This is a genomic window from Aquibacillus sediminis, from assembly GCF_005870085.1.
GTDB lineage: Bacteria > Bacillota > Bacilli > Bacillales > Amphibacillaceae > Aquibacillus_E > Aquibacillus_E sediminis.
In genome coordinates this window covers 115,343-173,013 of the sequence record NZ_SZNM01000007.1, presented here as the reverse complement: position 1 = coordinate 173,013, position 57,671 = coordinate 115,343, and the positions used below count along the sequence as shown (strand labels likewise).

Annotated in this window: 51 protein-coding genes and 3 pseudogenes (2 of these 54 running past the window's edge); 16 read left to right on the top strand and 38 right to left on the bottom strand. The window is 35.8% G+C overall.

Features of this window, described 5'->3' with window-relative positions:
- The 10 genes from FCI53_RS09815 to urtA form a co-directional block, all read right to left on the bottom strand.
- Positions 1–228, bottom strand: partial view of an urease accessory protein UreF gene (locus FCI53_RS09815; RefSeq protein ID WP_138418303.1) — the 5' portion only. 507 nt of this gene lie to the left of the window's left edge; only the first 228 of its 735 coding nucleotides appear in the window; the start codon lies at positions 226–228; the stop codon falls past the left edge of the window.
- Entirely contained in the window at positions 170–613 is a 444-nt protein-coding gene (locus FCI53_RS09810) for an urease accessory protein UreE (RefSeq protein WP_138418301.1), read from the bottom strand. The genes FCI53_RS09815 and FCI53_RS09810 overlap by 59 nt, the downstream gene beginning before the upstream one ends.
- Before the next feature lie 21 nt (positions 614–634).
- Complete coding sequence (ureC, locus tag FCI53_RS09805; protein ID WP_138418299.1) at positions 635–2,350, bottom strand: urease subunit alpha; 1,716 nt, start codon at positions 2,348–2,350, stop codon at positions 635–637.
- Positions 2,347–2,718 (bottom strand): urease subunit beta, encoded by a 372-nt coding sequence (locus FCI53_RS09800; RefSeq protein WP_138418297.1) that lies wholly within the window; start codon positions 2,716–2,718, stop codon positions 2,347–2,349. Before FCI53_RS09800 ends, ureC begins: the two co-directional genes overlap by 4 nt.
- A gap of 64 nt (positions 2,719–2,782) precedes the next feature.
- Positions 2,783–3,085, bottom strand: coding sequence for an urease subunit gamma (gene ureA / locus FCI53_RS09795; RefSeq protein WP_138418295.1), 303 nt, complete (start codon positions 3,083–3,085; stop codon positions 2,783–2,785).
- 17 nt (positions 3,086–3,102) lie between these two features.
- Complete coding sequence (urtE, locus tag FCI53_RS09790) at positions 3,103–3,792, bottom strand: urea ABC transporter ATP-binding subunit UrtE (protein ID WP_138418293.1); 690 nt, start codon at positions 3,790–3,792, stop codon at positions 3,103–3,105.
- Position 3,793: 1 nt separating this feature from the next.
- On the bottom strand, positions 3,794–4,561 hold the full coding sequence (gene urtD, locus FCI53_RS09785; RefSeq protein ID WP_138418291.1) for an urea ABC transporter ATP-binding protein UrtD: 768 nt from the start codon (positions 4,559–4,561) through the stop codon (positions 3,794–3,796).
- Positions 4,497–5,606, bottom strand: coding sequence for an urea ABC transporter permease subunit UrtC (urtC, locus tag FCI53_RS09780; protein WP_138418289.1), 1,110 nt, complete (start codon positions 5,604–5,606; stop codon positions 4,497–4,499). The genes urtD and urtC overlap by 65 nt, the downstream gene beginning before the upstream one ends.
- A gap of 22 nt (positions 5,607–5,628) precedes the next feature.
- The gene (gene urtB / locus FCI53_RS09775; protein WP_138418287.1) at positions 5,629–6,531 is read right to left on the bottom strand and encodes an urea ABC transporter permease subunit UrtB; all 903 of its coding nucleotides are present in this window, start codon (positions 6,529–6,531) and stop codon (positions 5,629–5,631) included.
- An 83-nt stretch (positions 6,532–6,614) separates the two neighbouring features.
- Positions 6,615–7,916 (bottom strand): urea ABC transporter substrate-binding protein, encoded by a 1,302-nt coding sequence (gene urtA / locus FCI53_RS09770; protein ID WP_138418285.1) that lies wholly within the window; start codon positions 7,914–7,916, stop codon positions 6,615–6,617.
- Positions 7,917–8,207: 291 nt separating this feature from the next.
- On the opposite strand from urtA, the gene FCI53_RS09765 reads away from it, so the two are divergent.
- Positions 8,208–8,582: a zinc-binding metallopeptidase family protein gene (locus FCI53_RS09765; RefSeq protein ID WP_138418283.1), complete on the top strand. Its 375-nt coding sequence runs from the start codon at positions 8,208–8,210 to the stop codon at positions 8,580–8,582.
- A 41-nt stretch (positions 8,583–8,623) separates the two neighbouring features.
- Here the strand turns inward: FCI53_RS09765 and FCI53_RS09760 are convergent, their stop codons facing one another.
- The 4 genes from FCI53_RS09760 to FCI53_RS09745 form a co-directional block, all read right to left on the bottom strand.
- Positions 8,624–9,070, bottom strand: a complete 447-nt coding sequence (locus FCI53_RS09760; RefSeq protein ID WP_138418281.1) for a PTS sugar transporter subunit IIA — start codon at positions 9,068–9,070, stop codon at positions 8,624–8,626.
- A gap of 68 nt (positions 9,071–9,138) precedes the next feature.
- A complete protein-coding gene (locus FCI53_RS09755) occupies positions 9,139–10,539 on the bottom strand; it encodes a PTS fructose transporter subunit IIC (RefSeq protein ID WP_138418279.1) in 1,401 nt (466 codons plus the stop codon).
- A gap of 33 nt (positions 10,540–10,572) precedes the next feature.
- The gene (pfkB, locus tag FCI53_RS09750; protein ID WP_138418277.1) at positions 10,573–11,520 is read right to left on the bottom strand and encodes a 1-phosphofructokinase; all 948 of its coding nucleotides are present in this window, start codon (positions 11,518–11,520) and stop codon (positions 10,573–10,575) included.
- Between the two features lie 2 nt (positions 11,521–11,522).
- Positions 11,523–12,302: a DeoR/GlpR family DNA-binding transcription regulator gene (locus FCI53_RS09745; RefSeq protein WP_138418275.1), complete on the bottom strand. Its 780-nt coding sequence runs from the start codon at positions 12,300–12,302 to the stop codon at positions 11,523–11,525.
- 247 nt (positions 12,303–12,549) lie between these two features.
- Here FCI53_RS09745 and FCI53_RS09740 point away from each other — a divergent pair.
- Positions 12,550–13,081: pseudogene (locus tag FCI53_RS09740) on the top strand (ImmA/IrrE family metallo-endopeptidase); the annotation flags it as partial.
- Positions 13,082–13,237: 156 nt separating this feature from the next.
- Here the strand turns inward: FCI53_RS09740 and FCI53_RS09735 are convergent.
- The 4 genes from FCI53_RS09735 to FCI53_RS09720 form a co-directional block, all read right to left on the bottom strand.
- Positions 13,238–13,807: a DUF3156 family protein gene (locus tag FCI53_RS09735; protein WP_138418273.1), complete on the bottom strand. Its 570-nt coding sequence runs from the start codon at positions 13,805–13,807 to the stop codon at positions 13,238–13,240.
- Positions 13,808–13,822: 15 nt separating this feature from the next.
- Positions 13,823–15,232 (bottom strand): APC family permease, encoded by a 1,410-nt coding sequence (locus tag FCI53_RS09730; RefSeq protein ID WP_138418271.1) that lies wholly within the window; start codon positions 15,230–15,232, stop codon positions 13,823–13,825.
- A 33-nt stretch (positions 15,233–15,265) separates the two neighbouring features.
- Positions 15,266–15,751 carry a hypothetical protein gene (locus FCI53_RS09725; protein WP_138418269.1) on the bottom strand — a complete coding sequence of 162 codons (486 nt, stop codon included), beginning with the start codon at positions 15,749–15,751 and terminating at the stop codon, positions 15,266–15,268.
- A 282-nt stretch (positions 15,752–16,033) separates the two neighbouring features.
- On the bottom strand, positions 16,034–17,959 hold the full coding sequence (locus tag FCI53_RS09720) for a primary-amine oxidase (protein ID WP_210238493.1): 1,926 nt from the start codon (positions 17,957–17,959) through the stop codon (positions 16,034–16,036).
- Between the two features lie 279 nt (positions 17,960–18,238).
- On the opposite strand from FCI53_RS09720, the gene FCI53_RS09715 reads away from it, so the two are divergent.
- Positions 18,239–19,063: a helix-turn-helix domain-containing protein gene (locus FCI53_RS09715; RefSeq protein ID WP_138418265.1), complete on the top strand. Its 825-nt coding sequence runs from the start codon at positions 18,239–18,241 to the stop codon at positions 19,061–19,063.
- 78 nt (positions 19,064–19,141) lie between these two features.
- Here the strand turns inward: FCI53_RS09715 and FCI53_RS09710 are convergent, their stop codons facing one another.
- Positions 19,142–19,435: a DUF6904 family protein gene (locus FCI53_RS09710; protein ID WP_138418263.1), complete on the bottom strand. Its 294-nt coding sequence runs from the start codon at positions 19,433–19,435 to the stop codon at positions 19,142–19,144.
- Between the two features lie 374 nt (positions 19,436–19,809).
- On the opposite strand from FCI53_RS09710, the gene FCI53_RS09705 reads away from it, so the two are divergent.
- The 4 genes from FCI53_RS09705 (at position 19,810) to FCI53_RS09690 (ending at position 22,002) form a co-directional block, all read left to right on the top strand.
- Positions 19,810–20,076 (top strand): helix-turn-helix domain-containing protein, encoded by a 267-nt coding sequence (locus FCI53_RS09705; protein ID WP_138418261.1) that lies wholly within the window; start codon positions 19,810–19,812, stop codon positions 20,074–20,076.
- Positions 20,073–20,564 (top strand): competence protein ComK, encoded by a 492-nt coding sequence (locus FCI53_RS09700; RefSeq protein WP_138418259.1) that lies wholly within the window; start codon positions 20,073–20,075, stop codon positions 20,562–20,564. The genes FCI53_RS09705 and FCI53_RS09700 overlap by 4 nt, the downstream gene beginning before the upstream one ends.
- Positions 20,565–20,590: 26 nt before the next feature.
- On the top strand, positions 20,591–21,484 hold the full coding sequence (locus FCI53_RS09695) for a DnaD domain-containing protein (protein ID WP_138418257.1): 894 nt from the start codon (positions 20,591–20,593) through the stop codon (positions 21,482–21,484).
- Between the two features lie 320 nt (positions 21,485–21,804).
- Positions 21,805–22,002, top strand: a complete 198-nt coding sequence (locus FCI53_RS09690) for a hypothetical protein (RefSeq protein ID WP_138418255.1) — start codon at positions 21,805–21,807, stop codon at positions 22,000–22,002.
- 138 nt (positions 22,003–22,140) lie between these two features.
- Here FCI53_RS09690 and FCI53_RS09685 read toward each other — a convergent pair whose 3' ends face one another.
- The gene (locus tag FCI53_RS09685) at positions 22,141–23,310 is read right to left on the bottom strand and encodes a type II restriction endonuclease (RefSeq protein WP_171038131.1); all 1,170 of its coding nucleotides are present in this window, start codon (positions 23,308–23,310) and stop codon (positions 22,141–22,143) included.
- Positions 23,297–24,289: a DNA (cytosine-5-)-methyltransferase gene (gene dcm / locus FCI53_RS09680; protein ID WP_138418251.1), complete on the bottom strand. Its 993-nt coding sequence runs from the start codon at positions 24,287–24,289 to the stop codon at positions 23,297–23,299. The genes FCI53_RS09685 and dcm overlap by 14 nt, the downstream gene beginning before the upstream one ends.
- A gap of 121 nt (positions 24,290–24,410) precedes the next feature.
- Here dcm and FCI53_RS09675 point away from each other — a divergent pair, with 121 nt between their 5' ends.
- Together FCI53_RS09675 and FCI53_RS22210 are read left to right on the top strand one after the other, a co-directional pair.
- Entirely contained in the window at positions 24,411–24,707 is a 297-nt protein-coding gene (locus FCI53_RS09675; RefSeq protein ID WP_138418249.1) for a hypothetical protein, read from the top strand.
- A 14-nt stretch (positions 24,708–24,721) separates the two neighbouring features.
- Positions 24,722–24,871 (top strand): annotated as a pseudogene (locus tag FCI53_RS22210) (transposase domain-containing protein); the annotation flags it as partial.
- Between the two features lie 425 nt (positions 24,872–25,296).
- Here FCI53_RS22210 and FCI53_RS09665 read toward each other — a convergent pair.
- On the bottom strand, positions 25,297–27,969 hold the full coding sequence (locus FCI53_RS09665) for a hypothetical protein (RefSeq protein ID WP_138418247.1): 2,673 nt from the start codon (positions 27,967–27,969) through the stop codon (positions 25,297–25,299).
- A gap of 13 nt (positions 27,970–27,982) precedes the next feature.
- A complete protein-coding gene (locus FCI53_RS09660) occupies positions 27,983–31,006 on the bottom strand; it encodes a UvrD-helicase domain-containing protein (protein ID WP_138418245.1) in 3,024 nt (1,007 codons plus the stop codon).
- Positions 31,007–31,260: 254 nt separating this feature from the next.
- Here FCI53_RS09660 and FCI53_RS09655 point away from each other — a divergent pair, with 254 nt between their 5' ends.
- The 3 genes from FCI53_RS09655 to FCI53_RS09645 are packed head-to-tail and all read left to right on the top strand — an operon-like array spanning position 31,261 to position 34,797.
- Entirely contained in the window at positions 31,261–33,165 is a 1,905-nt protein-coding gene (locus FCI53_RS09655; RefSeq protein ID WP_138418243.1) for a hypothetical protein, read from the top strand.
- The gene (locus FCI53_RS09650; RefSeq protein WP_138418241.1) at positions 33,155–34,039 is read left to right on the top strand and encodes a hypothetical protein; all 885 of its coding nucleotides are present in this window, start codon (positions 33,155–33,157) and stop codon (positions 34,037–34,039) included. The genes FCI53_RS09655 and FCI53_RS09650 overlap by 11 nt, the downstream gene beginning before the upstream one ends.
- A 14-nt stretch (positions 34,040–34,053) precedes the next feature.
- Positions 34,054–34,797 carry a DUF6339 family protein gene (locus FCI53_RS09645; RefSeq protein WP_138418239.1) on the top strand — a complete coding sequence of 248 codons (744 nt, stop codon included), beginning with the start codon at positions 34,054–34,056 and terminating at the stop codon, positions 34,795–34,797.
- Between the two features lie 12 nt (positions 34,798–34,809).
- On the opposite strand, the gene FCI53_RS09640 is transcribed toward FCI53_RS09645, so the two are convergent.
- On the bottom strand, positions 34,810–35,997 hold the full coding sequence (locus tag FCI53_RS09640) for a DNA cytosine methyltransferase (protein WP_138418236.1): 1,188 nt from the start codon (positions 35,995–35,997) through the stop codon (positions 34,810–34,812).
- Complete coding sequence (locus tag FCI53_RS09635; protein WP_171038129.1) at positions 35,963–37,072, bottom strand: DNA cytosine methyltransferase; 1,110 nt, start codon at positions 37,070–37,072, stop codon at positions 35,963–35,965. Before FCI53_RS09635 ends, FCI53_RS09640 begins: the two co-directional genes overlap by 35 nt.
- A gap of 190 nt (positions 37,073–37,262) precedes the next feature.
- Here FCI53_RS09635 and FCI53_RS09630 point away from each other — a divergent pair, with 190 nt between their 5' ends.
- Positions 37,263–38,870 carry an AAA family ATPase gene (locus tag FCI53_RS09630; RefSeq protein ID WP_138418233.1) on the top strand — a complete coding sequence of 536 codons (1,608 nt, stop codon included), beginning with the start codon at positions 37,263–37,265 and terminating at the stop codon, positions 38,868–38,870.
- Positions 38,863–40,113 (top strand): LlaJI family restriction endonuclease, encoded by a 1,251-nt coding sequence (locus FCI53_RS09625; RefSeq protein WP_171038128.1) that lies wholly within the window; start codon positions 38,863–38,865, stop codon positions 40,111–40,113. Before FCI53_RS09630 ends, FCI53_RS09625 begins: the two co-directional genes overlap by 8 nt.
- 139 nt (positions 40,114–40,252) lie before the next feature.
- Here FCI53_RS09625 and FCI53_RS09620 read toward each other — a convergent pair whose 3' ends face one another.
- The 4 genes from FCI53_RS09620 to FCI53_RS09605 form a co-directional block, all read right to left on the bottom strand.
- The gene (locus FCI53_RS09620) at positions 40,253–41,002 is read right to left on the bottom strand and encodes an HNH endonuclease (protein WP_138418228.1); all 750 of its coding nucleotides are present in this window, start codon (positions 41,000–41,002) and stop codon (positions 40,253–40,255) included.
- Positions 41,003–41,094: 92 nt separating this feature from the next.
- The gene (gene drmB, locus FCI53_RS09615; RefSeq protein ID WP_138418226.1) at positions 41,095–42,801 is read right to left on the bottom strand and encodes a DUF1998 domain-containing protein; all 1,707 of its coding nucleotides are present in this window, start codon (positions 42,799–42,801) and stop codon (positions 41,095–41,097) included.
- On the bottom strand, positions 42,794–46,126 hold the full coding sequence (drmA, locus tag FCI53_RS09610; protein WP_138418224.1) for a DISARM system helicase DrmA: 3,333 nt from the start codon (positions 46,124–46,126) through the stop codon (positions 42,794–42,796). The genes drmB and drmA overlap by 8 nt, the downstream gene beginning before the upstream one ends.
- Positions 46,123–47,868 carry a DEAD/DEAH box helicase gene (locus tag FCI53_RS09605; protein WP_138418222.1) on the bottom strand — a complete coding sequence of 582 codons (1,746 nt, stop codon included), beginning with the start codon at positions 47,866–47,868 and terminating at the stop codon, positions 46,123–46,125. Before FCI53_RS09605 ends, drmA begins: the two co-directional genes overlap by 4 nt.
- 542 nt (positions 47,869–48,410) lie before the next feature.
- On the opposite strand from FCI53_RS09605, the gene FCI53_RS09600 reads away from it, so the two are divergent.
- On the top strand, positions 48,411–49,544 hold the full coding sequence (locus FCI53_RS09600; protein WP_138418220.1) for a Shedu immune nuclease family protein: 1,134 nt from the start codon (positions 48,411–48,413) through the stop codon (positions 49,542–49,544).
- A gap of 79 nt (positions 49,545–49,623) precedes the next feature.
- Here the strand turns inward: FCI53_RS09600 and FCI53_RS21685 are convergent, their stop codons facing one another.
- From FCI53_RS21685 to FCI53_RS09575, 6 genes are all read right to left on the bottom strand, one after another.
- On the bottom strand, positions 49,624–50,364 hold the full coding sequence (locus tag FCI53_RS21685; RefSeq protein ID WP_210238492.1) for a hypothetical protein: 741 nt from the start codon (positions 50,362–50,364) through the stop codon (positions 49,624–49,626).
- Positions 50,294–51,211: a DUF262 domain-containing protein gene (locus FCI53_RS21680; protein ID WP_210238491.1), complete on the bottom strand. Its 918-nt coding sequence runs from the start codon at positions 51,209–51,211 to the stop codon at positions 50,294–50,296. Before FCI53_RS21680 ends, FCI53_RS21685 begins: the two co-directional genes overlap by 71 nt.
- Before the next feature lie 115 nt (positions 51,212–51,326).
- The gene (locus FCI53_RS09590) at positions 51,327–52,226 is read right to left on the bottom strand and encodes a glycerol kinase (RefSeq protein WP_246050068.1); all 900 of its coding nucleotides are present in this window, start codon (positions 52,224–52,226) and stop codon (positions 51,327–51,329) included.
- Between the two features lie 192 nt (positions 52,227–52,418).
- Complete coding sequence (locus FCI53_RS09585; RefSeq protein WP_138418218.1) at positions 52,419–52,634, bottom strand: topoisomerase DNA-binding C4 zinc finger domain-containing protein; 216 nt, start codon at positions 52,632–52,634, stop codon at positions 52,419–52,421.
- Positions 52,635–52,642: 8 nt separating this feature from the next.
- Positions 52,643–55,075, bottom strand: coding sequence for a DEAD/DEAH box helicase family protein (locus FCI53_RS09580; RefSeq protein ID WP_138418216.1), 2,433 nt, complete (start codon positions 55,073–55,075; stop codon positions 52,643–52,645).
- On the bottom strand, positions 55,068–55,394 hold the full coding sequence (locus FCI53_RS09575; RefSeq protein WP_138418214.1) for a nucleoside triphosphate pyrophosphohydrolase: 327 nt from the start codon (positions 55,392–55,394) through the stop codon (positions 55,068–55,070). Before FCI53_RS09575 ends, FCI53_RS09580 begins: the two co-directional genes overlap by 8 nt.
- A 373-nt stretch (positions 55,395–55,767) precedes the next feature.
- Here FCI53_RS09575 and FCI53_RS09570 point away from each other — a divergent pair, with 373 nt between their 5' ends.
- The gene (locus FCI53_RS09570; RefSeq protein WP_138418212.1) at positions 55,768–56,187 is read left to right on the top strand and encodes a GlcG/HbpS family heme-binding protein; all 420 of its coding nucleotides are present in this window, start codon (positions 55,768–55,770) and stop codon (positions 56,185–56,187) included.
- 20 nt (positions 56,188–56,207) lie between these two features.
- On the opposite strand, the gene FCI53_RS21425 is transcribed toward FCI53_RS09570, so the two are convergent.
- The 3 genes and pseudogenes from FCI53_RS21425 to FCI53_RS09560 all read right to left on the bottom strand — a co-directional run.
- Positions 56,208–56,351: a hypothetical protein gene (locus FCI53_RS21425; RefSeq protein WP_171038127.1), complete on the bottom strand. Its 144-nt coding sequence runs from the start codon at positions 56,349–56,351 to the stop codon at positions 56,208–56,210.
- Positions 56,352–57,043: 692 nt separating this feature from the next.
- A pseudogene (locus FCI53_RS09565) lies at positions 57,044–57,202 on the bottom strand (helix-turn-helix domain-containing protein); the annotation flags it as partial.
- A gap of 325 nt (positions 57,203–57,527) precedes the next feature.
- On the bottom strand, positions 57,528–57,671 hold the 3' portion of the coding sequence (locus tag FCI53_RS09560; RefSeq protein WP_138418210.1) for an amino acid ABC transporter ATP-binding protein. Its footprint extends 579 nt past the window's final position; the window shows 144 of its 723 coding nt (coding positions 580–723); the start codon falls outside the window, past its right edge; the stop codon is at positions 57,528–57,530.

Genomic DNA, 57,671 nt, shown 5'->3' with positions numbered 1-57,671 from the left:
AATGCCATCTGTATACACTAAATTTTCAAACAAATAAGCATGACAATAGTTTAATAGATCTTGTTTCGTACGGATTTGATCGGATTGAATATACGTTTCCATCCCAAATGATTGTGTGTAAGATCCGATCGGAAACGCCGAATCATGTATATGCATTAAATATAAAACATCAGTGTTTATGGCCCCGGTATTTGAATGGTTGCTTAAATCTACGTTCGGTTTGTTCATAGCTAACACCCACTTCTTCAAAAAGTCGCTCTAATGTTTCATCGTAACGAACGACAATTTCTTCACTAGATATTAAACATGGTGTATGGCGATTTCCTAATTCAAATGCCATTTTTCCCATTTGTACAATCGATTTAGGATAAATTACATATACTTTTTCTTTTTTAGTGCGAATGACAACTTGAAGTCCTTCATCTTGATACAATACATCGCCAACTTTGAGTGGTTCTTTCTCTTCTAGCGCGATCGCTACGTCTGTACCCTTATCTGTTTTCTTTCGCAAAATGCGTTTATTAAGCTCATCCCAATCGAGCTCAACCCACTCACGATTTTGATGTTCTAATTGCTCTTCATCAATATTTCCAATTACCTCTTTTGTTAACATTTCATTCACCTCAACAGTTTTTTAAAATAAGTAGTAACGCTGCGCCATCGATAGTTCACTTAATGGCTCACATGTGATCACTTCTCCATCTACTTTTACCTCATATGTCTCTGGATTCACATCTATCGTAGGTGTTCCTCCATTAAGCGGTAGGTCACTTTTGCTAACTTCACGACAATGTTTCGCGATACCGATTTGCTTTGCAAGTCCCAACCTTTCATGAACCTTTTTGTCATAAGCTGCTTGCGAAATAAAGGTTAGGCTTGTACCATTTCTTGCTTTCCCTAACGAGCCAAACATAGGGCGCATAAACACTGGTTGCGGAGTCGGAATCGATGCATTCGGATCACCCATTTGTGCGTGACTTATCATACCACCTTTCACAACTATTTCTGGTTTTGTTCCAAAAAACTTGGGATCCCATATAACCATATCAGCTAACTTACCAGCTTCCAGTGAACCTATTTCATGGCTCATTCCATGAGTAATAGCTGGATTAATGGTATATTTGGCCACATATCGTTTAACACGTGTATTATCATTCGTTGTACCTTGATCTTCATTCAATTGACCACGTTGTTTTTTCATCTTATCTGCAGTTTGCCAAGTACGTGTGATACTTTCTCCTACCCGGCCCATTGCTTGTGAATCCGATGCAATCATACTAATTACGCCTAAATCATGCAGGATATCTTCCGCTGCAATCGTTTCTGGTCGAATCCGTGAATCAGCAAATGCCACGTCCTCTGGTACATTGTGATCTAAATGGTGACAAACCATTAACATATCTAGATGTTCATCAATTGTATTAGTTGTATATGGACGAGTTGGATTGGTTGATGATGGTAACACATTCGGATATGATGCAATTTTCATAATATCTGGCGCATGTCCACCACCCGCACCCTCTGTATGATAGGTGTGAATGACGCGATCACCTATTGCATCGATCGTGTCCTCAACAAAACCTGCTTCATTCAATGTATCTGTATGGATCGCAACTTGGACATCCATCTCATCTGCAACGGCTAAACAATTGTCTATCGCTGCTGGTGTAGTACCCCAATCTTCATGAAGTTTCAAGCCGATTGCACCTGCTGCAACTTGTTCGCGCAAGGGATCAGGTGATGATGCATTTCCTTTTCCTAAAAAGCCAATGTTGATTGGGAATTGCTCACTTGCCTCGAGCATTCGTTGAATATTCCACTCTCCAGGTGTACAAGTCGTCGCATTGGTTCCTGTTGCTGGCCCAGTTCCGCCGCCTAACATCGTCGTAAAGCCTGCAGCAATCGCTACATCTACCTGTTGTGGACTTATAAAATGAATATGTGCATCAATCGCTCCAGCGGTGACAATTTTTCCTTCACAGGCAATTACTTCTGTCGATGCACCAATAATCATGTTCGGATCGACACCTTCCATGCCATCAGGGTTTCCCCCTTTACCAATCCCAACGATACGTCCATCCTTCACACCAATATCTGCTTTAACGATCCCTGTATAATCAACAATTAGCGCATTAGTTAGGATAAGGTCTAATACTCCTTCTTTCCGTGTTCGCGTCGAGCTTTGTCCCATTCCATCACGCATGACCTTACCGCCACCAAACACACTTTCATCTCCATAAGTTGTATAATCCTTTTCCACTTCTACCCATAAATCGGTATCCGCTAATCGAATCTGATCACCTGTTGTCGGACCATATAACGATACATATTGTGAACGGGAGAGCTTCATGCTTGATCACCTTCTCCTTTAAACCCTTGATTTATGATTCGTTGCGTGACCGTTTGCTTCTGTTCAATCGTTCCATCCGTCAAATTATTTAATCCATAGACATGACGGTTACCTGCTAATTCGACTAGTTCTACTTCTTTTTCCTCACCAGGTTCAAACCGAACTGCTGTCCCCGCCGCTACATTTAGTCGCATCCCAATTGCTTTATCTCTTGCAAATGCAAGGTTTCGATTTGCCTCTGGGAAATGAAAGTGGGAACCAACTTGAATCGGACGATCTCCTGTATTGGCTACTTTTAATGTTAGCGTTTCTCTTCCTTTATTTATTTCTATTTCCTCTTGCTTTAACCGAAGTTCTCCTGGAATCATTCTATTCCTCCTTACCTTTTTGGCATGTTCAACAAGCGGACTTCTCAACTTTAGAACGATCTAGTTAAACGATTGGGTTATGAACCGTTACTAGTTTAGTACCATCAGGGAAAGTAGCTTCAATTTGCACACTTTCAATCATTTCGGGTACACCTTCCATCACGTCATCTGCAGTTAAAACTTGTTTGCCTTCCTGCATTAATTGTGCAACGGTCTTCCCTTCCCTTGCACCTTCAAGTAAATAACAACTAATTAATGCAGTAGCCTCAGGATAATTAAGTTTCAAACCTTTATCTTGCCGTTTTTGCGCTAGCTCCCCTGCCATAAATAACATTAATTTTTCCTGTTCAATTGGAGATAATTTCATTTCTATTCCACCTTTAGTTAAACACTTAAATAACGATAAACAGCTTTGTCATTCAATTGATCTACAGCACTTTCGTACACAATTGAACCATGATCAATGACATAAACATAATCTGCTACATTCTTTACAAATTCTAAATCTTGTTCTACTAGAATCATGGACGTTTGACCATTTTTCTTAATATCAATAATCACATCTTGTATTTCTTGAACAATATTCGGTTGAATACCTTCCGTTGGTTCATCCAACAATAAAAATGATGGATTAGATACTAGTGCTCTTGCAATGGCTAACTGCTGCTGTTGACCACCGCTCAAATCCCCACCATTTCTTTTTTTAAACTCCTTGATAATCGGAAAATAAGTGTAGACATCTTCATTTATTTGCTTACTACCGCCTGCTTCTAAGCCAATTAATAGATTCTCATAAACGGTTAATTTCGGAAATATTTCTCTCCCTTGTGGGACATAACCAATCCCCTGTCTTGCCCGATAAGATGGGCGTCTTTTCGTTAAATCTTTGTCGTTATAAACAACCTTACCTTTGTTTGCATGTAAAATCCCAATAATTGTTTTTAACAACGTGGTTTTACCTACTCCATTCCGTCCCATCACACAGACGACTTGTTTATCTTTCACTTTCAAATCTATGTCACGAATGACCATACTTTCGCCATAACCTGATTTAATCGATTCTAACTCTAGCATCTCAATCCACCTTTCTACCCAAATAAACCTCACGAACTCTTGGATTTTGTTGTACTTCTTCCATACTTCCCTCAGCGAGCAGCTGCCCCTCATGCATTACCGAGACAACGTCTGCAAATTCTTTAACAAATTCCATATCATGTTCAACAATCAACACGGCCCGATCCTTAGCAATCTGCTTAATCAATTCCCCTGTTCTAGTCCGTTCTGTCTTGGACATTCCAGCAATCGGTTCATCTAATAAAACAAGATCAGGATCTTGCATAATAACCATACCGATTTCTAGCCACTGTTTTTGCCCATGTGCCAGGGAACCTGCATGATTGTCCTTTTCTTCGTTTAAACCAATAAGCTCCAACATTTCCGCTAACTTTTGTTCATCTACTTGATTGTTTTTTGCTTTCATAATAGAGAATAAGCTCTTCTTTTGTTTCATCGCAATTTCCAAGTTTTCATAAACAGTTAACTGTTCAAAAATAGATGGGGCCTGGAACTTCCTTGAAATTCCCCGGTGGACAATTTGATTTTCAGTCATTTTTTTTAGATTATAGGTTTCACGAAATGTTAATTCCCCTTCACTTGCTTGCGATTTCCCACAAACAACATCTAACAACGTTGTTTTCCCAGCTCCATTTGGACCTATAACAAAATGAACGGTGTTTGGACGAACTTGGAAATCTAATTGATTGATTGCCTTAAACCCACTAAATTCCACTGATATTTTTTCCGACTTTAACACTGTTTGGGTCTTTGTTAACGTTTGTGACATTGATTTGTTTACTCCTCTCTTGGAATTTATTGATAACTCCCATTAATCCTTTCGGCAAGAAAATAACTACGATAACGAATAGTGCACCAAGGAAGTAAGTCCAAATATCTGGATAGGATTCACTAAATCCTGTACTAGCAGCATTAACAAATAATGCACCTATAACAGGACCAATTAGTGTGGCACGGCCACCTAAAGCAACCCACAATACCATTTCAATCGATGGAATAATCCCAATCATTGTTGGGGAGATGATTCCAACTTGGAGTACAAATAGCATGCCAGCTAGACCTGCTAATGCAGCTGAAATCGTATAGACAAATGTTTTATAAATAGATGGATTATAACCTAGAAATCGCATCCGATTTTCTCCATCACGAACACCAATTAAAACTTTTCCTAACCGTCCTTTTACCATCTTTCTACAACCGATAAATACAAGTGCTAGCATCACAACTGTCACCAAATAGATAACCGTTTGTGTCGATGAACTATTAACTGAGAACCCGAAAAATGTTTTAAAATTCGTTAAGCCACTCGTACCACCAGTTAGATTTTGTTGTCCGATTAACAACGTTGTGACAACAAGCACCATTGCCTGAGACAAAATAGTAAAATAGACTCCGTTAATTCGATTACGGAAAGTCAAATAGCCTAACAAAAACGCAACAGCTGCTGGTATTAAGATACCTAATATAATAGCGACTATCGGATATTGAAATGGAATCCATATTAGTGGTAACTCTTGCATCCCACTCCAAGCCATGAAGTCTGGTAACCTACCACCTCTTGCTTCTAACGTTAAATACATCGCCATACAATAGGCTCCGAGTCCAAAGAAAATACCATGCCCTAAACTTAAAACACCCGTATAACCCCACAATAAGTCCAATCCGATCGCAACAATCGCAAAGGTTAAAAATTTACCAAGCAAATTTAATCGGAAATCCGATAAAAAAAGCGGAGCCAATAATAATGCTAGAAAAAGAATACATAAAACTAACTTTCTATTTTGAAATACCGTTCGGTAAATTGCTTTTTGCATAACTTCAACGCTCCCCCCCTATTTAATCTAAAGACCTTGTACGTGACGAAACAAACCCTGATGGTCTCCACTGTAAAAACGCAATAATCAATAAGAAAATTAATACTTTACCAATCGATGCATTGGTGGCATATTCGAAAACCGTATTGAAAAAACCAATGCCAAAAGCACCAGCAACAGCACCGAATAAGGCACCAACACCACCAACAACGACGACCATAAATGCATCAATAATATAAGCCGTTCCTACTGTTGGTCCAATTGAACCGAGTAATGTTAAGGCGCAACCAGCAACACCTGCAAACCCTGAACCAATCGCAAACGTAATCACATCTACTTTTCTAGTAGATACCCCTAAACACTCGGCCATCTGCCGATTTTGCATTACCGCTCTTACTCTTCGACCATTAGCGGTACGATAAAAATAAATATAAATACCAGCTAAACATACAACCGCAAGTCCCAGAATAAATAAGCGAGAATATGGTAATAGTAATGAGCCGATTGTAAGTCCACCATCTAAAAAGGATGGGCTTGATACACCAACATTTGGTGCTCCAAATATTGTTCTTGCTAACTGTTGCAACATTAACCCAACACCCCAAGTTGCTAGTAAACTATCTAATGGGCGGTGGTATAAAAAGCGTATTAATGAACTTTCTAACAACATCCCTACTCCTGCAGCTACAACAAGTGCTACCGGTATCGCAACAATAAAGTAAATATCAAAGTATTGTTCTGGAACATAATTTACAAATATATTTTGAACAACATACGTAACATACGCACCAATCATGATTAGTTCACCATGCGCCATATTAATGACATTCATTAAACCGAATGTTATTGCTAAACCAAGCGCAACTAATAAAAGGATTGAACCTAAACTTATGCCGTTAAAAAGTGTTAATAATATTTCATTCATATAAAATTCTCCCTTTCATGAGCAACGGTGAAAAGGAAGAGGAAGTAGAATCAATTATCCTACTACCCCTATTAAATCCCGGATTATTCCACATCACTCAAAGATTCAGCTAATTCACTTGCCCAATCATATGTTTCTAAGTATGGATCTGGTTTTACTGGTTCGTCGGAGTTCCACAATTCATCGATTAAACCATCTTCTTGAATTTCACCTATTCGAACCGTTTTATACACGTGCTGGTTGTCACCGTCAATTTTCACTTTCCCACCGGGTGCATCAAATTCTAACCCTTTCGCAGCTTCTTTTACTTCATCTACATCAGTGGTTCCTGCTTCTTCCACTGCTTGTGCCCATAAATAAACTCCAAAATAACCTGCTTCAATTGGGTCATCTGTTACACGATCTTCTCCATATTCTTCTTGATAATTCGATACGAAGTCTTCATTTTCTGGTGTATCAGTTGTTTGGTAATAATTCCAACTAGTCAGATGCCCTTCGGTTACATCTGCACCAATCCCTTGAATTTCTTGTTCTGCAACACTTACCGATAACACAGTTACATCATCTGAAGTAATACCCGCATCATCTAACTGCTTGAAAAATGCGACATTACTGTCACCGTTTAGTGTATTAAAAATAACATCAGGTTCCTCACCCTTGATTTTTGCAATAACTGTATTGTAGTCAGTATGTTCAAGCGGTGTATATTCTTCTCCGACTAGATTTCCTTCACCGTCTTCTAACTGTGCTTTGATTGCGGCATTAGCAGTTCGAGGAAAAACATAGTCAGAACCTAACAAGAAGAAATCTGTTCCACGATTTTCTAACAACCAATCTACAGCAGGTACAATTTGTTGGTTAGGTGCAGCACCTGTATAGAAAATATTTGGTGAGTCTTCCATTCCTTCATATTGAACTGGATACCAAAGTAACCCATTATTTTCTTCTACTACTGGAAGCATTGCTTTTCGACTAGCAGATGTCCACCCGCCAAAAATTGTCGCAACTTCATCTTGTTCTAGTAATTTACTAGCTTTTTCGGCAAAGGTTGGCCAATCTGATGCCCCATCTTCCACAACAGGTTCCAATTCCTTACCTAATACTCCGCCATTCTCGTTTATTTCTTCAATCGCCAATAATTCTGCATCCCTTACAGATGTTTCACTAATCGCCATCGTCCCACTTAACGAGTGCAAAATCCCCACTGGAATTGTGTCTCCGTCATCAGTTGAGCTATCCTCTGATTCCGAATTCGTTTCCTCTGCTTCAGCATCTGTGTCTTGTTGATCATCTGCATTTGCCGCATTGTCTGCTGCTGAACAAGCAACTAGCAATGAAGCTATAAGACCAATGACGAATAATAAAATACTGTTTTTCTTTTTCAAATTGTCCCCTCCTAAATGTATTGATAAAAAATCTTACAAGCAAAAGGTTATCAACGCGATAGATTACTTTCCATCTTATTGTAAGGTAATCTAACATAGTTTTTTAAAATTTTTCTAAATATTTAGTAAACTGCATGTAATCGTAAGGGTTTTCTATGCTGTTGAATCAACTTTTGAAATAAATCAAAAAAAAAAGTACTTCTTTAACGTTTCTACTTCTTTCTTCATATTTCCGGGGAAAGTGGCAAGGAGCGAAACATTCGTAAATGCTTGGAGAAAAAACTTCAGCAGGTGACCGATTACACGTATGTAGACGGTGCACGTAATTTACTAGCATACCGCTACTTTGGGAAAGGTCCTACAATTTTATTGTCTGAGCATATGGATACGGTTGAAGATTTTGAAGTTGGACGAAGCCTAATCGAACGAGGACTTACTGACATGCCCGATTGGAAAATAACCGCTGGCGGCCAAAGTGATGAACGCTCCTTTGCAGAAAAAGGCATACCATCTGTGAATCTATCTACAGGATATATGCATGAACACACCGACGAAGAAATCGTTGACTACAAAGCAACTTTCGAAACAGTAAAACTTATTGAAACCGCGTTACATGAAAGGCTGATGGTGGGACATGGGGACAGGTTTGTTGTCCCAGTGGTATAAGGGACTCTTTGGGACAAGTAACCTTGTCCCAGTTTTGCTCCTTATTCTAATGCTTGGATAAGTTGGTCAGTGGATGTTGTGGTTTTTAATTTTTGTCGAAAATCTTCGTGCATAAGTTTCCGAGATAATTGGGATAGAATCCGTAAGTGTTCGTCCCCTGCTTCCGTTTCAGGAACGGCAATTAAAAATACTAAATTAACGGGGGTTCCATCTAATGATTTCCAATCAATCGCATTTTTAAGACGAGCAATAGCAAGCCCTGGTCTTTCTACACTATCCGATTTGCCATGAGGGATTGCTACACCAAACCCTATTCCTGTTGTTCCTTCTTCTTCTCGGTATAAAACTGCTTCTTTATATTTTGCTGCATCGTGAACAACACTCTCCTTTTCAAATACCTCAATTAATTGATCAATGCACTCCTCTTTAGTTGTTGCCTCAATATCCAATAACACTTGTGTCTTCGTTAGTAATTCTGTTAATGCCACTTTACTCACCCCTTCATTTTTCACCAAAAGATGTTGCCCAAACAAGGCAACATCTTTTAATAATTTTCTTAGCTTGCTAGATTATCATTTTTATCTGTTTCCACACTTGTTACATCTTTTTTCAATAATGACACCATCACCGCTGTTACGATTGTACCAATGAGAATAGCAATAAAGTAAAGGAACAAGGAGCTCACCGCATTCGGAATGGCTAGAACAAAAATACCCCCATGTGGTGCGCGTAGTGTTGCTCCAAATAACATCGATAGACCACCTGCTATTGATGATCCTACCATTAAGGATGGAATAACTCTTAGAGGGTCCGCTGCAGCAAATGGGATTGCCCCTTCTGTAATGAAGGAAATGCCAAGAATACCTGCCGCTTTCCCCGCGTCTCTTTCCTCATTTGTGAATTTGTTTTTACGAATAATAGTAGCTAACCATAGTCCAAGGGGAGGTGTCATACCAGCTGCCATCACCGCTGCCATCGGTCCATAAATTTCACTTGCTAGTAGCCCAGTTGCAAATGCATAAGCCGCTTTATTAACTGGTCCCCCCATATCAAAAGCCATCATAGCTCCTAAAATTAACCCAAGAAAAATCGCATTACCCGAACTCATTCCTGTTAGCCAATTTTCCAAACCAGTCATGATTGCGCTCATTGGTTTACCTAATACAAAAATCATTAATAAACCAGTAGAGATGATTGAAATAACAGGTATCACTAGGATTGGTTTAATCCCTTCTAAATTCTGTGGCAATTTGATATAATCCCGACAGAACTTAGCAATATAACCTGCTAGGAAACCGGCAACAATACCACCTAAGAAGCCAGAGCCACCACTAGATGCTAACATACCACCAACTAGACCAGGAGCTAGACCAGGTTTATCAGCAATAGAGTATGCAATAAAACCTGCTAATATCGGAATCATTAATGCCAAAGCATTAGCACCACCAATTTCGTTCAAAGCCGACGCTAATGTCCCTTCTGCATTAATCCCTCCAACTAAGAATGCCAAAGCAATTGCAATTCCACCACCAACTACAAGTGGAATCATCGCCGACACACCGTTCATCAAGTGTTTGTACGGCCCTTTCCGTTGACTACTTCGTTCCTTTTTCAACTCTTGGACCTGTGAGACGTGACTATTGGATGAAGCTTTTTTCGCTAATGCCTCGTCAACAAGTGCTGCTGCATTTTTAATGGCATTCCCCACAGAAGAATATACAATTGGTTTCCCTTCAAAGCGACTTTCGTCGGCATCTGTATCAACAGCAAGAATAATCGCATGTGCGTCGTTAATCTCTTCTTCCGTTAAACCATTTTCTACGCCAACACTACCTCTTGTTTCGACCTTAACTTCAACACCTTTTTCTTTTGCAGCTTTTTCAATTGCTTCTGCAGCCATATACGTGTGGGCAATTCCTGTTGGACAAGCCGTTACTGCTAAGATTTTCTTGGCCATTATAATTCCTCCCTAATTAAATTAGATAAAAAATTAATATAATTTCAACGCTTGCATTGTTGGATACATATGTTTTACTTCATCCAACGTACAAACGGTAGTCCCATCTTTCGTAGCAGTAATTGTTCCAGCAGCTGTTGACCATTTTGCAAGATCAACAAGTAAAAATTGTTGTAGGTGACCATAAGCGAGGGAAGCAACCATTGAATCTCCAGCTCCAACAGCACTCTTTGGGGTTATTGTCTTTGGTTTAATATGATATCCTTCTTCATTGGTTAAGAAGATGGCTCCATCTTCCCCTAGTGAGATACAAATTAACTGCACTTCTTTTTCTAAAATATAGTTACCAGCTGCAATGATGTCTTCTGTAGTTGTTAACTTCCTACCAATATATTGCTCAAGTTCAAACAAGTTCGGCTTTATAGCATAGGGTTTAGCTTCAATCCCTAATCTAAATGGCATACTATCTGCATCTAAAATAACGCGGACCCCTTTTTGGTTAGCAAGATCTGTATATTGCTGATAGATATCTGTTGCTACTCCATCTGGCAAACTCCCGCTTAAAATAAGAAACGATGCCTCATCTAGTAAACTAGTTAACTTATCTTGTAATGAAACAGAAGCCTTATCTGTTACCGCGAAGCCTGGTTCATTCACTTCTGTAACTTGATTGGTACTCAGGTCCACGATTTTCATGTTCGTGCGTACCTCTCCACCGCTAACCCTTACAAAATCACTTTTAATTCCTAATAGATTTATCTGATTCTCCAATTTCTCACCTAAATCACCAGCGATAAAACCAGTTGCTGCCACGTTGGAACCAAATTCTTGTAACACTTTTGCTACGTTGATGCCTTTTCCGCCAGGGTCTATATGTGGAAGTTGATTTACCCTATTTAGACCTCCTAAGTAGATTTGATCTAATGTGATGGTTTTGTCGATGGCAGGATTCAGAGTGACGGTAATAATCGAATTACTCACTGTTACTCCCCTCCTAACGGTGACATGATGGTTTTTATACCTTTTTGCTCCAATGCCCGTAACACTTCATTTGGTGCCTTGTCGTCAGTGATACAATAATCGATCTGTTCGATCGTGCCAAATTTGGCAAAGCTATGACGGTTAAACTTACTGTGGTCTGTCATGACAATGACTTGATTGGATTGTTCGATCATCTTTCTTTTTGTGGCTGCTTCTGTGAGGTTTGGTGTGGTTAGTCCGACTTCGAGATCAATGCCATTCGTTGCAATAAATCCTTTGTCAACATGAATTTGGTTTAAGCACAATTCTGTTAATGGTCCAACAAGCGCTAGTGTTTCCGTCCGAAGTTTCCCACCCAATAGTACAACTTCGATTTTGGGGTAGTTTTCTAGTTCATTTGCAAATACGACGGAATTTGTGACAACCGTTATTATGGATAACGCTTTCATTTCATCCACAAGCAATCTTGTTGTGGTTCCAGCATCAAGTAATACGGTATCTCCCTCATGAATGAATTCGACCGCTTTTTTTGCAATTGCCTTCTTTTCTTCCAAAAAACGATCCGACTTTTCTGAGAATGTTGGTTCAAAATTAACACCATTCTTTGCAATAGCACCACCATGAGCTCGTTGGATTAGTTCGTTATCTTCTAGCACCTTCAAGTCACGCCGAATGGTAGACTCAGAAACTTCAAATTCTTTACATAATTCTTGAACGGATGCCCGACCATTTTTCTCTACATAATTAGTAATTTTTTGTTGCCTCTCCTGTTCAAACAACATAGGATCACCACTATCACAAGTTTATTTGATTATTTATGATTGATTTATGACTTATCGTGATTACTTACGATTATATACGGTTTTGTAAGCGTTGTCAATTGCATAACAGGAAAAAAGTACCAACTTTTTCGGGAATTAGGGACAGGTTTGTTGTTCCAGTGGTATAGGGGATCCTTTGCTTATAAAAAAGTATACATTTTCTCTCTTCTTTGAATAACTTCTGGATAAGGGGGGAGCGTTATGTTTGATGATTCTGTTAAAAGATGAAGTCGTAGAATATTTGAATACTTCTAATGAATATCAAGCGTCACAAATTAAATATGTAGCTAGCTTAGCGCGTCATCGGCTAGGGTTACACCATGATACCAATGATGAGCTTATGTTCCTTGTGGAAAAGAGTGGTGTGTTTATTTTTGAGAAAGCAATTGGCGAAGAGACGGACGCCTATAGTTTATGGACAAAACAAGATCGCCCTTTTATTATGCTAGGAAATTTAAAGCGGTCAGCTGTCCGTAGGAATTTTGATATTGCGCATGAACTAGGTCATCTGTTACTTCACTATCGTGTGGAATTTACTAGTTTAGACAGAAAAGAATATAAAAGCCTTGAGCAAGAAACCCAATCAGTTTGCAAGTGCGTTCTTGCTGCCTAAAGAATCATTCTTTAATGATATGCAGGGCATCACTTCCATAACAAATCCTGATGCCTATATCGATCTAAAAACCAAGTGGAAAACATCATTACAAGTATTAGGTTATCAAGTAGCTCATTTAAATATCACTAATTACTACTCATAAATTGCTTTCAAAAAATATCCACCACCATCAAAGTTTGGACAATTAACGTTACTAATGAAAACTTTATTTAATGATCTTATACTAGCTACGTATCCTGTAAAAAAGCAGGACATGAGCAACTTTCATGTCCTGCTTTTATCAATGACTGAATACTTCTACACGATCACTGTCTTCTTCATAGTAGAAATTATCTGTAATTACTTGAACACGATTAGCTAGTTGTTTCATTAATTCCACTTCATTTTCCTTTATTTTAAGAAAATATTGCATTGGTGGAAATAACATGAATACGAAAGAACCAGGGATAGGAACTAAAGTGACAATACATTTTCCTTGTTCTTGTTTAATTTTTACGGTTTCAAAATCCATTGATAGAATTATTTTTTTCACTATTTGATGTTTATTCAGGAACTTAAGGTAATCACTATTCCCCCCTTCTGATTTCCATTGTTTATTTCGATAATCCCATGAAATCGAAAAATCTTCACGGTTTGTATGAATTGGAAATGTGTAAGATGCATGTAATTTATAAATTTTTGAGATAAAACTTTTCGTTAACCTATATTCAAATCTCCATTTTGCTTCCTGATTACTATTCTTTTCCTTGAAAGCGAGTGCACCTACTTGATCTAACTTTATATGAAACAATTTTATCGTCGCGATCAGATACTTACGCGCTCGTTGATGAATACTACCAAAAATTTTCATTGTAATCACTCCACATTAAATTTTTGGTTCAGCTTCCAATTCAGGTAGAAACTCATCAACCTCTTCCTTCATTGTGACTTTTTTCTCCGACAAGTCCATAGGCTTAAACATTGATTCATTCTTATATTTAAGCCAGAAAAATGCGTAAAGACAAATTCCAAGCATGAAGCTTCCAGCAATCGCATAAATTTGCACCTTCATTGCCATTTCAGGGTGTATCGTAACAATCATATACAAACATGCGATAATACCGATGATTTGTGTATATGGATAAAACGGAGATTTAAACGGGCGTTCGATTTCTGCATATCGGCGTCTTAATATGATGACATCTAGTTGTGCAATAATATAGGAAATTAACCATGTCGTACAGGCAGATAACACTAAAACGCCAAGCATTTCAGATGTAATTTGCAAGACAAAAATCGGAAGACAAAACAATAAATAAACGGTAATAATACTCACCCATGGCGTTCTAAATTTAGGATGTAAATAAGCGAAAACTTTCGGAAGTAATCCATCCCGGGCCAATCCATAAAACATTCTCGGTACCGCTGCAAAGTTGGAGTTTATTGAACTTGCAGCTGCAAAGATCGTTATAATGATCATTACTGTTGCACCTGCGCTTCCAAGCATTGCCCTTGCACCTTCAATTTGTGGTGTACCGGATGATGCCAAAATATTTGGATCGATATAACGAGCAATCGCTTGACCAAACAACATATCTGCTACAAAAATCGAAATCAATCCGAAGATCATCGCTCGAGGGATATTTTTATTTGGCTCCTTGACTTCCTCAACCATTGGTACAACGAATTCGATCCCGATAAATAACCAAATCCCTAATGCCAATGATTGAAATACGGTACTCCATCCACCAGGGTTAAATTCAACTGGGACACGAGTGTTCGCTGTAAACAGATCGAACATTCCAAACAGACCTAGAACAGCTAATGTTATCATAATTCCAAGTGTTAAAAAGACTTGAATGGAACCAAACACTTCCACACCTAGTAAATTGACAATTAAAAAGAAAGTTAATAGTGCAACCGCTACTAATGTCAAATTTATGTCAGGAAGTAACGACTGCACAGCAAAACCTGCTGTCATCGTTTCTGCTGCACCAACTGTCGCGACTAATACAAAATAACCTCCAAGGACGGCTACAATCGACATAAATTTTCCCATCGCAACAGTTGTGTAATCACCAATCATACCAGCCCCAGGTAAAATGGAAGCCAGTTCTGCATAGGATAAAGCGATAATGATACTAATGATCATTGCTAAGAAAGTCGAAACAATAAAAGCCGGTCCTGCCAGCCCCATACTATTCCCAAGCGTCACCATCGTTGAACCTGCAACAACTAACCCAGTAGCCGTCGCATAAGCCTGCCAAAATCCTAATTTCTGTTTTAACGTTACCAAACGATCCTCTCCCTACTCTATAAATATATTTTGTTACAAACTAATAGACTTTGTTGGGATATCTACCGTCTTTGTTTTCATTTCTTTTGATTTCTTCATAAAACGATGCAAAACCATGAACAAACTAGTACAAACAACCAAAAACACAAGATTGACAAACATAATAAACACTAGATGGTTTGGAGCCATATGGACCATAGACCCTGTCATAGCACCCATCATTGCTCCCATCACACCCTCTACTAGTCCAGCCAAACTAGTGATTTGATCGAATGGGCGTCCAACGATGTAACCAATACCTAACCCTATAAGCGTCGATATGATGGTAGAGGTAATTAGATCTTGTTTAAACATGAGGCCGAGTAGAATACCAAACGTTAAAGACGTAATCATACTGACTGCCATGACAATAACATGGGTATGAGTGGAAGAATCTTTGATGGAGTGCTTGACTTGATAGAGTTTTCCAATACAGATAATTGTAACGAAACTTACAAAAATGAAACTGAAAATTAGCATGGATCCCATCCACCTTTAAAAGTAAATTTGTATGGTTAAATAAAAATAGAGCAAGCTCACTAGTTGAATTACTATTTAAATTTTTGTAAATCAAAATAATGAGCTGCTCTATGTTTGTTAATACTGAGTACAGTTATACAAATCATTAATTTCCTACCCTTGTACACCTAACTTCCAAAACGATCAGCCATCACTCCTGGAATATCACTTTTGTCTCCGCTTCTCTTTTAAAAGTTAAGCTTAAATCCGAATCAGAAGGGTTGGTGAACCAACCCTTCGCACTTATTCATGTGCACAATGGCTTCCATGCTTTGGTTTGGAAGGTGGTACATCAATCGATGGATTTTGGTCAAAGAACCCTACTGGTTTCAACGCAAATCCCATATAGGCCGCTGGCATGATTGGCCAATCCTCTGGACGAGTCACATGATGGTGTCCCATCGTATACCAAACAACAACATCTGTGTTTTCAATTGATCGATTTTGCTGGATCCACTTCGGTAAACCCTCTCCTCCTTCATGCTGATTTGGATAATCACCTGCCGCATATTTTTCACTCTGATCATAAGGTGTTACCCACAAGTGGTTAGAGATAAATCCAGCTCGTTTCATGATACTAGAGTCTTTCTGCGCATATGGAACGGCATTTTCACCTGGGAACAATTTGTAACCAACAGGCTGACCAACAATATTCTTCGTATTCGGATTTGTTATTTTCCAGTATCTTGCAGACTCCACATTCACTTTTCTGACCGCATCAAATTCTTGTTCAAATGTCGTTGACTTAGCAATAAATGCATTTCCAAATGGATTATGCTTACCTGGTTGATCGCTTTCCGTATTAACCTCAACAACCGAGTTATTCGTTCCATCGACCATCATATCCAAACGAACATTAAAGAAATGCTGATGATTCGGCCCATCTAATTGTGGAGCCAATAAGTTTCCATATTTTGGCGTTTCCCCAGCCGCGATCGCTTTTGTGTGAAGAATCCCTGTTAGCTTCACCTCATATTCAATATTTCCGTCCTGATAGAAATACCAGAAGAAACCATATTCATAATTTCCAACCGTTGAAATACTAGATAAAACTAAACGACGAGAACGTCTTACTTCGACTTTTCCAGTTCGAAAATCCGTATGCTTCCACAGAATTCCATAATCCTCTTCATGGAGACAAATCGCATTTGGAATGGTTGCAGGGTCCCCATTACTATCTGCAAGTACAGCATCAAAATATTGGATTTCTCCTAAGCAATCACAACCAAGTTCCAAAGGATTGGCTAACATTCCAACACCATATTCCCCAACATCAAAGGCATTGTTTCGATTTACTGGGTCAGCCGGATCACCATATGGTACTACCATTTCTGATAATGAAGCACGATACATGATTGGTCGTTCTTCCCCTTTGTCTGTATAACTGACCGTATGTAATACCAGTCCTTCTCTAGGGTTGAAACCAAAGCGAATTTTCCATTTTTGCCAACTAATCTCATGTCCATTGATCGAAAAGCTTGGGCCTTCTGGTTGGATAATATCCAAAGGTTTAATATCCTCACGCAACTTTCCTACACCTTCAGGATCATATTTACCATCATTTGGCGGGATAGGAACCACACCATGATCCACAACTTTGATAACTTCCATTTTGTTTAGATCAACAAAAGCGTGTAGCCCTGAAATAGGTCGAGCATAACCATTATCATGTTTCGATGTTTTCAACCAGCAAATCGTACGAGCAATACGCTTCCCTTCCTCTTCTTCAATACCAAAATTTCCAGCTGACCATGGATCCGCCATCACCAAATCAAAATCTGTGATCCCTCTTTTTATAAAGGATTCCTGCATTTGTGGGTCATTTTTCACAACTGTTTCACATGCTAGAAATTCATCCTCCATAATTGGTGGCTGTACACCTGGAACATGTTTCCACGATGTTACTTTTTCTTCATTAATAGAAACAGTTGCCTCATATGTTTTTTCTTCTTTATTATCTAATAGAATCAGAAAAGCATCTCGCTTTATTGCATCTCCCTCTTTAAAATTAAGTACAACATCTTTTGCTGGCTCATATAAGCTTACACTCACAAATCGAAACGTGTCTGAAAGCTCCTTTTCTTTTTTAATGACACTTGTTGCTACCCTAACCTCTTCTGTAGTTAACGGTTCTAATGGATGATTGACTAATGTTAATGTCTCACTCATATACTCTCGCTCCCTTTCCATTACTTTTTTAACTTATCGTTAAATCAAGTATAGAAAATAAGCAGATAGAAGTGATTGTAAAAAACGGAATAAACTGAAAATTAAAAATATAGTAATCCGCTTACACTATTGCTAGTGTTGCTTATAAAAATTATTAAATTTTTTTCAGTTTGCAATAAATATGGGGAGATCTTGTCATGCTTTCTAACAAACCAATAGATTTACTGGTCGTTTTATTCTATTTTTAGTATGTAGATATTGTTGTAAAAGGAGGTCACAATGGAGAATCAAACAGCGCATCATGTAAACCTATACTTACAGCCAAATTTTGAAACAGACACCACCGACTATGTGCAACATTGGCAAATGAACCGACTAAATCAAATACCACTACTGTTCTATCAATTTACACTAATGAAAAATACAGTAGACACTTTGCCCGCTGTTCCAGATGGATGTTTAGATATCATTTTTTGTTGTAACGAAGCAACTCCAACTGTTCATGTGTTTGGAACTGTTCTAACTTGTACATTCGTACCATTCACACCTGGAGAGACCTACTTTGGTGTTCGAATTCCACCTGGATATGGCATTAAATCTAAAAATTTTAATATAAAAGATTTAATAAGCACTCACATGCCATTATCCGATTTGTCAAACGACATCAATCCTAGGATCGATTGTATGCTATCACATAAAAACTTTTATGAACGTATTCGGATATTCGAAACAACCATCGGTACACTAATCACACCAACTACCAAGGATCATCAACTCACAAATTATCTACTCGATACAATTATTACCCATAACGGCAACATTACATTGAAACAAGTGACGAATAGTGTAGGCTATTCGGATAAGTATATAAGAAATAAATTTACGAATAGCATCGGTATATCTCCAAAAAATTTCAGTAAAATTATTCGCTTTCAAAAATCATTGTATATGTTAAGAAGGGGAATGGAGATAGACGATATTGTGTATAAAAACGGGTACTTTGATCAGTCACATCTTATTAATGATTTTCGGAATTTTGGCTATTTCTCTCCTCGCGAATTTATTACGTATATCCATCAAATGAAAGAAATGCAGAATTGGTAATTAGCTGTTTATATTTCTTGCAGGCAATATTAACAGGCACTCCCTCCTTAGATTGAGCGCCTAGGGGAAAGCTCGCTTTTATCCTGGTCCTCTATTTGCGTAGGTTAATGCCATCATCACAAACAGTATCCCAGGATAATAAGTGGAAAAGGAAAAATATAAGTTCTTCTGACTCCCCACAACTTCTAGCTCGTACATCGAACCTGGATTTAATCCATTATCAACATAAGTAAACTCTTTGTGACCAGCCTTTGCATGCCGTAAATCATAGCAAAACCCAAGCAATCGCAATCTATCCTCGTCAAACGGTCTATCCTCCCCTTCCTCAGGTAGAATGTCGTAGATTGCATCATAAAGTTGGTAAAAATCCAACTAATCATCACTGACTTTACTCCTGCTAGGTTCGGTGTTTGTACATCTATCATTTTTAAAACCCTAATTCTTTTTTAGTTTAATATAATCGGTATAAATTAAGACCGACAATAACAAGGACAGAGTGCCCCTTGTCCCGTCTCCTTTGTAATGTTCCCCTTAACCATTCAGCACTCAACCAATAGTTTCTGGTTAGATTCACTAAAAATAAAATAATCTCATTTTCAGATTGTCTTGTTACCACTACTAAAATCTATTTTTCACAAAATGTTCATTAATTCTTGCCAAAAACCGACCTGTAAGCCGTGGTAATTTTTTACTATTCGATAGATAATAATAGAGTATTTTAAATTTAACACAAAGGAGCGTATTAAATGACAGAAATGGAAATGAAAAAGGTTGCGATTGGTACTGTGATCCGTTCAAATCGCCAAGCAATCAAAAAGAACGGTCGTAAATTGTCCATCCATCACCTTGCTAATGAGGCAAGTATTAGCAAGGATTGCTTAGAAAGAATCGAGCGAGGAAAATGCCTACCTGGTAGTTGGACACTTAAAAAAATTATTATTGCTTTACATATGAGCCACGATGCATTCTGGGCTGAGGTCGATCAAATAAAGATTAACGGACCACTAAAATGAAAACGATTCCGAACTATCATGTGAATGAGCGAACAATGGCCCTTATACCTGCTTATCACATCGAATACGATACCATTGTATTAGAGGCTGGACGGCAACTGTTCGTCCAGCAGCCAGCCATACAAATTATTAAATCTGCTTGTTTGGATGGATATTCAACATATGAAGGTCGGCGGAAAGCTGTGAACTATCAAATGGGTGTGAAACGTAAAGTCCCTATCCCTATTTGCCCGATGAAAAACATCTTTACATTTCCAACCCAAGCACCTACTGACTATGACTGTCATTGGATTTTTTACCATCATGTTCAATCGATTGAGCCATATAGCTCCAATGAAGACTCTACCATTCAATCGATGATCACGTTTAAAGATGGCCAACATCTACCTATGAAAACATCTCACCATTCGTTAGAAAAACAAATGCAACGCACCGCCATCTGTATTTTGCACTTTGCTTCATTCCAGCAACAGCGTTTCACCATTTAATTTATAAATAGGAAGGAACGATCCGATTGAATTATATTGAAGAAACAAAAGCTTTTTACGACCGATTGGAATATACTAACCTATCTAGACCAGCGATTCTCCTTTGGCACGCAATGATGCAAGTGAAGTTAAAAGCAGGATGGAAGAAGCAATTTACCGCGACGGAAACTGTGTTATGTGCAAAGTCACAAATCAATGCTGGCACCTTCAAAAAAGCTAGAGCAGAACTTGAAAAAGAAGGGTTCATCCTATTCTTGCCACGAGGTGGAAATTTGTGCCCTAATTATCAAATGATTAGTCTGGTTACAACTGAAGATCAATTGACATACCACAATCATGACAACAACACACCCAACAATAGAACCACACCAGATCCCACACCCACAGAAGTACAACTTGAAGGTCAGAAAAACGACGACAAACAAGAACACAAACCAACCCCATTAAAAGGATCTAAAGATTTTGTAGTAAGTAGTGGTAATAGTTTTAGTACTACTACTGAAAGCGAAACATTTTATCTAGAAAATATCGAAGCGGACCTACCGCCATATATGCAAACAGAACTGCATACATGGGTGAACAAACTAAGTGATGAAATCGTCATGGAAGCCATGAAACGTGCACTGGAGCAAAACAAAGCGAATTGGGCGTTTGTGAAAGGGATTTTAAAAAAGTGGGAGGAAAGTAACTTCACGACAGTGGCACAAATCGAGGAGAATGAGAAAGCCTTCCGAGAAAAACAACGACAGAAGTTTCGAAATAAACAGCATGCAAAACAAGAAGTGATTCCTGATTGGTTTGAAAGCAAGGATAAGAAGCCTAAACCTCAAGAAGTAAAAGCTATCGATCAAGATAAAGAAAAACAACAGGCAAAGACATTGTTGAAAGATTATTTGGCAAGTAAAAAGACAGGAAGATAATGGATATGGGGATGCGTTTGTCCCTGTGAGGAAAGGAAGAGTGACAAGCAGTTGTCCCTTCCCCTATCCTCCTATAGGCTATTAACGGTATTTAAACATATACCATTTGGCAATTAGGTCTGTTGTAATAAGAACTGTATATAAACACAACTTTACCTTGAAAGGAGGTGATGTAAGAGAAGTTGCCAAAACCTGACACACCCTGCCCTATAGCTAGTTACTTTAGGAAATAAAACTCTATATCCTAAGAAAAATAAGACCAGTGTCATTAAGTGGTGTCTAGTGATTAAATCTATTGATAAGAGAGGATGTTGATCATAATGATACGTTGTCCAAAGTGTGGAAAAAATTTTAGAAATGCTGATTCTGTGATTTTGGATGTGAATTATACGTTTACACATGCGGGGTGTTATGAACATGATTATATGAGTAAAGATCAAGGAAGGTTTGTTGATTTGGTTGGGAAGTATTCGGCATTTGAGGGGAATATAGTGCATCGGTTTTTTGCTAGTTACTAAGTATATCATTTGCATATTGAAAAATGAAAAAGTAATCATCTGGGCTAATTCAGTCTTATCTTGCATCGACTTTATTAGCTTCAGATGATTATGTAACACTTGATGTGGTAGTAGTATATATGGTATATAAAGCGCTATCTATACTCTATATTTTTCTTTAGTAAACTCTATAAAATCACTAACAGTCCATAGTTTATCTCTGTTTTCTTTAGGATACTGTAGATGATATGGTTTTGGTACAACTAATTGTAGATTAGCATTTTTCATTTCTTCTAATTGACTTTTGGAAATTCCTTGTTGAAGGGTTAGCAGGTGTTTATACGGAACTCTTTCACCTTCGCTTAATACCTGCCTCCATCTATCTTTACATGTAGTTTTAGCACCTAATAGAATCAAGTTTTCCCCTGGGAATTTTGGATTTTGATAATCAGTTGTGGAAGGAAATAAAAAATCTGGCTTTTTCTTTCCTTCTGTTTTTCCCGGATTATCAAAAGGAATTCCTACATCAGTAAAAATATAATTCAGATGGTGTTCTAAACTTCTTCCTGCTCTGCTTTTTCTTCTATTTAACGCACTACTTGCAAAATCAAGAAGCGACTGCAGTTCTCCAAAAGGTTTAAGAAGTTTATCTTTATATACCTCTTGTTCTATTAATCTAAAAACTGTATATTCTGTATTTACCCAGCTTATTAGGTCTTTATCAGGATGTATTTTCTTCTTATTATAATATTCTATAAACACTCTTCTGGATATTTCAGCCATAACCGACGTTTCAGGGAAATCCTCATAACCTGCTACTAACTCATGAACTTTGTTTTCAAAGTTTTTTTCAACTGCTACCTCTTCTTCACCATTATAAACAGTAAAGTTATTAACTAATGAAAGTGAGAATGTTTGAGAAAATTCTTCTATTTCTTCTTCTGTATTGAAAATATAAACCTTATAATCATCTTTGGATATAGGAATGAAGACAATTAATGCACCTACTGTTTCATTTCGATCAAAAGGAACGTTTGACCAAAAACGAGTAATTCTAAATTCTTTTTTTGATGTATAATATACAATCCTACTATCAAATTGCTTCCAATCGTCTATATGTATCTTTACATACCTATCTTCAATACCTGTTTCTGGAATAGGAACATCATTAAAGAAGACATACCAAGAGCTTATGTTTAAATATACTCCATCTTGATGTGCCCCATTTACCCCTGCATCATTTGGCGACAGAAATTTACAAAAAAAGCGACCATTTTGTCTGGCCGCTTCTACTGCGCTTGTTAAACTTTCCAAGTTATTTCGTTGCATACTCAGTCTGCTCCTCCTCCACAGTATCTTCAATTGTAGAATCTCGTTCGATGGCATAAATCATATTTTCCGCAATTCGTTCTACAACGGGAACAGCAACACTATTACCAAATTGCTTATAAGCGGCTGTATTACTTACTACAATTTTAAACGTTTCTGGGAATCCTTGCAATCGAGCACATTCTCTTGGAGTTAGTCTTCTTGGATTTTTACCATCACCTTGTGGAATTAAGATTTCACTTCCATCTTTATGATATCGAGCCGACAATGTTCTACTATTAGAATCAAGATCTGCCAATCCGTATCCAAAACCATTACCTTTCTTAGCATGTTTTTCTTTGTAGGCTTGCAGATAATTCCATAACTTGTCCGAAAGTGTATATTTTTCATCAACATTATTTTCTAAAATTGATTTTAAAGGTGGTCCTTGTTTTGGTATTTCCGGAAATTCAAATTTTAAAGGTTTCTTGAAACCAACTATATAAATACGTTCTCTATTTTGTGGAACTAGACCTTTTGCATTTAACACATCCGCATAAACCGTATAACCCAGTTCTTCTTCTAAAACTTTCTTTATTACTTTAAATGTATTACCTTTATCATGACTTCTTAGGTTCTTGACGTTTTCCAATAAAAAGGCTTGAGGTTGCTTTTCCTTTATAATTCTTGCAATATCAAAAAATAATGTCCCTTGAGTTTCATCTAGAAATCCATGTTTCATTCCTAAACTTTTCTTCTTCGATACTCCTGCTAACGAGAACGGTTGACAGGGGAAACCTGCTAATAATATGTCATGATTAGGAATGTTCTCTGCGTTTACAGTGCGTATATCTCCTACTGGTTTTTCATTAAAGTTTGCATCATAAGTTTCTTGTGCTTTCATATCCCATTCTGACGAAAAAACGCATTCGCCATATGGTTCGAATGCTATACGAATCCCGCCTATCCCAGCGAATAAGTCTATAAATCTGTAAAGCATTTTTCTCTCACTCCCGCTAGTTTTACATATTGCTATTATAGCAAAAAATATTAATTTTGGGTTGTTTTATGATAAAATTATTAGGTTACATTTTTCTGTACTAAAAGGATGTGTATCTATAATGGTTAATGTAGCAATATACTATCAATTAAGACAACAAGAAAAACAAGAACATGCAATAAAAAATATCGATAAAATGATACAACAGTTGGAGGTCCTCCGTATCAATATAAAAGGAGTATTTATTGACGGATATAACAGTAGAGAAAAATTTGAGGAACTAATAAGCCTCCCGTTAGATAAAATTGATTATATATACATAAATAAGACATTTGAAGACGAATTTGATAATAGGCTTATAAATGAGTTATCAAAGAGTGAACAATTTAAACTGAAGTTATTTTATGATTTTATATAACAAAACAAAAAAAAGCTAGATCCAGTGTGATTATTTATAGTATTGTAAAGACAGCTAAGGAAAATGGGTTGAATCCATTTAACTATCTTAGCTACTTATTCGAAGAGCTTCCCAATATAGATACGACGGACAAAGAACAATTGGCTCAATACCTACCATGGTCTCAACACTCCTTCAAGAATGCCACATTCCAAATAAATCTAAATAAAGCATACACGAAATCCCCATCTGAAAACAGGTGGGGATTTCGTGTATGCTTACTTTTTAACAATTTTATAAAACGTGTTTTTCTTCAATTCTAATAAAAGACTTAGCTAATAAAAGAAATAGGAAAATTTATTGATTTAATCGTATAATATTCATTCTTTCATAGTAACATAGTATACTAGATGCCTAGCTACAACAATTTATCGTATACTTAAGTGATAAAGTAAAGAGCTGCTTTATGAATTTAGAGACATTAGACAAAAATAGGCTTATTTTTGTTGAAGGGACAGTTTCTGTCCCTTGCCATGCATGCTCATGCTAATCCTATGATTTACCTAAACCCATAACAGAAATTAAACAATTCCACGTAGTTATTAAATATTTAGTACTTGTCATATAATTGTGCTTCTATACAATGCTCTTGAAATGGACAATATTTACAGTTAGGACCAGGCTTAGCAAAAGGTTTATTTGGTTTGTCAAACTCATAATCTGCCTCATTTCCTTCATTCGGTGAACGTTCCCCAAATAAGGCAATATTTAGTTGCGAATCCCAATACCTTTCACCATCTAGCATCGTGAAGTTTGGTCTTTTGCTCTTATCACGCATGTATTCTTCAATATTTTTACGGTACATATCCTTTTTAGTTTCTGACCAATGCGGGAACCAGCTATATACATCTTGATATCTTTGATCCCTTTTATATTTATTACCCATAGCATGTCTTAGTAAGTTTTTAAACACAAATGGTTCATGGAATGGACCGCTAAATTCAGGTCGATTATTTATCAAAAAACTATATACAACCCGTTTTGGACATCGATTATATGTTTTCCTAATTAAATATTCATATGCTCGTTCTCTGAACATAATTTTTTTTGAAAATGTTGGTGTAATTGGTTGCTGTTCATTATCCTCATCTCGAATATCCTTTTCTGATGCTTTTTTTAAATTTAATAACTGTAAATAAAAGGTTTGTTGCAAGTTCTTCTCGTTACTATACTCTTTTACGATAGAGAATTTCACATTGATGGCATTATTAATTGTGATATATAGAAGATAACAAGAAATATCAACTTCTAAGTCTTTTCGCATTTTTAATTGTTTTAAATTAATATTTTTACTATAAAGTTCATCTAATGTTTCTTTAGAAAGTGGCCATGTAGACAGTTGTTGTGCTACTGGGAAAGCCTTATTATCCATGAAAGCAAGGTGAACAGATCTATTCTCTGTAAATTGAAATCCGTCGCTATCTAAGAATCGCGAAATAGTTTCATAACTATTTACTGAATTATCGCCGAATATAGTTGACGCTTCTCCATCTTCGCGGGTATCTGTTTCTCGACTTAAGAAAAAATTCAAGCCACGAACTAAATCTTGTCTATCAAAGTTATCAACTGATACTCCTTTTAAGTCTTCCAACGAATCTAGAATTTCACCTGCTATTGTTTGATCTACTCTCTGCTCTAATGAAGGTAATATATCATCGTTAACATATTTTTCTAAAATGTCGACATATTCAGATATAGGAATGCTATTACCCGTATATAGTCTTTGGTAAAGTTCTTGTAAATTTGCTAGTCCCTTTTGAATCGCAATCAATTCCTTATATGGTACATTGAAAAAAGCTAAATTACGATTATAGAAGGTGTTCATCTTATGATCAATGTCATTCTCTTGGTTTTTATTTTTGTTTTCCTTTTTAAGTTTTGTTTCAATTTCTTTTTTCCGTTCGAATAAATTTTTGATCTGTTTTTTCCATTGATAAAAAGTTGTATATTCCTCAAGAAGAGGAGTCAATTTTTGTAATGTTTTTAAATACTTAGACGCCGTCTCACCCTCGATCATAAAATAACCCGAATTAAACAGTCTGAGAACTAGTGGCACCGATAGGTTTTCTACATCTTCATAAGTCCTTGTATCGATATGATATATTCGAGTATTTAACCGATGTACATCCATTAAAAATTGACCCATTGGATATTCGGTTAAATTTTTATTATTCGAAGTATATATATCTTCTAAATAACTTTTAGCTTCTCTACTTCTAGGAGATATAACAACATCATCCTTTGAATCCACATATTCTTTAAATTCATGCAGATTCATAAACTCAAAATAACTTGGTTTTATACCTTGTTGATTATCTTGTTCTTCCTCATCTTTAGGAAAGCTTCCATTTATTATTTGTAGAAACTTCTTGGCAAAAATATTAACAGGAAGTTTTGTCTGACTTGCTTTCACATGAGGAGTATTAGGAAGATCTAAAAAGGCCTCTACAGATTTAAAGCCATTGTGATAGCCTTCTTTATAATTAACAACGTGAATTACGTTTAAATGTTTACTTAATTGATCAAAAATACGTTTCTGGATTGGTGTGATAAAGTAAAACCCATGGAGAATGATTACTTTCTTTTCCACAAATTTTTCTTGGACCAGCTTATTTATATTTGTATTTGCTTTAATATTAGCATTCATACGTTTTTCATCCATCTGTTCCAAGTCCCTTAACGCAGCAGTGAGTGTTTCTTTAAAAGAATAAATTGTATGACGCTGAAATTCATCAAACCAATCACTTAAATTTTCAAATGTACTATCAATCTCCAAGTCACTCCAAAGATTTAAAAAAACCTTTTCTTCTTCGGAAAATTTGTTTTCTCCTATTTCCTTTACTTCTTTACTAGTAAGGCCACTTTCAGTAAGCAAACGCATAGTTTTTAACAATGTCGCTTGATTCTTATCTATCGAACTGAATAAATCTGATGACTGGATTTCATGTGTCTCATTATACTTACGTAGCGCCTTTGATAATAATGTGAATTGACGAAGCTCCGTTTGGCCTAGTGTCCATGTTTTACCCACAAACTTTGCAATCTCAGAAAAAGACAAGATTGGTCCTACAAACCATTGACTAAGATCAGTATTACTCTCCATCATTCCTCTTTTCAGTGAATTAGTCGCTGTAATATGGATAGCATCGCTATATTTGGCAAATATAGAATCCTTTAGCATTAATTGCTCTGCAACTTCATACGAAATCACTTGGTAACTCATATAGGTCCCTCCTTTACATCAAAAGTAAGTCTCCCCATGTATTTGGTTTAGTGGTATTACTTTTTGCTTTTTTTAGATCATAGATATATAACAATTTTTCTGCTCTAGTCATTGCAACATATAGTAAACGTGTCTCTTCACTACGCTGTTCATTATCTTCATTTTGTTTTATTTTAGAATAATTTTGAGTTTCACTTATAAAACCACTAGCATCATCAATATACTTCCACTCAAAGTCTAATTGACCATTTTCTTCTATCTGTACGATTGTATCTTTTTTTATATATTCATCTTTTTTGACAAATTTTGAATTAGTATAAGGTATTAAGACAGTATGGAATTCTAATCCTTTTGCTTTATGGACTGTCAACACTTTTATAAGATTTCCATCAAAATATGATTCTCCCAATTCAGCTTCATCTATATCCCGATTTGACATTACTTGGGTTTTTAGCCAATCATATAAAGTAAGTAGATCTACTGGTCGATCATTAAATTGAGAATGTATTTGCATAAGAATCTTTTGAAGGTTCAATTTATACTTTCTAATTTCAGTTTCTGTATAATCTCTATTTTTTAAGTTTTCTCTGTAATTAGAATGGAGAATAAATTCATTTAAAACTGTTAAAAGGGGCTTATATTTTAACAGTTTATGTGCTTCCTTCCAAAATGTTGGAATATCTAACTTGTAGTCTTCTCCACTAATTCGCATTGATTTATTAATAGGTTCATACTTCTTAAATTTAAAATTATCTTGTGGAAAAACAAATGACGTTGTAGAAAGAGAGAATAATGCTTCTTTTCTTCTTGGAAAAATCCATGAATTAAGTAAGATCAAAATATCTCTTGCAGCCTTGGACATAAACAAAGTTCCATCCATTTGTACCTCCACGTTCTTAACCCCTTTAAGAAGTTCCCCAATTTGACGTGCTTCATCATTAGTCCGTACTAAAATGGCTAATGTCGTTTGATTAGCAGAAGGCAATTGTCCAAATCTCTTTAATATTTCTGCTCTAGTTATACTATCTTGAACCCTATTTAGTACTTTATTAACCTGAGTAGTATTTCTTTGACGAGAATACATAGCCATATCATCTGACGGAAGTAAATAGTGTTTTCGCCATTTAGAAAGATATAATTCCACTTCCTCTACTAACTCCTTTGAAGATCGGAAGTTTTCAAACAGACCAAATTCTTTTGTTCTTGAATAGCCTAACTTTTTCAAATAATAATTCAGTACGGTAAATGCAGTGGAATTAGCCCCTCTAAATCGGTAGATACTTTGCTTTATATCACCTACTACGACTAATTTAAGTTTTGCCCTAACAGCAACAGTTGCTATAAATTCAATTTGAGATATGTCGGTATCTTGGAATTCATCTACAAATAAGTACTTATACTGATTTTGTAACTTTTCTAATGGAACATTATAATCACTCAATTTTTTTAAATATCTAGTCAAATCTGATACTGTTAATTTATCTTGGTCTACCTTCAACTCGTTAAATTTTTCTTCAGCACGAATAATAGTTTTAGTAATAACTGACTTTAAAAGAATATCATCATTCACAGCTATATAGTCGGCTAGTTTTTCTCTAGTTACACCTTTTTGCTCGAGTTTATCCCAAAGATCCAAAATGAATTTCGTTGCTTTATAATATTCAAGATTTTCGAATGGATTATCCAAACCTGAAATAATTTCATCTAGACACTGGTCTATTATCTGGTCACGCTCCATTTTTAATGTTGATACCTTAATATTTTCTCCTAAACCAATGTAATGACCAAAATCGTTTAGGATTTGCTTACCAAATGAAGGAATGGTCATTATTTTCATTTTTTGTAAATCTTGAAGATAATGGTGATATCGTTGATTACCTGTCAAATGATATTGTTCCATAAATTTCTTGGTTAAAGCGGTTTCCATATTATTTGCTGCTTCATTTGTAAACGTAATCATCGCAATTTCATCTAAACTTCGTACTGCACCAGTGTCAAGTAAATATAGAATCCTAGAGACAAGAGTAGTTGTTTTACCACTACCAGCCCCTGCATTAATCGCTATATTTTCATTTTGATCTGCATGCTCGACTGCAAATTGATCTATATTAAAACCTTTACATGTATGCCCGTATTTCTTTAGATAATCATATACTCGTTTATAACCAACACCATTTTGTATTGTAAAAGGAGTAACACCTTTAACCTTTTTCTTAATATCAAATACTTTTATTCCCTTTTTTCGAAAATCATTAATTTTATTTTGGTCATCATATCCTCCAAAAATCACTGAATGCTTTTGGTTGTTAATTGTATTTGATGTGGATTTAGAAGTAATAGGTTCATCTAACAATTCAAAAGTATCTACTTCTTCCTTTTCACATAAAAGTTGGTCTTGATCAAATTGATGAATACCTAAAATTTTTTCTGAGAGTAATTCAGCATCAGTTAAACTATACAATTCCAATATTTCACCATTTAACACTTTTATAGATTTTCTTTCACCATATTTTGATTGCAACGAGAAAAGAAAAAGCTCATAACCAAGATTTACTTGCAATTTCTTTATTGACGCTTTTTTAGATTCTTCATAATTCTTACTACCTGAAAATAATTGCAACCCCATAATTCGTCCATTTTTTTTCAACAATATATCTGTCTTTGCTGCAGTATCATGAATATACTCTATTGCAACATCATCAAATAGTTTTGATTCTTTTAATATAAAATAAAAATGTAAATCAGTTAATAAAGATTTATAAGCATTATTAGCTAGTAATAGAATTGGTTCAGTATTCTCAGTGCGATCAGAATACTTTTCAAGGTATCTTAATTCAAACTCTTCGACAGTAGGAATTCTTTTTAATTTAATAATTTGCTCATACAAAGTTTTATTTAAAAGAGGCAAATGCCTATTTTTTAATCCTCTTTTAAAATAAGGAAATACTCTTCTACGATAAGTCTTACTTAAAATATGTTCAATCTTACTTGATGACTCTGTGTAGAAAAGGACATCATCTATTTTAAAATTTATCATTTAATCACATCTTCCAATCACAATATTCTTATTATCTATAATGAATGATAAATTGGGTCTTTTCAACTAGCAATATTACCTTACCATACATTACATAGTTTACTAGAACAAGGTTAGTACTTACTTCTATGTTTTCATCAGAACAAAAATAGATATCGTGATCAACCATACAAACCAAATTTCTACCAATTGTTATTAACTTCTTTAAGTAGTAAAATAAAACTATATAACTATTAAACTTAGGAGAGAGTAATATGATAAGTTGGAATTTTCCTTCTAATAACCACGGTACAGAAACTGGGTTAAATGACGCTGGGATTGAAACATTCAAAGGCAGACCATTAGTCTCCCTAACCAGGGAAATAATCCAAAATTCTAGTGATGCTAAAATAAAGGATTCTAATAAACCCGTTATTGTTCGATTTAATTTAGAGTATTTTGATAAAGATGACTTCCCTAAAAGTAATGAATTTATTGATTCACTTCAAAAATGTAAGGCGTATTGGAGTCATAACGATAAAGCAGTTATGTTTTTTGAAAATGCCTTAAAGGTAATGAATGAAAAAAAGATTCCCTTTCTTAAGATCAGTGATTACAACACTACTGGATTAACTGGATCTTCAAATGAACGACGTCGTGGAAGCAATTGGTTTAACTTAATCCTTACTGTCGGTTCCTCAGACAAAGGGGCCACTTCTGGCGGTTCTTTTGGTATAGGTAAAAATGCACCATTCGCTTGCTCAGATCTAAGAACAGTTTTTTATGGAACAAGAGATATTGAAAATAAGACTGCTTTTCAAGGTGTTTCTAAACTAGTAACACATGTAAATGATGAAAATGAGACAACTCAAGGAACTGGCTTTTACGGATCTGTAGATAAAAACCTTCCTATTACCAACGAAAATAACATTCAATCTGCTTTTCACAGAGAAGAGCAAGGTACAGATGTTTTCATTGCTGGTTTTCCAAATAAAGATGGTTGGCAAGACATCATAATTAAATCTGTGTTAGAAGATTTCTTTGTAGCCATTCATCGAGGTAATTTAATAGTAGAAGTAGAAAATACTATTATTAATTCAAATAATCTACATGACCTTTTCGAAAAACACCTTGCTACTGAAAAAGATAATTATTCTTATAAATATTACAGCACAATGCTTACCAACCCTCCGATTATTGGGCAGTTTAAAGACAGTAAAGGACAAGATATGGGTGAGGTTGAATTGTATATCAAATCCAAAAAAGATTTTCCAAAAAAAGTAGCAATGGTTAGAAATACTGGTATGAAAATATTTGATAAAGGGCATTTCCGAACACCTTTAAAATTCGCTGGAGTGTTTATTGCTAAGGGGGATAAGTTAAATCAATTTTTACGATCCGTTGAAAACCCTGCCCATGATAAATGGGAAAAGGATCGTCATGAAAATCCGAGTTATGCTCAAAAGACATTAACAAGTATAAACAAATGGATTAATGAGCAAGTCAAAGGATTATCAAAAGAATTAGAAGTAGATGAAATAGAAGTCGAAGGTATGAGTCAATTCCTTCCAGATGAAACAGATGATATGCCTTTAAATGATGATACCAAAAATAATGAAGGTGAAAAACGTATTCCAAATAAAAAAGTAGAGTTAGAAACGGTTTCGAGAAAACCTTCACCTACTCCCAAAACAAAACCTGGTCAAGAAACAAACACTTCTAATAATGGTGCTGAGGATGGATTAGAAAATGCTCCTGGAGAATCGGAAAACACAGAAACAGGAGGAAGTCCTAGTAGCAAAAGCACCGAAACTGGTAACGGAACCAATTTAGGTGGTAAAGAAGGTAAAAATGAAGGACAGCGATCTCCTTCCCCTACTCCTACATCATTAAAGCACAAAAGAATATTTTGTATTAACCCTAAGAATGGTGTATATAGAGCATCCTTAAAATCAGACAAAGATGGCAAAGGTTTCTTGAAATTCCAAATTATAGGCGAAGACGGTAAAGAGGATGCAGTAATCGCCTCTGTTAATGATGTTGAGACTGGTGAAATGATTGAAGTTAGTCCTAAAGGAAAAGTAGGTCCTGTAAATTTCACAAATAACAAACTTGCTTTAAACGTAACATTACAGGAAACAGTGCGTTGTGCTTTGGAGGTTGTTTTATATGAAAATTAAGGAAAGACACTACCCCCATCCAGTTTTGTGGAAAAACTCCGATGATTATCAAGAATGTTATTTTAAAACAGATGTATCAATTGATGTTGAACAAGACCATTATGTGTTAAATGCTGATTTCACAACTAGTAGTGGTAATCTAAGGGAACTAGTTATTAGTTTGAAAGCTAATTATGCTATTCATTTAGAGTGCTCAAATACTAGATACCGAGAGATTTTTCGGTTTAACAAAACAAGAGAATCCTTTACAATTCCATCCAATATGTTGGACGGAAAAGTCGAGATGACCACATTCATTCTTGCAAACGACTATATTTCGGATTACAAAGACAAGCATTTTCACCAGGATTTTGGTGACTTATCATTTGAAATATGGAAAGGTGATGTTTTAGCTGTTGGAGATGAATTATCCTTTGATGCTGACCTTATACATGATCCTTTAAGGAGAATTCCATCCATCTTTTCCATCCAAAAATCAACTAACAAAGAACCATTGGATATCAGTTCCATGAGCAATAAAATTGTCATAAACTTGTCTGAGCAAAATTTCAATATGTATAATTCATTAAGGCAAGCGGAGAACCTTCAACCTGTTCTAGCATCACTTGTCATTGTGCCTGCACTAGCATCTGTATTGGAAGATATCAAATTAAAAGGTGAAATGAATGACGAAGAAGAATTCGACCAGATGGAAGAGGAATCTAGATGGTTCAGAGTGCTTAAACGGAAACTAAAAGATAACTTCAATATTGATATAAAGAATATCTCTGGATCAACTTCTGATTCTAGTTTAGTTATCGCACAAAAGCTAGTGGGTGATCCCGTATCAAGTGCATTACAATCACTCTATGAATTTGAAGCAGAGAATGATTAAAGGAGAGAACAGTTTTGAACTTAAAGTATTTAACAGAACCGAATCTAATACATTTAAAAACAAATATTGAAGGTTTTCTTGATAACTATTATTCGGACAGTCCATGGGTCCAAGAATATTTTGAAAACAATGATTGGTTTCTACAATCAAAAGTAATGGTTCAAAATGTAGAACTACTAAATGGTAAGAGTGCTAGTAATGATATAGAGAATACAATTCGTTTATATGATGCATTCAAAAACCTTAATTTAGTTCAAGCTTCTGATGAAAGGTTATGGTCTTACCTAACCCATACTTATTTTTGGTCCTATACAAGGTCACGATGGGGAATAGACAACATTAAAAGTAATTCTAATCCAATTAACTTTATAAAACGCCGTTACTTTCTAGAATCAAACAAGCATATCGCTTTAGTAAGAAATAGCATATCTAGACTTTGGTGGTTTGGTTATATATCCTATGATTCTACAAGAGAGGATCCGTATGAATTAACAAAGTTTCTCCTTTCCAAACAAGACTTTGCTCACAGTTTAATGGAAAGAACTTTTTCTCGTAATAAAAAAATTGTTAATAGCCTACTCTCTGTTTTATTAGAATTAAAGAATGAGGATAATTTTGAAGTCGGTCAAGAAGAGTTTAGAATTATAGCCAAAAAAATCAACAGTTTAGGTGGTGTAACTATAATTGACACACTTTCTAGCGAAGAGATTAAAACTCTTATAAGAGAAACATTTCAATCTAAGGTTCAACAAGTATAAAAAAAGAAGCTATCAAACGATAGCTTCTTTTTTATGCTCTTCAATCCGCTCATGATCATTAGGGAGAATCTTTTCATAATTATCAATTTGTTTTAATAAATGTATAAAAACATCCACTACAATTGAATTCCCAGCTTGTCTATACATTTGCGTATCCGAAACTACTTGTTCAAAGTCATCATCATATCCCATTAAACGTAAACACTCTCTTGGAGTAAGACGTCTAACTTTGCCTACAAAAGGATCAGTGACATAATTATCGACGCCTGCTCGGTGCATTTTATGCATAGTGGAAAGTAATGGACGAGCGATCTTCAAATCTATTTCAGGTTTGGTATAGTATCCTTTCGTACCAGGTGACATGACATGTTTAAGTACTTTTTCAGAAAGGAAATGACGTTCATCAACTCTCTCGCCTTCCCCATTCCAGGCCAAGTTTAGCATACCATTGTCTTTTACATTCAGCTTGCCAAAAGGGATTTTATTTAGTAATAAATCCTGCATATGGTGATCTATTGTATCTATATTAGAAATTGGCTTTGGGAATTCAAAGTCAATAGTTTCATCTTTAAAGCCAACAATAAAGATTCTTCTACGTTTTTGTGGTATGCCATAATCAACAGCATCTAAAATTTGAGAATGAATTTTATAACCCAAATCATTAAATACGTTACTGACAATTTCCCATGTATTACCTTTATCATGTTTTCTTATACCTTGAACATTTTCAAAAATAAACACTTTAGGTTGGATTTCTTTTACTAGTCTTGCATAATCATAGAACAATGTTCCTCTAGCATCATCCAGACCTTTTTGATAGCCCATGATCGAGAAACTCTGACAAGGACTCCCACCTACAAATAAATCCACCTCACCACGATAATCAGTACCATCTATAAACCTTATATCATGATGCCATTGTTCTTCATCAATATTATAATTTGCAAAATATGTCTTTTTCACAAAGTTTGTTTTACGGGTATGGTTTTTATATAGATCATCGACTACTTGTTTCTTATCTTGTTTATTCTCTTGTTCCTTAATTGTTTCCCATACTTCTTGATCGTCAATATCTTCTAATTCTACCTCACCATTATCACAAGCAAACACAATGTTATGAGGAACATTCATTCTCTTTAAAGCATATTCTACGGAACCTATCCCGCTAAACACTGTGGCTATATTCAACTTCTTTTTCATCGAAAGCCCCCGTTAACATTATTTCATCCATAATCGCTTCTAACACTGGAACTGCTATAGAATTTCCAGATTGCATATATAATTGTTGATCTGGAACTACAATCTTAAATTCGTCAGAGAAACCCATTAATCGTAAGCATTCACGCGGTGTAAGCTTTCTTACCACACCCTCTTCTCCATTAAAATCACCTACAAATATCCGCTTATCTTCATAGTGTTGCGGCTTAGGTGGTTCAAATCTGAAATCGCCACACCAATTAAATTGTTGATTGGCTGCTTGACAACGAGATACTTCTGCATTAACAGAAACTCTTTTTTTGTTTTTAGGATTCGTAGTATATCCAAAACCTTTTTCTGGAAGATAGTATTTATCTTCAATATCTTGTTCTAGGAAATCTTCAACCGTAGTAGTTAAATCTCCTTCTTGCGGGAATGTCACTAAATCAATATCAAGATCTCGACGGTACCCAATTACAAATACCCTTCTTCTACTTTGCGGTAGACCAAAACCTTTAGCATTTAAAATGGTGAAGTCCCATTTATAATCTAATTCGTTAAAAATGTTTGTTATAACATCCCATGTCTTTCCATTATCATGCCTTAGTATGTGCGGAACATTTTCGTAAATAAATACTTTTGGTTGTACCTCTTTAACCAAACGGGCATATTCATAAAATAATGTTCCTCGCGCATCTTCAAGTCCGCCTTTTTTTCCATTAATAGAAAAGCTTTGACAAGGACTTCCTCCTACAAATAAGTCTACTTCTCCTTCAAATTCAGTTCCATCTAAAAACCTAGCATCTTGATAGAATCTGTCTTTTGTAATATCGTAATTTGCTAGATAACTTTTTTCAACATGGTTTTCTTTTCCAGTAGACTTGTATAGCTTGTCTACATATTCTTTTTTCTCTTTGTTCGTTAAGCCCTCTATCTCTTCGGCAATTTCTTCTTTATCTTTTTTTAAAGTTATATTGCCGTTGTCACATGCAAATTTCAAATCAAAAGGAATTTCTTTTTTTTCCAATGCCTGTTCAATTGCACCAATCCCGCTAAAAACTGTTGCTAATTTAATCAATAAAATCACTCCCCATTTCGACATTATACCACAAAACAATGGAACATCCGGTATAAATCCGGTCAAAAATCCGGTCAATTTATGAATTAATTATAGAACAAGTGTTCTAGTTAGTCAATCATAACCCATTTAATAACCAAAATAATTTGTGCTAAACTATAATAAATACTACTTAAGGGAGCGTATTTAGATGGAAAGTGTTACATATGGAGTTAATTTAAATCAGAATGACTTTAATCAATTAATAGATATACTGCACAAAAAGTTTAATACTTTATCTAATAAATATATTACCGGCATTTTAGTTAAAAAACTTCCTAATGCTGATATACTTCATGCTAATAAACCTACAGAATCTCGAGGCAAAACAACCCACATTGCATTCACAACAAAATCACGGTATTTTTTCAACGACATATTAGGAACAAGCTTCTTAGATAGCCATGATGATTATGACGAAAAAATAGAGCTACCTATTAAAGTTGAAAACAGCTATTCCAATAGCAATGAACAATCAGACGATCAAGAATTTATTGAAACGCACACTGTAATTTGGCGAATACCAAAAAAAGATCAAAATCAACTTGGTCTGTCAAAAACTGAAGTTAACGGAGATGCTTTCCAACGATTTAGAGAAGATATGTATACTGATGATTTTCTAATTGTAATAAAATGTACTGACTCTAATATAAATGAAAGTTACGAAAAAGAATTATATACTATTTTAATAAAACCAGATGATACAGAAAACTATGAACTTCTATCCAATATTAATACGAGGCCTGGTGCCCAATTATTTGAAATAGAAAACCCTAAAGGAAATATGGAAGTTCACGAAGAGACACCTCCATTAGATCTTTCTACTACCGAAATAATTGGAGAAAATATTATTTACTATGGTGTCCCTGGAACTGGAAAAAGTTATAAAGTTAATGAGGAATTTGAAGGAAATTTTTACAGAGCTACTTTTTATGAAGATTATTCATACGCTGACTTTGTTGGACAAGTTGCCCCAGTTTTAAAACAAACAGAAGATCCTTCTAAGGAAGATCGTTTAGTATATGAATTTGTTCCTGGGGATTTTGCAAAAGTATTAAAAAATGCTATTCAACGCCCCTCTGAAACTCATAATTTTGTCATTGAGGAATTGAATCGAGCAAATACTGCTGCTGTATTTGGTGATATTTTCCAACTATTAGACCGCGAAAAAGGAATTAGTAAATATACTATAAATAATGAAAAACTTGGCAGGTACATTTATGCCAATGCAGATCATGCATTTGTTAGCCAATGGTTAAATGTTTATATCAATGAAAATGAAATAAGAATACCAAACAACTTGAATATCATTGCGACAATGAATACTTCTGACCAAAATATTCATCCATTGGATACAGCTTTCACAAGAAGATGGGACATGGAGTATATACCAGTAGATTTCAACAAATTAACGAAAGACCTATATATTAATGGGTTAAATATTAGATGGAAAGAGTTTGCTGAATATGTGAATACTACAATTTTATCTTTAAATCTAATGAATAGTGAAGACAAGCAATTAGGCCCATTTTTCGCAACAGAACATATTATCACAGATGCTAATAAATTTGCCAATAAAGTATTGGTTTATCTGTGGAAGGATGTATTTAAGCATAGCAAAGACGAGTTGTTTGATACTGATAAAGTTGTTGGTATTCAATCCTTACTCAAAACCTTCAATAACCATCCATTAGATGTTTTTAACAATGAGTTTAAGAATTCATTTGGGAATACACCTGGTGATGAACATGATGAATAATTATTCCCTTCAATTCACCAATGATGGATTGGATAATGAGAATAAAGTTGGGATTTGGATCAAGGATGTAAAAGTAAAGGTTAGCTTTCCGAAACAGATGAATCAGGATAAAAAAGATGTGCGATTATTAATAAAAACACTTGAGAAATACGCGAGAACTAAAGATAAACAAATGAGTGTCATTAAAACAAGTGTCAAATCTGGTATTGGTTCGATGAATGGAAAGCTTCCTTTAGGGGCTTTTTTTGAAATTATAGATGACTATATTGAGCATGGGTACTACCTGTCAAAAACCGTTCATTTCTCGGAAAGTAAAGGGCGAACGATAGACTTTAACAAAACCATAAAAAAAGTTACACCCAATTATTATCAAGGCAGTTTCATTTATCCTAAACACATCAAAAGAACAAAACGAACCTATGAAGAAGAACTTCTTCGACTTATTCATAAATATGTTGTTTATAAAATAAGTCACTTGTTAGAATTTTACTATGGACAAATCCCTGTTGAAGATATTAATGAACTCCCTGTATCAAAAGAACAATGTATCAATTATTTAAAACAAGAACTTTTTAATTCAACGAATGATTATAAAATTCGTTTAATCACACTTTTGCTAGCATTCTTCGAAGGTACCAATGGTGATGATAATATTGAACTATTTATCGAAACCTCTAATTTTGAATTGATTTGGGAAGAGATGTTAAGAACTATTTTTTCAAACGCTAAAAGAAGAAAATTCTTCTTTAACACGAGCTGGTATTTATACAATTCTGAAGGAGAAGTTAGGAGAAAAACAAACAAGGATTCCGAATTGGATTTAATAAAATTAAACCTTTTTGAAGAGAAAAATCATATTGATGTTTTTGTCATTGACGCCAAGTACTATTCCTATAGTGAACAAAACAATAAGGGAACTCTACCACAAACAACAGACATCAATAAACAAGTGGGTTATCTTTATTACGTTAGACAAAAGATACAGGAGCTTTATCCTGATTCCTATAGTAAACATTTTTATAATGTTTTTATCATTCCTCATACAACGACCAAGAATGATAGGAAGTTAGAAGCATTTGGTTATGCGGTAAGTGAAATGGACCGAAGTGAAAAGATTATTGGTATAAATGCGGATGTAAAAACTGTTATGTCGCAATATATAAAGCCTAATATGGTGGGTGTGCTTAATAATACTTTTGATAAAGAAATACTAAAATTCTATGATACATCACCATTGAACTAGAATAAAAGAAGGCTGTTTTTCCTCATTAACTACATATTCTTCAATTGGTTCGTTTAACTAAATAAGAATCCTGTTGATTAAAATGTATCACGAATGAACAAATTGTTCATTCGTGATTTTCTTCATAAAAACTGTCTATTTACTTTGGATAACATCCATAGCTGGTATTTGCTTTTTCTCTATTTTCTTTGACAACTTCGCTAAGTTCATCAACATTCAATATATAATCTTTTCTTCTATGAATCATCCGGTGACAGTTTGCACATAACGGCACTAAATCAGTTTCTGGATTTATTTCAACTGCTTTTTCCAAAGTACTTAAAGGCTTTATATGATGAACTTCTATAAAATCCTTTCCATACTTTCCATATTTTTCTTCAAAGTTAAATCCACATACATAACAGTTTAAGCCATGTTTTTTAATTGCTAACATTCTATTTTTACAGTCACGCTCATACCTCTTACCATAATAGTATTTAATGTTCCCCTCTATCGCCTTACCTTCTTCTTGCATTTCCGCTTCAATATCTGATTTTACAGTTTGAACTATCTCCGCTTCTACTAAGAATTTTAACAAATTTACCGCATAAGCATAATCTTGACCTTTGTGTTCTAATATTTTTATAACTGTACTTAACTTCAAACCTTTAAATATTCCTCTATAATCTGCTTTCATTCCTAAATAATAAAGGATATTTGCTGAGTTTCGACCATTTGTATTTCCATTTGTATCAAGTATATTTTTATCCATCCATCTATGAGTCTTACCATTAAATAAATGTTCAAATATCACTTTTGCTTTTAATTCATCTGAATAATATTTGAACTCACGCTCCCGGCCATTAGGTTTTAATGGTGGAAGTTCAAATATTTGATCCTTAAAATTCATTTAACGTTCCCCCTTTAGATATGTAAATCCTCATACCTCCTATAAGCATATCAAATTCAAAAGTAGCAGAAACTGACAGTGATTTCTATTTCTTATTCTTCAAAAAATCCATACGTATCACCTGGATTGATATTCAACAGTAATCGACGATCTAACAGTTGATTCCCCCACTCACAGGATGTTTCTGAAACATACGAACAAGAATGGCATGCTGCACCATTGGCTGTCGATTGGAATTTGAATTCACCTTCTGAGCAATTTGGATCAGATGAGCAGTACATCATACGCTCGATTGCTCGAATAAAGACAGGATAAAGCTTGTCGGGGGTAGCTTGTTCAATTAGCCCACCTAGACTTCCTTCCGAATCACCTGATGCCGTGTAAATAAGAACACCTTGCATATCATCACTACAATAAATTCGTTCTTTTAATGACGTGGTAGAATATCCAGAATGAATCGCTAACTCTTTTATTAGAGCATGACTAAAGGTATGGATAAGAAGGTGCTTACTTTCAATCGGCATTGTTGAATATCCAAGCTGATCTCTTTGCTTATTATATCTTGTAATAATATCCGTTGTTATTTCTGAAGGATTCGTCTCTCTTGACCACTCCATTAATTTATTTTGATCAAATTGAAAAAATATCCCTTCCCCATTATTTCGTGCACCTGGTAACCAATTTGTTTTGGTATTTTTCATGATTGGAAGTAAATCCTTTGAATCTGTCACTTCGAAACGGTCAATATAATCAATTCGGGTAAACCCTTGTAATACTTGAATTTCTGGTAATGATTCCACTTTATGAATAGATGAGAAGTAAGACTTCATTTGATCGTGAATGTCCACTGTAGTAGATTTATATCCAGTACCGTAAGAATCATCTACATCTTCTTGAACTAACGTATTCCACTCCTGTTTACGGATGGATTGATAGGTAACTTCCTCTTCATATTCACCCGCTAAAATTTGCTGGATTTTTTCTAAACCACTTTCATCTATATTCAATATATTCATTTGCATTAACAGCACATCTTCGCCTTTTTCACTAGCTTTTAATAAGGCTGTCTTATTTTCAATCACGTCGTTGTATAATGGATCCTTATTTTGTTCACTTAAGGGAATTTGCAAAAAGCTTGTAACAGCTGGTGAATAAATATTAGAAGCACCACGTAAATAAGTTTCCATAGTTTCTGTACATGATTGTTTATCTCCAACCCAAGGACGTTCGCCAGTACATGATGGCAACACGGACTTCAAGGCATCTTTCTGCATAATTTTCCCTAACGATTGTTTCTCTTTACATTTCACACATTGTACATACAAGTCTGATAGTGATCCACTGTTTCCTTGTCGGATAAATTTTAATGCAGGTTTATCACTGGTACAGGTCTTATCTTTATGAACCCACTCCACATACGGGAAATCTTGTATATGTCCATGGTTACAAGCAACAACGAATCGACTAGGGTACAATTCCACTTCTTCCCCTTTTTGATCACAGTGGTAGCAATGTGTATTCGTAAATTCCGTCATCATATTACAATTGGGACAAATCTTCCATTTAGGAAAAGGTTTTGCTCGAACTTTAACTGTATTTGGCCGCTCATTTAATATTTTTATATGATCGATGTTTAGTGCTCTTGTAATACGTTCATCTTTTTCTTGTGGGGTATTATGTGTATTCCACATGTCTGCAGCCATTACAATCACACTTTGATCCATCATATCGACAATCGAACCTGGCCCAAAATGATAAATTAGTTGAGATGGACGTAATGTTCCCATTTCTTTACTCATCTTTTAACCACATCTCTTCCACTTGAATTTCACCTTCTACATTTCTTAACGATGACATCGCAGATTTAGCCTCTGGTGTTTTTTTATTTTCGGTGAATTGTTTCATTAAGTGATGTTTCGAATATTTATCTTTTCTATAACTTAGTTGCTCTTGATATTTGTCACTCATAGCATCCCACCATTGGAGGTATTCCGTAAGTACCTCTTCTGCTTCTTGTCGATTCCAAGTGTTCGTTTGTTCAATCCGTGTTAGAAATTTGTCTTTCAAGGCTTCTACTGTGTCATTATATTGAAATTTATTTGGGCTTTTTTCCTTGCTTATTTCTACCAATGACTGTCGCAAGTAACCAATGAATACTCCCGTTAGCCCCTTTTTTCGACTACCAACAGAAAATGGTGTGACACTCATTGCTTCCACATTCCGATAAATGGTTTGGTGGTAGGCTTTAAATCGTTCGTAATGCGATAAATCTCGTGATCTCATCGAATTAAATATAGTTAACACTAATCCAGGGTACTCTCTTCCAACACGGCTTGTTGCCTGGATATATTCAGATGTAGTCTTAGGTTGTCCATGCATAACCATCAACCCTAGTCTATTTACATCGACTCCAACAGAGATCATATTGGTTGCTAAGACCGCATCAAGCACTCCTTCTTCTTCCATTGTTTTTTCCATTTTTGTTAATAACTCTGGTATCTCTTTTGCTTTTTTCCGACTTGTCATCTCTTCAACATGTAAATCATGTTCAAATTCATTTTTATTGTCTAATAGATTTAACCTTGTAGGAATTTCATCTTTAAATGTCGTTAACATTCCCGATAATTCCTTTACCGTATTGAAATAACCTAGCATCGTCCAATAAGGATCAATATTCCCAGAATTAGCATTAGCTCGTGTAATAGCCGTTAATGCTGCATAGGTTTGAATCGACTGGATTTTCCCACTGACCCCTGGTGCACACACTCCAACATAAAGGCGTCCTGGCTTTTCTTCCGGGTTAACTGAATAAGAAACAAAGTCATCATCAGCCTGTTGCACTGCCAAAGGGAACTGTGTTACTTTCCTACCATATAACGCTTCAACTTGTTTATCAGCACCACGAATTGTTGCGGTGGATGCGATAATCTTTGGTCCACTTCCATCTTGTTCACATAACAAATCCACCGCTACTTCATAAAGGCCTGTTAATGACCCTAATGGACCAGATATCAAATGCAACTCATCTTGAATAATCAATTCAGGAGGAAGTAACCTCTCGATTTTTTGCCAGCCTCGTATTGCTTCCTTTTCTTCATATTTAAAACCTTTTTCAGGATGATAGAAATTTTTCTGTCCAAAAAGTTCATACATATTATTTTTCCATGGTAATTGAGCAACCTTATCTACTGTACCAATCAAAATTGTTGGTACTTGGTTGTAAATTTCCTCATCAACCGTATAAACTGGTAAACCAGTCTCTCCATAAAATTCGCATTGTGGATGGTGACAACTAATTTTTTGTGTTTTTTCTGTTATATGGTAATCATCAGGTAATAACTCTGTCCCACACCAAGGACAGTGTGAAAGTTGCATTGGATTGCCTTTGAGTACTTCTTTCCCTTGTTTTATATCTTCCATCTTTTCTGTCGCATCTTTTAGTAAATTGGGAGAAGAATCATTTCCAATCCAAAGCCCGATACTAAATGGAACGGATCCATATACATGTGGCTGCTCTGCTCTTATATATTCTGCTGCACAAACTAGCGCTGTTGCTCGCTGAAACTGTTGCGTGGTTAATAATCGCAATGTGTAACGCATAAATACTGTTACACCTGCATACTCCTCGACATTCATGATGTTAGCAGCTAACCTTCGATAAGCCATCAAATAAGCGGCGACTCCTAGATATGCTTCCGTTTTACCTCCACCTGTAGGAAACCAGATTATATCCACCATTTCACGGTCTTTATGATGCTTATCCGTGGCACCAGCAATGTTCATTAAAATAAACATGATTTGAAATAAGCGCCATTTTCCATCATATATTGGCTTTACTCTTTGGTTGGATGACCTATATTCTAATGCTACTTTTGTATGTGCACGTTGTAACATCATACATTTGTTAGCAAATTGAAAGGCTTTTTTTCCTATGCAGTCATCGGATTGTGTAATAATCTCAATGCCCTCTTCTATTCGTTTTATAATATTTTTGATTTCATTTATATTCTTTCCAGCTTCTTCTTTCAAATGCGGCTCTAACGTTTCTACAATTTCTTCCTGTTTAGCTAACCAATCATTATATTGTTCAGGTATAATGGACAAATACTCATTTAATTCTTCAGCTGACATCTTACTTAATTTTTTCATAGAGAAGGAATGATCATCGATGGTTCGATGTTCCACAGAAGGTAATTCATAAAAAGGTAACCATGTCGAATCAATAGTTACTTTCTTATCATCTACTTTCCAATCTACCCCTACTCCATGACCGATAGCTAGTTCTTGAGAATCTCTATACATTAATTCATCTGCAAGATTATATTGATCGGCCTTCGAAGTAAAAAATGCCATATTATCCTTATCAAAGTTAACAGCTAAATTGGTTTGAAACATCACTTCTTCCTGTTTTGGATACTGATTCTGTCTTTGATAGGAGTTATATAGAAAAATACTAACATGATAGATCCCGTCTCTCTCCATGACAGAGTATTTTACTCGAGCAGGATCTGAATCTACATTTTCATTTTCTAGAATTTGAGTTTCATTTGGTTTTAATTCTATTTCCCACGATTCATCATGGGATGATCGTTGATGCTTTTCCCCCTGATACATTCCCCAGTTAGCTGTTATTTTAATCTTGCCTAACTGTTTCATCTTAAAACTAAACCCCATACTTGATGGTCGGAAAACATCACGATTACTTAAATATTCATCTACTTTCTCATCTTCTGTTAATTGACCAGTTTGAATATCTAAGTCTTCCTCGTTAACTACTTTTGAAGAGGAACCAAACGGAACAAGTTTCCCTGTTAAATATAAAGCCATTGGTCTTTTATTAATTCCTAGTACTTCATCTCTTTCAAAAGGACCTACTAGAAATTTTTCTAGATCCTGAACCATATTTGTTCTAGTTTCCGTATACCCATCATAATCAATTTGTTTGTTGGAAACCAATGTAACTTTCCCATCAGTCATCTCAAATAAATTAGGGTGGTCATTTACTATTCGTTTAAACGTCTTATTCGTCCACTTGCTATCTACTTGTCTATAATCCAATACAGAAATTGAACCTTCTCGATTGGAATTCAAATAGTTTACTAGTTTTTCAGCTCCTGGCTTCATATCATCACCTCTTCAAAGTCATTCACTTCTTTAATCTGCCAATCTTTTATAAATCTAGCATAGGCGAGCGGTGCACCATGACGTTTTATGTTTTTGGAAAAGTCCACAACTTTACAATAGTTTGTACCACCAAAGTTAATCCCTCTTAGACCGCGTCCGACCATTTGTTCATAGAGAATAGTACTAGTAGTAGGTCGAGTGATTAATATATGATCGATCTTTGGAGCATCAAATCCTGTAGTAAGAACGCCGTAGTTAAATAGAAACTCGATCTCCCCTCTTTTAAAAGCAGCTATATACATTCTCCTAATTTGTTTTGGAGTTTCAGCAGAAATAACTGCCGACTTTCTGCCAATTGAATTCATCACCATTGCTAAAAACTCAGCATGTCCGACTGTACACGCGTATACTAGGGAGGATGAACCTACAGGGATAGTCATCATAAACTCGATAATTTGGAAGTTTCTCTCTTTATTTAGGGCTAATTCATTTAAGAATTCTTTACTCAAATCATCTTGGTCCCTATCGATCTTGTCTTCTGAAACTTCAATTTCTTCACCATCTTCATGAAGTAAAAAAAGTGGTTCTGCTAAATAGCCTTCTTCTCTAAAGTATAAAAGAGGATTTTGCTTATAACGTTCCATATCAGGTAAAGATGGGTGAATCAAGTATGCTTCAAATTGATCAACTAACGTCATCGTTTCATCATTATTTCTACCAGGTGTAGCCGTCAACCCACATATAGGAAATAGATCTTCACCAGCCAATGCTTTCGCTTTCTCAAATAACAGTTCATAGCTCATTGTCGTAGCATGGTGTGCTTCATCAATGATCATGGCACCACAATTTGATAATATCTCATTTAACGCTTCATCATTATTTTTCACTCGCGTATATAATTGTTGGATGCTCGCAATAACTGCACCACCAATTAATTCATCTTCTTTTACATTTTTTCCACCAAAATAACGATACACACGAAGTGTCTCAGGAAATTCACGATCTTGCCACATATCTGCTATGCATGAAATAGCCTGCTCACATAGTTCTTCTCCCTGCGCAATCCATAATAAATACTTTCCTTCATTAAAACGGGGTTGCATCCAATCAATAAAACTTTCTACTGCTATTCTCGTTTTTCCACCACCAGTTGGTAAGGTAACCACACATCTAGTTTTATTCCGTTCTTGATTTAAAACCGACAGCATTTTTTCTTTTAAACCTTTTTGATATTCGACTAATGGAGGAACGATTTTTCTTGGCTCTATATCTTGAATTGGATCTGTACTATGATCCTTTGGAGAAGAAATACCAGAGAAGATCAGTGGAAAACCTAGTGTCTGAACAAAATCTCTAGCCCATCCTTTTCCCATCACCCATCTTTTATTTGCAAGTGCATTCGGCATATAAGAAGGTGATTTTATCTTTTTATTACTTATAGGGTTTCGCTCATATAATTGAATTAATTTATTATCTTCAAGTTGTTTGAGAAGATAGGACCTTAATTTTCTAACCACGTCATCGCTACCGGCAAATAAGTGTGGGCCTTTTTCAACAATTAGCATTCGTACTAATTGGTATTTATCCATTTGTCCTTCTTCTAATTCTATTAGCATATTATTTAACTGCACATATTTCTCTTTTCCAATAAATTTAATCAGTAGATTTTCATCAACTTTATACTCATCTATTAACAAATGAGCGGTTCTTCTAATGTCATTTTCTGTTAGGTAAGTGTTCATGCATACATCTCCAATTACTACAACTATTATCTAGAACTATTTTACCATTAACTTTGAAAGAATTTAAGGTTGCAATTAATTCCAGTCAACCTATCATAATATATTGTTAACACATACAAAAAGAAGCTGTCCTCAAAGACAACTCCATATTTAATAAAATTAATTTATACTACTCCAATTAAGTCTATTGTTTAAATCTACAACTCCCTATACTTCCTCCAACACCCCTTCGCCTTAACAACAGGATACTTTAAACTGTACCTGGACCTCATTTGTAAACAATTGAATAAGTGTATCCAGGCACTTAATTCATAATTTAATAGAACAAATGACTTTCCTAAACGTAGCAATTAGTTCGGTTTGAATTGGTACAAATAATAAATCGAACGCAATATTTTCAACTTATTCCAAATTATCGGCTGAGATAATAGATTTAGAAGAATTGTTGCATAAGAAATGTGCAAGTTCATCATTACTTGAACTTTCTTATGGTATAATTATTATTAACTGATTATTAAAAAAATTGGCAGGAGGAATCTAAGATGAGTATATTTGTTCAATCAACTTCTAGAGATTCAGGTATTGGTGATGATATTGTCCTCAGAGAAACTGAGACTACTAGGCTTGTATTTCGGCCTGAGATTGTAAACAACATACATGATTCTAATGCTCCCATTAAAGGGAGTTTCAATTTTCAAAAGAAAAGAAAAAAAGATTCTTGGGAAGACCATAAGGAGTTTGAAACTAGTAAACTCAAAGCCGATGAATGGATTAAGATTGCTATTGATACAGGAGAAACCCTAAAACTATTTGACGAGCTAAAGAAGTATTACAAAGTACATGAAGAGTATGGGGTAAAGCATGGAAGCTATACACTCTATAAAACGAACCCCGACCTTGAAAAAGTTATAGCTTTATTTGAGGGTAACAATGAGCTTTTCATTCAATTGTTAGATGAGGATAAAAGTGATGTATTGGAGCAGGCACTTGAATGGATTGTAAACGCTGAGAACTCTAATAAGATGGTAGACAAGCTAAGTAAGCTAAGAGAAACTGAGTTGGATCAGTTAAACACCCTAGTAGGACTAACCAACCTTAAAAAGCTTTTAGCAGTTTGGGAAGGGAATAAGGACAATAATTCAGAGAAGTTTTGGCAAGACCTCTTAAAAGAAAATACATGGGTGTTAAGTCAGTTATTTTCAAATCCGACAGTTTTAATTGAGGACGAGGCTTATGTTGGAGGGAAAACTACCAATAATGATAGTGGTAAATTAGTGGATTTTCTTTATGCAAACCCCTTCTCCAAGGATGCTGTATTAATTGAGATAAAAACACCTACCACCCCACTTGTTACTTCTACTGAGTATAGAACAGGGGTACATTCTGCCCATAAGGATCTTATGGGCGCTGTAGCCCAAGTACTTACCTATAAAGGTACTCTACAAAGCGAATATTCAAATATACTTGTAAATAATATTAGGAATGGCAAAAATACAGACTATGATGTAATTAACCCTTGTTGTGTAGTGATTGCAGGTAGGTTTGATGCATTAGAAGAACTATCTCATAAGCATTCATTTGAACTATATAGGAAGGAATTGAAGAATGTAATTGTGATAACCTTTGATGAGTTATTCATGAAAATTAGATCCTTAATAGACTTGTTGGAGAAATAAAAACAGGAAGGCTAAAATGCTTTCCTGTATAGTTTTTTAATAATAAGTCATATACATACCAATCTAGAACCCCTTTATCTCACTTCATAACAATCCTTTCATTCAATTCCTCACTGACCTTCTCCGCTCTTTTCTTAAAAAACAAATCAAAGTCATCTTCAAACACACCAAAATGATCTAGATCGATTAAATGGGTTTTCATTGTTGCCTTCAAGTCTGGATTTTGTTCTTGGAACTCCTTCATATAGATAGATGGGGCTTTGGTTCGAATTTTTCTTTTGTTTAAAAAGTCATCGACAATCGTTATATTCAATATGTGATTGACGTAGAAATCCCCTTTCTTTCCTTCCATATGCTTTTTAGGGAAAAAGTGATGATAGTTCCTACTCGTGGCAATCTTCAACCAGTCGTTATCCATTGTCACTTTCGCATTATCGATAAAGGACTTTGGTTCTTGGTAGGCATATAAACAAAGAATAGATTTGATAAAGCTTCTGCCTGCACTGAAATAGCCATGTTCAATGATTTCATCAGTAGTGATGTTTACTTCATATTCATACCTTGGTTGATTTCCAGCTAAAATACTATTAATTCTCTTTATATCTTGGCCCACTTTAGCTTCAAGAGATTGGGAGTACCTTCCAAATATGGAGGTGCGCCAAAAGAAATCTTCTAAATATTTTCGTTCCTGCTCATCTGGTCGGTCCTTATGATGGAAGAAAAAGTATGCAAACGGAATTAAGAGAGCATTATACGGAAGCAGCTTCGAAACTGGTATAATAGCTCTTAAAATAATCGATTGCTCGCTCCATAGCGTCAACAGCCTCTTCCCACTTACCGATAAATTCATCTCGTTTTAAACTTAAGATGTGTTTTCGAGTACATTCTTTTTTGATGATAATGGCAACTAATTGAAGAAGTGTACTTGCCGTGATCGTACCATAGCCTACTTCCTCCGCTTTACTTATGAATTCATCATACTTCACGGATAAATCAAAACTTTGGTCCTCATCATACGTTTTTGCAACCATGATTTCGAAAGTAGATAATGGCTGTCCACCAACATTTAATCTAGAAAAAACTTCTGTTGCTACATCAATTGGTACATTTTTCATGGAAATTCCTGAAAATGTATAGGTGATAAAACGGTTCTTGTACTCTTCCAGCTTACTGTCTAATGCTTCAGGATAAATTCGCATTAGTTTTCTTCCACCGTACAGCAGATCTTTCAATTTGATAACTTCTTCTTCATTTCTTCCTTCAACATCCGTGATGACAAGAGGTCCATTTTCTTCTTCCATAAGATCAATGTATATATTTTCAAAATCTTCTACTTTGTTGTTTTTCTTGATCTTCAAACCCTTAAAACTAGCATACAAACTTGTCATGCGTTGTTGACCATCTAACACATATTCGATGGGATGGCCTTCCCTCGTTTGAGGCAAGTCATCTCCACCAATGTTTCGAATTGTACGAAGCCGCTCCGTTGTTTGCCACAAAGTAAAACTTCCAATTGGATAACCTTTTAATATCGAGTCTAGTAAGTCTGCTGATTTTTGTTTGGACCAAACAAATTCACGCTGAAATTGCGGAATTTTAATATCGCCGTTTTCTATTTGACTAATTAAATCTGTGAATTTTATATTAACATTTTCTGGTTGTTTCATTTTAAGAATACCTCTTTCTGCATTAATTGTAGCATTTTCACTCAATGTAAGTCCCTGATTATCAATATCAGGGACTATCATAGACAGTACCTGGTTCAATAACAAATACTACTAGTTAATACGCTTGAATTCCAAACTTCAATAATTTCTTAGGTAAAATATCGTCGAGATTCTGAATATCTGCATCATGTAATTCAATTAAATTAAAACCGTATTTCTCATAGATTCTTAATTTTTCTTGCTTCCTAGCTGCATATTTTGGATCATCTTCTAGGCCCCAGTATTCAATATACACCTTACCTACTGGCAGATAAAAGTCTGTATAGACATCTTCTTCAATTGGTAATTTCCTCTCATATGCATGCACAATTTCAGACATGTATAACCAATTATCGATAAGCATTTCTGCTCTGGATCGTACATAATGTCCATCCGCAGACCGGTGTTTGGCTTCAAATTTATCTCTAAACCCTAATAAATTATCTTGCTCCGATTCCGTGTGTTTTTCTGGCTCTTTCCCTTGAAGTTCATTCATTGTTTCTACTAATCTCTTATTCTGCAAAATACTTTGTGGCCAATTCACATAAGGGACTCCGGTTTTTTCGTACTCCAACTGTTTCCCACCAAGACTTAAGCCCAACTTTGTGACGGTCCAACCTTTGACCGCTTTTTGAATGAATCCAAGCTCTGATAATACTGGATTCATTTTAAATTTAGAAATACCAAAATGTTTGCTTAATGCAGTTGCATTTAAAAGCGGTTCAGCGTTAGATATAGTTTGAAACATTTTATTATTTTTTATGTTTTCATCCCAAGCAACATATTCCCCTACTTTTGGGTGTTTCTTTGTAGTTCCACCAGCCTGTTTACCATTTTCAGTCAAAACCCAATTCCCATCTATTCTTTCTATAAGACCCTGATCAAGTAAAATTTGAAATACTTCTTTTACATTCATTTTCAGTTCTTTCGAAAGTGCTGTTGTTGATATATATTTTATTTTGTTTGTAACACTCACTGTTAAGCCCCCATTTACTAAACATTATAAATACATCTTACTTCTTATTTATTATTGGAACAACAATTCATGTAAATAAAAAATTGAAATACCGAAACGGTACTCTTGATTCAATTTCCATCTAAAAAGAAGCATGAGATTTATTCCCATGCTTCCTCAAACCAAACCTACATCCTTTTTTAAAAGGACCTATCACTTTCCCGTAATTTCAAACACTTCTCTACACTTAGGAAAATTTGTACAACCATAAAACGCTTCCCCTTTATTTTCGCCTTTTTTAGCTTGACGCTTTATGATTGGGCTTCCGCATTTCTTACAAATTGGTGTATCATCGGAAGCAGGTTTAGGGTGTGTTACCTTGCTTTGTTCAATTTTTTCTCCTTCACTTTTACCCAATACAATGATCAAGTCCTAGCTCACTTGTTCCCCTTCCGCTCAAAATACCCATGCAACCGATACACACAAATCTCCCTAGTTATATCATAAAGTATTGACGAATCCTCTTCCGCTACATCAAACCCTAACCCAAACTCACCATCTACAAACGTGGTGATACCTTTCGAACTGCCACTCCACTTCGTCATCGGCATGTCGGCAACAATTTTGGCGACTTTTTCTTGATCATAGTCCCACAACTTCTTCGTCTTTTTATCCGAAAAATCCGCTTGCTTGCGATATTCTTTTTCTGTCAGATACTTATGGAAATATGGTGCTACTTCTTCTGCTGTTACGGACTTATGCCAATCCCACTCTCCTCGGCTTAACATGTAGGACAGGACGACCATCTTATAACTTTTTGCCATACCAGTTTTCTCTACTTCTTCAATCCAATCCCGATAATCAAAGAATACTTGCTGTTCTTTGTCCGTTAATTCCTCCGCCCACAGCAAGAAACCTGCATAGGATCTGAACTCTTGTTTAAATTCCTTCGTATTCACATTTCCATACAAGTGCATGTCCAAATAAGTTGGTCGGTGACCGATTTCTTCTTTCAACTCCTCATAGGCATGAAGTAATTTTTCTTTTCGCGGTTGCTTTTTCCTTGTTAGTTCTTTTAACAAATCAATAACGTGTACATCAAGGTCGATCTTACACTGTGTAGGTACAATCGGAACAACTTCCCGTTTCTTTTTGCCATTTACATGTCTTTCTGTATCAAATAAACTCAGCTTCAGATCTGCATTGCGATAGTTACCTATCAGATCAATGATCGTACATTGATTTTTTCCATGATGCAGGCGCAGGCCTCGGCCAACTTGCTGGGTGAAGACGGTTAGGGATTCGGTTGGTCGCACAAATAGAAGGGTGTCGACAGACGGAATATCAACCCCTTCATTAAATAAATCAACCGTGAAAATGACATCGATGTCTCCTCTATCCAACTTATCAATGGCTTCCTTTCTTGATATGTCGATACTTTGAGAATGGAGCGCGATCGTATTTTCACCTTGATCATTGAAGTAGTTGGATAAAAATTGCGCTTGTTTAATTGACGAACAAAACCCGATTGTGCGTGTTTGTTTATGCTTTTTCCAAGCTTCATACACATTTTCAGCTGTTTCCTCACGTAATTGTGCCGCCAGTAACTCTGTTTGATCATATTTTGTCCCTAGCCATGTGATTTTTGAGTAATCGGTCTCATCATAAACTCCATAATAATGAAAGGGAGCAAGCCAGCCGTGTTGAATGGCTTCAATAAAATGCAGTTGAAACGCAACATTCCCCTCACATATTGCATAGACATCCTTACCATCCATTCGATCTGGTGTTGCTGTTATTCCTAACAAAAACTTTGGATCGAAATAGTTTAGTACTCGGTTGTAGGACGTTGCTGCCGCATGGTGAAACTCATCGACTACGATTAAATCAAAAAAATCTTGTGGGAATTTTTGCAGGTGTTCCTCCATACTTAAGGTGTAAATTGATGCAAACACATTATCTGTGCCAGTGTCTTTCACCTTTCCGTTATAGATGCCATAGCTTCTATCAGGCATGACATGTGCAAACGACTTTTTCGCTTGATGCAAAATTTCTTCTCGATGGGCTACAAATAACACGCGATTAAAATGACGTGCAAAAAAGGCAGCAAGATAAGTTTTCCCAAGTCCTGTTGCCATCACGATCATTGCTTTGTCATATTCTTCGGCCATCGTATTATGTAATGCCTCTAGTGCCTGTTGCTGTGCTGGGCGAGGCTCAATTGCTGTTTGATATGTTGGGATTGGATCCGTAATGATTTCTTGTTCGGAATCCTGTTGTTCATTCGGAAGCATTAACTCTATTTCTTCCTGTTTCGCCCAAGTTGTTGCTAGATGTGGATGTTTTTGATGAAATGCTTCATACTGAGTTGTATATTTTTTTACCGTTTCTGGATTAACGGGAACAGTTTGTTCGTTATAAAAGAGTTTAAGAAAATGATCAACAGCATCTTCAAATGTCTGCGGCTGTGCTTGTTTTTCCATCACGACATTCCACTCTACCCCCGTGGTGAGTGCTGATTTCGATAGATTGGATGAACCAACAATAAACGTCCCTTGTTCCTCATCATTGAACAGATAGGCTTTAGGATGAAATGATGTACCATTACTACGCCACAAACGAACTTCCACGTTTTCAAATTCAGGAAACAACAGCCCTTGAAGTGCTTTAGGTTGGGTAACATATAAATAATCACCCGTACAAATCTTAATATCCGCTCCACGTTTAGCAGCGTCCTCCAAATAAGGCTTTAACAACTCCACCCCTGACTTCATCACAAACGACGTCAAAATATAGATCGAAGAAGCTGTGCTGATTCCTGCTATAATGTTTTTCTGGACATTTTCTGTTACCAACTTGACATTAGTCATCTTCAACCTCAACTAATAAAATTTTATCCTTAAATCCACCACGTTTCTCCGCTTTTTGCTGTCGAACCTTCTCGACCTCTTCCATCGTAGTACCGTCTTTATGTGCAAGAGCATGGACAACCTCAAGCACATCTGCTAGCTCTTCCAAACGATCCTCGGCATTATCAGCGGCGAAGTATTCCTCGACTTCTTCTCCTAATTTCGCACCTAATGCTGTTAGGTAGTCTTGTTCATCAAGTATTTTCGTCTCAAACTTCTTTCCCGTCTTTTCAATAATTTGCGGAATCAAATCTCGTACTAATTTATTGTATTCTGGCATGATAATCTTCCTTTCTTTGGGACATGGGGACAGGGCATTTGTCCCACTTGGTTTTATTTTAACGCTAATGATCGTTAGAGAAAAGGATATCAAACAACGGTACTTAACCTATTGGATTAAAGTGTTACAGTGAGTACCGACTATGTCGCATGATACCTTCTGCATTCAAACGAGAAGTGGCCAAGTGACTGCATGCTATATAGTAGTAAATTTATATACATTTTCTATTGCTCCAATATAACCTAGTAATTGACGGGACGCGAACCCCTTGTCCCACTTCCATCAACTTTCTCCCTTTTAGTTGTTTGGTGATTTAAGTTAAGATAAAATTGCATGAAGACAGAAAATTCTAACAAAGGAGAGTGGAACTAGGATGAACATGAATCTGGAAATCGCGAAGACTTTAATGGAAGGTGCTGAAAAAGAAGCTGAGAAGATCGGGGTTCAAATGGTTATTTCCGTATTAGACGAAGGTGGGAATTTAGTTGCGGTACATCGTATGGGTGATTCTTTGTTAGGAAGTATTGACATTTCACAAAACAAAGCCTGGACCTCCGTTGCTTTTAAAAAACCTACTGCTAACTTAACGGATGCAGCGGTTCCAAATGCAGATTTATATGGAATCAATACGACTGACCAAGGAAAAGTGGTTATCTTTGGTGGCGGAATTCCTATCGTTAAAAATGATAAAGTTATTGGTGCGGTTGGTGTAAGCGGTGGCACAGTTGAACAGGATATCCAAGTCGCGCAAGCAGCCATCCAAGCTTTTGAAAACCTGAAAACTAAAAATTAAGAAGATGTAATTGGAAATATCTAAAACTCTGGTGAGAACCCCCACTCTTCTAGAAAAACACTAATATTCTCATCAGAATAACCTTTTTCTCTCATACTGATGATAATCGATGTTTTCATTTGTTGTTCTTTGCGGTCAAGCCAATGTTCCTTATTTTCTGCCATCTATCTCCCCTCCTTTCATCATCCCAAAATAGTGAATACCTTCCTCCATTTCATCTATACAAACGCTATTTATATTTGTCTACGGTGCTGGTAAAGTAATTGATATTAAAGGTCAAATAAGTAAAATTATGCTTATGAAAAAAGGCACCAAATACTATTAGTAGTACTTGGCACCTTTGATTACTGAATAATAGGGTAACAGACCCCATCCAAAAACATTTGTCCATCATGAATGGACGAACCACTATTTTAAGTAGGAAATAATTTAAACCGATATATATCTAACTCCACACACCACTTCTTCATTCCACATCGTAATGATTGGCGTAAAAGGATCAGGCACTTCCAAAGGATAAATGTCCATATGAAGTACCCTTTTGCTCCTATCTCTTTGGTCGCAGGAACAGGCGGTTACTTTTTGTCTTTATTGGTGACAGTGCTTCACCTTTGTGGCGTTTCTCGTTCCGTGTTTTCACGCACTGTTTTACAGAGTAACGTGTACAATTTCCACATCTTGAACCCTCTCACCACTTAACGACCTTAAAGGAAACTGTTTGGGACCGAAGGAAGTCGATGTTGACTTATCGTACGGAGGTGAGGGAAGTCTCGCTACAGCTTTAGCGCTGGAGCTGGACGTGGCCAATGTAGGCTAAAAAAGTTATACACAACCATTCCATTTTATAATTTCCTATGCTAGAACAAATGTTGTAGGTCAAACCTTTTCCCGTTTTCTTATACGTTGCATTCCATTTTGACAGAAAATGATTGAACACAAAACGAGAACATCCTATGGTTTTATTGATTAAGATAGCTTGATTCCGGTTAGGATAGATTCTGAATTTATAAGCCATATGGCCAAGCAAAACAGTCACCTCCCCTTTTCTTTTTATTATACATGATGTCTCAAAAACACACAAACATTTGTTCGTTTTTAAAATGTTGAGATATTTGGGCTAATACTTAATTAGTCGGACAATTGAGATAGCTAAAGCTATCCCTTGTCCGAAAGCGATTCATCTCCACCCTACTCATTGGGCTAGCGCCCTTCTCATTCCTTGAGGATGGAGTCTTCTCGCCTGGAATGATAAAGAACCGTCCCACGCTATGCGTGGAACGGTACGCCTGCCTGTCTCACAAAATGACTCCAGTACAGTACTGGAGTCAAAATGCTTAGACTTATAAAATTTTACTTAAGAACGATTGAGTTCGGGGATTTTGGGGGTTATCAAAAATTTGCAGTGGATCCCCTTCTTCCATAATCACCCCTTCATCCATGAATAAGACGCGATCTCCTACTTCCTTAGCAAACCCCATTTCATG

Coding starts and splice junctions, on each gene's coding strand:
- FCI53_RS09810 (WP_138418301.1), bottom strand. CDS start 613: ATGTTAACAAAAGAGGTAATTGGAAATATTGATGAAGAGCAATTAGAA.
- ureC (WP_138418299.1), bottom strand. CDS start 2,350: ATGAAGCTCTCCCGTTCACAATATGTATCGTTATATGGTCCGACAACA.
- FCI53_RS09800 (WP_138418297.1), bottom strand. CDS start 2,718: ATGATTCCAGGAGAACTTCGGTTAAAGCAAGAGGAAATAGAAATAAAT.
- ureA (WP_138418295.1), bottom strand. CDS start 3,085: ATGAAATTATCTCCAATTGAACAGGAAAAATTAATGTTATTTATGGCA.
- urtE (WP_138418293.1), bottom strand. CDS start 3,792: ATGCTAGAGTTAGAATCGATTAAATCAGGTTATGGCGAAAGTATGGTC.
- urtD (WP_138418291.1), bottom strand. CDS start 4,561: ATGTCACAAACGTTAACAAAGACCCAAACAGTGTTAAAGTCGGAAAAA.
- urtC (WP_138418289.1), bottom strand. CDS start 5,606: ATGCAAAAAGCAATTTACCGAACGGTATTTCAAAATAGAAAGTTAGTT.
- urtB (WP_138418287.1), bottom strand. CDS start 6,531: ATGAATGAAATATTATTAACACTTTTTAACGGCATAAGTTTAGGTTCA.
- FCI53_RS09755 (WP_138418279.1), bottom strand. CDS start 10,539: ATGGCCAAGAAAATCTTAGCAGTAACGGCTTGTCCAACAGGAATTGCC.
- FCI53_RS09745 (WP_138418275.1), bottom strand. CDS start 12,302: ATGTTGTTTGAACAGGAGAGGCAACAAAAAATTACTAATTATGTAGAG.
- FCI53_RS09735 (WP_138418273.1), bottom strand. CDS start 13,807: ATGAAAATTTTTGGTAGTATTCATCAACGAGCGCGTAAGTATCTGATC.
- FCI53_RS09725 (WP_138418269.1), bottom strand. CDS start 15,751: ATGCTAATTTTCAGTTTCATTTTTGTAAGTTTCGTTACAATTATCTGT.
- FCI53_RS09720 (WP_210238493.1), bottom strand. CDS start 17,959: ATGAGTGAGACATTAACATTAGTCAATCATCCATTAGAACCGTTAACT.
- FCI53_RS09715 (WP_138418265.1), top strand. CDS start 18,239: ATGGAGAATCAAACAGCGCATCATGTAAACCTATACTTACAGCCAAAT.
- FCI53_RS09705 (WP_138418261.1), top strand. CDS start 19,810: ATGACAGAAATGGAAATGAAAAAGGTTGCGATTGGTACTGTGATCCGT.
- FCI53_RS09700 (WP_138418259.1), top strand. CDS start 20,073: ATGAAAACGATTCCGAACTATCATGTGAATGAGCGAACAATGGCCCTT.
- FCI53_RS09690 (WP_138418255.1), top strand. CDS start 21,805: ATGATACGTTGTCCAAAGTGTGGAAAAAATTTTAGAAATGCTGATTCT.
- FCI53_RS09685 (WP_171038131.1), bottom strand. CDS start 23,310: ATGCAACGAAATAACTTGGAAAGTTTAACAAGCGCAGTAGAAGCGGCC.
- dcm (WP_138418251.1), bottom strand. CDS start 24,289: ATGCTTTACAGATTTATAGACTTATTCGCTGGGATAGGCGGGATTCGT.
- FCI53_RS09675 (WP_138418249.1), top strand. CDS start 24,411: ATGGTTAATGTAGCAATATACTATCAATTAAGACAACAAGAAAAACAA.
- FCI53_RS09665 (WP_138418247.1), bottom strand. CDS start 27,969: ATGAGTTACCAAGTGATTTCGTATGAAGTTGCAGAGCAATTAATGCTA.
- FCI53_RS09660 (WP_138418245.1), bottom strand. CDS start 31,006: ATGATAAATTTTAAAATAGATGATGTCCTTTTCTACACAGAGTCATCA.
- FCI53_RS09655 (WP_138418243.1), top strand. CDS start 31,261: ATGATAAGTTGGAATTTTCCTTCTAATAACCACGGTACAGAAACTGGG.
- FCI53_RS09650 (WP_138418241.1), top strand. CDS start 33,155: ATGAAAATTAAGGAAAGACACTACCCCCATCCAGTTTTGTGGAAAAAC.
- FCI53_RS09640 (WP_138418236.1), bottom strand. CDS start 35,997: ATGAAAAAGAAGTTGAATATAGCCACAGTGTTTAGCGGGATAGGTTCC.
- FCI53_RS09630 (WP_138418233.1), top strand. CDS start 37,263: ATGGAAAGTGTTACATATGGAGTTAATTTAAATCAGAATGACTTTAAT.
- FCI53_RS09625 (WP_171038128.1), top strand. CDS start 38,863: ATGAATAATTATTCCCTTCAATTCACCAATGATGGATTGGATAATGAG.
- FCI53_RS09620 (WP_138418228.1), bottom strand. CDS start 41,002: ATGAATTTTAAGGATCAAATATTTGAACTTCCACCATTAAAACCTAAT.
- drmB (WP_138418226.1), bottom strand. CDS start 42,801: ATGAGTAAAGAAATGGGAACATTACGTCCATCTCAACTAATTTATCAT.
- drmA (WP_138418224.1), bottom strand. CDS start 46,126: ATGAAGCCAGGAGCTGAAAAACTAGTAAACTATTTGAATTCCAATCGA.
- FCI53_RS09605 (WP_138418222.1), bottom strand. CDS start 47,868: ATGAACACTTACCTAACAGAAAATGACATTAGAAGAACCGCTCATTTG.
- FCI53_RS09600 (WP_138418220.1), top strand. CDS start 48,411: ATGAGTATATTTGTTCAATCAACTTCTAGAGATTCAGGTATTGGTGAT.
- FCI53_RS21680 (WP_210238491.1), bottom strand. CDS start 51,211: ATGAAACAACCAGAAAATGTTAATATAAAATTCACAGATTTAATTAGT.
- FCI53_RS09580 (WP_138418216.1), bottom strand. CDS start 55,075: ATGACTAATGTCAAGTTGGTAACAGAAAATGTCCAGAAAAACATTATA.
- FCI53_RS09575 (WP_138418214.1), bottom strand. CDS start 55,394: ATGCCAGAATACAATAAATTAGTACGAGATTTGATTCCGCAAATTATT.
- FCI53_RS09570 (WP_138418212.1), top strand. CDS start 55,768: ATGAACATGAATCTGGAAATCGCGAAGACTTTAATGGAAGGTGCTGAA.
- FCI53_RS21425 (WP_171038127.1), bottom strand. CDS start 56,351: ATGGCAGAAAATAAGGAACATTGGCTTGACCGCAAAGAACAACAAATG.